This window comes from Micromonospora rhizosphaerae, from assembly GCF_900091465.1.
GTDB classification, from domain to species: Bacteria; Actinomycetota; Actinomycetes; order Mycobacteriales; family Micromonosporaceae; genus Micromonospora; species Micromonospora rhizosphaerae.
In genome coordinates this window covers 4,352,425-4,407,896 of the sequence record NZ_FMHV01000002.1, presented here as the reverse complement: position 1 = coordinate 4,407,896, position 55,472 = coordinate 4,352,425, and the positions used below count along the sequence as shown (strand labels likewise).

The window sequence follows — 55,472 nt, the reverse complement described above, 5'->3', positions numbered from 1 at the left end:
GCCCGCCTCCCGGCGCCGCGCCTACCCCTTTTTGCGGCCTTCATTCCCGGCCGTCGCCGAGAATCCAGCGCCGCGTCGCGGGAGATCATCCACCCGACCGGCCAGCCCGCCCGAGTCGCCGATCCGACCGCCTTACCGCGCGCCCCCATCACGGGGAGACACAGAACAACTCCGATTGGTAGCGTGTCGATCGCTGCGCCGGTGTCCGGCGCCGACGGTGACGCCGGAGTCTGACCGTCGACTGGGGAGGTTGACGACGTGTGGGCGGACGAGGCCGGTCTGGACGCGGCCCAGCGCCGGATCGACGAGTGGGAGTCCTCGATCCAGGCGCGGGCGGAGCGCAGCAGGGCGCTCTCCGAGCGACTGTCGGGCCTCACGGCCAGCGCCGTCAGTCCGGACCGGACAGTCGAGGCCACCGTGGACTCCGCCGGGACGCTGATAGACCTGCGGCTCGACGAACGCATCCGGACACAGTCCGCGGCGCGCACCGCGGAACAGGTGCTGGCGACCACCCGGGCGGCGTACGCGGAACTGCTCCGCCAGGTGACCGAGGCGACGCGGGAGACGCTCGGCCCGGACGACCCGGCGGTCAGCGCGGTCATCGACTCGTACGGGCGCCGGCTCGGTGCCCGCGACGCGGGTGACGACGGTGCCGGCCGCTGAGGGCATCCGGGTCAGCCCGGAGGACCTGGTCGGGCACGCCGGCCACCTCGCCGGGGTCGCCGACGCCCTGACCGTCGCCCGGCAGGCCGGCCAGTCGGTGCGTCTCGGCGCCGACGCGTACGGGCAGCTCTGCGTACTGATGCCGGTGCTGCTCGACCACGTGCAACGGATCCTGGTCGAGGGCGTCGACACCGCCGCCCGCTCGGTGAACGACACCGCCGACCGACTCCGCGCCGTCGCCGGCCGCTACCAGGCCACAGACGGCCGGGCGGAGGACACGCTGAACCGGATCCGGCAGCGACTGTGACCGCCAGCCCGCTGGTCGCCGCCCCCGCCGACGGCCCGGTCAACCCGTGGGCCGGCGTCTGGATCGCCGAGGACATCCAGCTCATCGGCGAGGGCATCCGGAACGGCAGCTGGATCGACGGCACCCTCGGCGTGATCGGGGCGAGCCTGGATGGCCTGGCGCTCGTCTCCGACCCGGTCGGCTCCCTGCTTCAGTACGGGGTCTCCTGGATCATCGAGCACGTCCGCCCGCTCACCGAGGCGCTCGACTGGTTGGCCGGCGACCCGGCGCAGATAGCCGCGCACGCCCAGACCTGGCGCAACGTCGCCGGTTCGCTGCGCGACGAGGCGGAGAGCCTGGCCCGGGCGGTCCGGATGGACGTGGCGGAGTGGGGCGGCAGCGCCGGGCCGGCCTACCGCGGCTGGGCGGCCGAGCAGCAGCAGGCGATCGTCGGGCTGAGCCAGGCCGCCGAGACCATGGCGCTGGCCACCGAGGGCGCCGGCATGCTCATCTCCGCCGTCCGGCTGATGGTCCGCGACGCCATCGCCACCTGCGTCTCCCGCCTGATCGTGTACGCGGCCGAGGAGGCGGCCAGCCTCGGGCTCGCCACTCCCCTGGTCGTCGAGCAGGTCACCACGACGGTGGCGGCGTGGGCGGCGAAGATCGCGCAGTGGCTGCGCGGGCTGCTGGCCAGCCTGCGGCGGCTCATCCCGGAGATGCGCCGCCTCGGCGACCTCATCGAGAAGCTGAAGCAGTGGTTGACCCGCCTCACCAGGAACGGAGAAAAGCCGTCACCGTCACATCGTGAGCCGGAGTCGCCGACGACTCCTGGCAGCCCGAGCGCCGCCGACTTCAACAATCCTGAGATCGACGCACGGAAAATTACGAGCTATGCGATGAACCCGGATCATCCAGTTGGCAAAAACAAATATCGCGTCATCAACTCAGCAACTGGTCTGGACGTTGAGGACGCTGCCTTGATCGAAGAGCAGATCCGCAATGGGGTACGTGAGGGCATTCCCGTCCTCGGCAAGGCTGACCAGTACGGGCAGAGGTGGTCGGTGGACCTCCCGCTGACGGGCCCCAAGGGAACTATCATGGTCCGAACCGCGTGGATGCTCGAAGTGGGATCCTCGACGCCCCGACTCATCACCATCTCGTTCCCCTGAGGACTTTCCGTGAATCTCTATGACGTGGTCGAACTGATCTCCGACGTGCCTGAGGAGAATCTTCCGGCCGGGTCGATAGGAACGATCGTGCACATCTTCACCGCGCCCGAGCAGGCGTACGAGGTCGAGTTTGCCGACAGCGAAGGTCGGACGTTGGCGACGGTCGCTCTCAAGCCGGACGATGTCCGGCCCTCCCGATAGGCGAACGGTCCCTGCGATAGGTGATGCAGCAGAAAACCACGGTGGCGAGCGACGTTCGTGGAGGCGGTCAGAAGCGGCGGGCGGGCGGGATGCCGTGTGTGGGCGGCGTCCGTAGGAACCAGGCCGGGTTGCTCACCGCCAGAATGGCGCCGTCCGCGCTTCTGACCTGCGTACGGACGTAGGCGCCGACGCCGGGCCTTACCCGCAGGTCGTACCGGCCCTGTCGTAGCTGCGGGGCAGAGATCCGGGTGGTGCTGGTGGCGGGGGCGAGGTCCGCGAGGCCGGCCAGGTCCACCGTCCCGATGACCGCCTCCAGCGCAGCGCCGGCCGGCAGGTCGGTGGCGAGCAGGCGTACCGTCACCTCCGCTGCGTCGGTGACCGCGACCGCGCCCATCGCCGTGCGGCCGTCGACCTCGATGTCCAGCGCGCCCCGATAGCGGGCCAGGTCGGTGAACCAGGCCTGCCCGGCGCGCAGCGCGTCCACGAGGTTGTCGCGGCCGGTGGAGGATGCCCAGACGTACGTGATGTGGCGGTCGGCCCGACCGCGCCAGTCGGTGCCGTCGTGGTCGTCGGTGACGCCGACGGCGGTGAAGAAGACCGCGTTGCGGGCGGCGACGTCGAGCGCCCAGAGGTGGTCGTCGAGCGGCCCGCGGCCGATCTCGACGAGGTCGGCGCCGAGATTGTGGCGTTCGATCATCAGCCTGGCCAGCGAGTCCCGGCTCTCCACGTCGAGCGGGTGGTTCCAGCAGACGACCCCGCCGTGGGAGTGCAGGAACTCGATCATTCGCTCGGTGCGGGCCACGTCGTTGTCCCGGTACGGCGGGGACGGGAACTCCGGCAGCGTCTGATCCCCGCCGAACCAGTTGAGGTGCCGTACGAGGGACACCTCGTACGCGCGATGGTGGGTGACGCCGCCGAAGGCGTCGCCGTACGCGCGGAGCACCTCGGCGCGGAGGTCCTCGCCGGCCTGACCGGTGCGGCGGGCCCGGTCGAAGACCAGGCGGTCGACCACGAAGCTGCCGCGCGCCGACGCGGTCACGCCCACCCCGAGGCGCAGCCCGCGCAGCGAGTTGTCCCCGGCGACCAGGTCGGGCCAGAGCCGCCGGACGTCCTCCACCAGCGGCAGGGTGTGCCGGCGCCACTCCCCTGGTGCCGCGGGCCGGTCGACGGTGCCGAGCAGGCCGTCCGTCGAGTGACCGGCGGGCCGGGCGGCTCCGATCCGGTAGCGCAGGACGTACTGGCCGGCGGGTCGGCCGGCCCGGGCGGGGTGATGGGACAGGGCGATCTCGATGATCAGCGTCGCGTCCGGCCCGGACGACTCCGGCAGTACGTCGAGGTGGAGCGTGGTGTCGGAGATGTTGCCGGTGTGCGTCCAGTTCCAGGCCTTGCCGGCGTACCAGAGGATGCCGTCGCCGGCCGCGCTCAAGCGCAGCGCCCGCGGTGGATCGTCCGCGCCGTGCGGACTCTCGATGAAGTCGGCGGCCGACTCGGCCAGCCGGCCCTCGGTCGATGCCTGCCAGGTCCAGGCGAGTCCGCCCTCCGACTCCTCCGCTCCGTCAAAGTGGACCATGCGACGGTGGTCGTGCGCGGCGACCCGGAAGTCGTGGTCGGTCCACCAGATGACGTCGACGTCGGTGCGGCTGGCCTGATCCAGATGCGCCGCGTAGCTGGCGATGCCCTCGCTGAACGACCCGTGGATGTGCATCGCCATGCTGATCGGACGGCGCCCGCGGGCCCAGACCGGGGGCGATGGGTCGGAGGAAGCGGCCATGCTGGCGGGGATGCCCACGCCCGCCAGGGCGAGGCCACTGGCGGTCACGAGGACCGTCCGCCGGTTTACCCGTGGCTGCTGCTCCCCCATGCCGACTCCACTCCCCGCTGGCGGTCGGGTCAGCGTACGGCGCGCCGCCAAGGACCGGAAGGCGGCTCTGCGCTGACGCCGCCGAGGCCAGCGGTCACCGGGTGGGCGGCCGCGCGCCGTACACCCGCAGGATGCTGGCCCGGAGGGCGGCGGCGGCGTCATCCGCGGACATTCGGCCGGCGGCGGCCTCCGCCCCGGCCGCATGGCCGAGGGCGATGGTCGCGGCGATGAGCCAGCCGGGCGATGCCTGCGCGTCGAACTCGCCGGACCGCTGTCCCCGCTCGATCAGGCGCAGGAGCCGGTCGACGACGGGTCCGTGCAGGTCGGGGTCGGCCGACCCGGTGTCGACCTGCAACATGGGAAACCGCTGGATGGTACGCCAGCCGGCGTCGAGCAGGCGCAGCAGCGCGGCCGGCGCCGGCCCCTCGTCGAGGTCGGCGGCGTCCATGGCGGCGATGGCGTCGTCGGTCATCCGTTGGAACACGGCGGCGACGAGCGCGTCCCGCGACGGGAAGTGCGCGTAGACGGTCTGCCGGGACAGCCCGGCCGCCGCAGCGATCTCCTCCATGGACGCCTGCGGTCGTTCCCCGAGGACTCGAATCGCGGCGTCGAGGATCGCGGAGACGCTCCGCCGGGCCTCCGCACGGACGCGTCGCCGTCGCTCTGGAGAAGTTTGCTCGGACACGGTTGTCAAGGCTACCGAACGCGCTTAGCCTTTACATCGTCGTCAGGGATAAGCGAATCGGAGAAGCGCGATGGGAACCGAAGCAGGCCCCACCCCGGGCACCGACCTGGCCGGCTATCTGCGGTCGTACGTACAGGAGATGGCCTTCGGCGACGAGGAGCCGGGCGTCGTGATGGATCGGTACCACACCCACGACATCGCCTGGTACACCGACGGAATCCATCTCGATCGCGAGCGCCTGATGGCACACGCCCGTCCCGCCCGCCGAAGGGTGACCAGCTGCGACCTCGACATCCACGACACCCTGGTCTGCGGCGACCGGGTGGCCGCCCGCTACACCCTGAGGTCAGTGATGCGCGGCCGGGTGATCGTCAACGAGATCCACATGTTCGGGGAGCTTGCACCGGACGGCAGGCTGCGCCGGGTCGACCAGCTCACCCGGACGCCCGGGAGGGAGAAGCTCCGGTGACCTGGCCGGTGGGCCCCACCTCAGTCGACGGCGCCGCCACCGGGCGCGACGACGACCGGGCCAGCCGGCACCGGCGGGCCGTCGAATCCCTCGCCCTGTTCAGCACCGGGCTGTTGGCGGGCGCGTTCGGCTACGGCGCGGTGAACGTGGCGCAGACCTTGCAAGGCGGTGCCACTCGACGTTCGGCTCACCTTCCACACGGGCCTGATGAGGATGAACGGCCCGGTCATGCAGACCACGATGGCGCTGGCGATGGTGAGCTGCACCCTTCTCGCCGTGCTCTCCCGCGGGGTGGCCCGTCGCCTGACCGCCATCGCCGGCGGCCTGGTCCTGACCTCCTTCCTGGTCACCCGGCTCGGCAACGTACCGATCAACGCGCAGATCAAGGGGCTGGACCCCACCGGCCGGCTGGCCGCGTCCGTGCATCGCCGCGGCGCCGGGCGCGGTCAGGTGGCGTAGTGGGCGGCCAGGTCGACGACGCGGCGGGCGGCGGCCACCATCGCCCGGTCCGCGAACCGGCCGTCGGGGAGCACCGCCGTGCCGGAGTCGCGGGTCTGCGCGTCGGCGACCGCGACGAGCAGTTCCCGCGCCCGGGCCACCTCCCGCTCGCCCGGCCGGAAAGACTCCGTAATCACCGGGAGCTGACGCGGGTGGATGGCCGCCCGGCCAAGAAAGCCAAGCCGCCGGCCGACCGCGCAGGAGGCGGCCAGCCCGTCCAGGTCGGCGACGTTCGCGTACACCGACATGGCGGGCGGCGGCAGGCCGGCCGCGCGAGCCGCGACCACCATGCGGCCGCGCGCCCAGAGCAGGCCGTCGTCGTCGACGACGCCCAGGTCGGAGCGGAGGTCGGCCTCCCCCAGCCCGAGCGAGGCCACCGCCGGGTGCGCGGTGGCGATCGGGTACGCGGCCTCCAGCCCGACGGCGGACTCGATCAGCGGGTGCAGCGGGGCGTCGATCCGGGCGGCGAGCGCCCCGACGGTCTCCGGGGACTCCACCTTGGGCAGTCGCAGCCCGGCCAGCCCGGGCGCGCCGGCGACGGCGGCCAGGTCGGCGTCGACGTCCGGGCCGGTCAGCTCGTTGACCCGGACCTGGACCGGCACTGAATGCGACTCGGCGAGGAACTCGGCGACGGCCGCGCGGGCGTACGCCTTGCGCCCGGCGACGACGGCGTCCTCCAGGTCGAGGATGACCGCGTCGGCGCCGGAGGCGACCGCCTTGGCGAACCGGTCCGGCCGGTCGCCGGGCACGTAGAGCCAGGTGAGCAGCATCAGATCACCCCCCGCTCGCGCAGCGCGGCGAGTGCCCTTTCGTCCAGGCCGAGAGCGCGGAAGACCTCGTCGGTGTCCTGGCCGTGGCGGCGGCCGGCGTGCCGGATCTCCCCCGGGCTGGACGACATCCGGAACGGCACGTTCTGCATCCGCACCTCGCCCAGCTCCTCGTCGGGGACGGTGACGACGGTCCCGAGAGCCGCGTACTGCGGGTCGGCGAGGATGTCGCGGACGTCATAGACCGGGGCGACCGCCGCCTGCGCGGCCTCGAACGCGGCGACGACCTCGTCCAGGTCGCGCTGCGCCACCCAGGCGCCGACGGCGGCGTCGAGTTCGTCGGCGTGCGCGGCCCGCCCGCTGCCGCTGGCGAACCACGGCTCGTCGACCAGCTCGGGGCGGCCGACCAGCCGCAGCACCCGCTCCGCGATGCTCTGCGCGCTCGTCGACACGGCCACCCACCGCCCGTCGGCACAGCGGTAGGTGTTGCGGGGGGCGTTGTTGTTGGACCGGTTGCCGAGCCGCGGCTGGACGTAGCCGAGCTGGTCGTACCAGGTGATCTGCGGGCCGAGCATCGCCATGATCGGCTCGATGATGGCCAGGTCGACCACCTGGCCCGCGCCGGTGCGGTCGCGGCCGCGCAGGGCCAGCATGACCGCGTACGCGGCGGCGAGCGCGGTGACCGAGTCGGCGAGCCCGAACGGGGGCAGGGTGGGCGGCCCGTCCGGTTCACCGGTGGCGGCGGCGAAGCCGCTCATCGCCTCGGCGAGGGTGCCGAACCCGGGCCGGGGCGCGTACGGGCCGATCTGGCCGAAGCCGCTGATCCGGGCGATGACCAGGCGCGGGTTGACCGCGTGCAGCTCGTCCGGGCCGAGGCCCCACCGTTCCAGCGTGCCGGGGCGGAAGTTCTCCACCAGTACGTCCGCGTCGGCGAGCAGCCGGCGCAGCAACTCCGCCCCCTGTGGGTCGGAGAGGTTGAGGGTGATCGTCCGCTTGTTGCGGCCGAGCACCTTCCACCACAGGCCGACCCCATCCTTGGCGGGGCCGTGCCCGCGCGACGGGTCGGGCTTGGCCGGATGCTCCACCTTGATCACATCCGCGCCGAAGTCGCCGAGGAACGCGGCGGCGAGCGGGCCGGCGAAGAGGGTGGCCAGGTCGACCACCTTCACCCCGTGCAGCGGTGCGGTCATCGGGCCTCCCCCGGCAGGTCCACCAAGGCGTGCGCGGTGCCCGAGTCGGGCAGGTCCGCCGCGCAGCGGAAGCCGATCGAGTCGGAGCGGGTCAGGCCCGCGCCGAGCAGCAGCAGCTTCACCGACACCTCGGGCGGCTGCGGGCCGCCGTCGAGGTACCAGTCGGAGCCCTCGGCCCGGTACGCGCAGCCGCCCTTGAGGATCACGAACCGGGTACGCCCGTCGGAGTGTTCACTTTCGGTCAGGTTCCAGACCAGCGGCTCGCGCCGGGCGAGCAGTCCCGCCGCGGCGGCGACCTGCCACTCGTCCTCGGTGGGCAGCCGCAGCCCGGCCCAGTCGGCGTACGCGCGGGCGTCGGTGAGGTCGACTCCGGTGACCGGGGCGTCGGTGGGCCCCTGCCCGGCGGTGAACCGCTCCGGTCGGACCGGCCGGTAGCCGGTAGCGGCGAGGAACGCGGCGTACTGGCCGTGGGTGACCTCGTGGGTGTCGATGGCGAAGCGGCCGAGCCGCACCGGGCGGCGCAGGGTGCCGGTGTGGTGCAGCCGGGGCGGCAGCGGCTTCCACTCGTCGACGTAGGGCGCCTCGCCGTACAGCCCGGTCTCCCGGACCCGATGGCGGACGGTCAGGTCGTGCCGGCCGCCGTCCACGGCGACCATGCCGTCCGGCAGGGCGGCGACGGGCGCCCACGGGGTACGGGTACGCACGGCCGCCCGGGCCGGGAAGGACGGGTCGCCGGTCGGCGGCTCGTGCCGGTCGACGGGCGCGTCCGTGACGATCACCGCGGCGATCGCGCCGGCCGGCAGCCGGCCGCCCACCGCCACCCGTCCCTCGCCGGCCTCGCTGACGGTCAACTCCACCCCGGTGACCAGGTCCACGAAGCGCCGGCCCGGCCGGGCGTCGGTGACCAGCCACGGGCCGTCGTGCTCGTCGCCGCGGTTCGCCACCGTCCACAGTGGCTCGCCATCGTGCGTCCAGCGGGATGCGTACACCTGTCCGGAGCCGGGGTGGTCGGCGAGCGGGACCCAGTCCTCGGCGCGCAACCAGGCGGCGTGGCTGGCCTGCACCCGGCGCATGGCGCGCAGCACGGCCTTGTCCCGGTCGTTCCAACCGACCCAGACGCCGAAGACGCTCTCCCAGACCAGCACGCCGCAGCCGTTGAGCCAGGCGGAGTGCAGCTCGTCGAGGTGGCTGCGGTGCCAGCGGCGGGTGTGGTGCAGGATGTGCCGCCGCTCGAACCACTTCGCCCGCAGCACGCCGGGCACCTCCGAGTCCGCGAACCACTGCGCCCACGACATGGCGTGGTCCTCGACCCGCGCCAGCGGCACCCGGCTCTCGCCTTCGAGCACCATGCCGGGCCGGACGGCGTCGAGGGCCTTGCGCAGTTCGCCCGCGCCCTCCTTGAGGGTGTCCAGGAAGGCCCCGTCCACGCCGAGGGTGCCGGCCAGCGCCGCCACCTCCTCGGCGTCGCTGCCGGGCTCCCGTCTGGTGCCGGTGTCCCACGGGTTGTAGTCGACGAACACCCGGACCCCGTGCGCCTGGAACGCGCGCACCACCTCGGGCAGCTCGGGCACGTCCCGGTAGAAGTCGAACTGGTTGCGCTCGTCCAGCCCGATCACCGGGTACGCGTGCCAGAGCACCACCCCGTCGAAACCGCCGAAGTCGCGCCGCGCCGCCTCGAGGAACGACTCGACGGTGAAGACGCCCCGGTCGTGGTCGTAGAGGGTATCGTCCCAGAGCCAGGCGAGGCAGACGGTGAAGCAGTCGCCGGTGATCTCGTCGTAGTGGCGGCCGGTGTAGGCGAGCCGGGTCCGGGCGTCGGCCCGCCACCGGGTGAGCTGGTCCCGCCAGGCCGGCCAGTCGGCCGGGTCGTCCGGGGCGGCGAAGATCTTCGCCTCGTCCAGCGTGGTCAGGTCGGCGTGCGCGCCGAGCGGCACCGTGGTCGGCAGGTCGATCGGCCGTGGAACGTACGGGTTGACGCTCATGCCAGTACCCCGTAGGTCGCCCGGTGCAGGGCATCGATCTCGGCCCGATCGGGCAGGGCGGTGGAGGCACCGGGCCGCTGGGCGCAGGCCGCACCGGCGGCGCAGGCCCAACGCAGCGTCGCCGTCACCTCGTCGGCGGAGCCAGGCCCGCCCCGCTCCGCCCAGCCGACGGCCAGCGCACCGGTGAAGGCGTCCCCGGCCGCGGTGGTGTCCACCGCGTTGATCCGCGGTGCCGGGACCTCCAGCCGCAGGCCCTGCCGGTCGGCGTACGCGGCCCCGCGAGCCCCGAGCGTCAGCACCACCCGGGGCACCAGGGACAGCAGCGCGTCGAGCAGCGCGGCCGGGTCACCGCCGGGCACGCCGGCGACCACCGCCGCCTCGTGCTCGTTGACCACCAGCACGTCAACCAGGTCGAGCAGCTCCGCGGGAAGCGGGCGGGCGGGCGCGGCGTTCAGCACCACCGTGGTCCCGGCCGCCCGCGCCCAGCCCGCCGCGCGGATGACGGCGGGCAGCGGCACCTCCAGCTGTACCAGGAGTACGTCCGCGGCGGCGACCGCCCCCTGGTCGGCGCCGTCCAGCTCGGACAGTTCCCCGTTGGCGCCCGGCGCCACCACGATGAAGTTCTCCGCCGTCCCGTCCACCGCGATGAGCGCCACGCCGGACGGGCCCGGCACCTCCCGCAGCCCGCGTACGTCCACCCCGGCAGCGGCGAGGTTGTCCCGCAGCACCCGGCCGAAGTCGTCCTGCCCCACCGCGCCGATGAAGGCGCAGGCCGCGCCCGCCCGCGCCGCGGCGACGGCCTGGTTGGCGCCCTTGCCACCGGGCACGGTGGTGAAACCCTCACCGAGCACCGTCTCGCCCGGCCTGGGCAGCTGCCGCGTGGTCACCACCAGGTCGAGGTTGGCGCTGCCCACGACCGCGATCCGGGCGGCGCCACGCTCGGGGCCCATCAGAGCCCGTCCACCAGCGCACCGGTCCGGCGGGCCAGCTCGTCGAAGCCGATGCCGTCGAACGACGCGATGCTCGAGGCGAGCCGGTTCTTGAGCGGGGAGATCCATTGCTCGGGTAGCCGGTCAGCCCCGCACAACGCACCCGTGATGGCGCCGACGGTGGCTCCGTCGGAGTCGGTGTCCCAGCCCCCGACGACCGCGGCGCAGATCGAGGTGACGAAGTCACCGCGCCCGTGGGCCAGGGCGTACGTCACCAACGCCGCGTTGTTGATCACATGGACCCAGTGCTGCCCCTCGTGCGCGGCGTGCAACCGGTCAAGCCCGGCCTCCAGGTCGAGACCGCTGTGCGCAAGTTCCCGGGCCGCCGTGACGGCGGCGGCGAGCCGGCTGCGGGGCGGCACGACCGAGAGCCCTGCGTCGATCACCTGCTCGACGTCGTCGGTGACACAGGCGGCCGCAGCCATGGCCGCCACGTACATCGCCCCGTACAGGCCGTTGCGGGTGTGGCTGACCCGCGCGTCACGCCACGCCATCTCCGCCGCCGTGGCGACGTCACCCGGGTTCGCCCAGCCGTACAGGTCGGTGCGGATCTGCGCGCCGATCCACTCCCGGAACGGGTTCCCGCGGGTGGCGGTCTCCGGCGGGTCGTAACCGTCCAGCAGATTGCGGTAGGCGGCGCGCTCGGCGGTGAAGACCCGTCCCCCCGGCAGCTCGAGCAGCCAGGTCTGCGCCACGTCGTCAGTGGTGAAGTCCCGCCCGTACGTCTCGAGGATGTGCAGCGCCAGCAGGGTGTAGTTCAGGTCGTCGTCCTCCGGCATCCCGTCGATGTTCTCCACCAGGGAGGTCGGACGGCTGGCCCGGTTCCACGGCCAGGCGGCGTTGACCTCGTCGGACAGGCCCACCGCGGTGAAGTAGTAGTCCAACGGGTAGCGACCGGTGTCCTCCAGGATGGCCCGGATGCCCTCGCGGGGGATCTTCTCCACCGGCTTACCGAGCAGACACCCGCTGGCCCGGCCGAGCCAACCACCGTGCAGCCGCTCGAGCAGCGCGTCGCGGTCGGTAGGTTTCGGCAGCACCGGTCCGGTGCCCCAGGTCGCCCGGATGGCGTCGAAGTCGTTCGGCTCGTCCGCGCTGCCGATGCCGGCGTGTCCGCTCAACTCCTCGAGCAGTTCCCGAGCCAGCGCCCGCAGCACGGGTGTGGCCGGGGGCTGTGACGCACCGCCGTGCGGAGGCTGCAGCGGACCGCCAGCGGCCTGCCACCGCGCCGCGATGTCGGTGACGTCGCGCCCCTCGGCAGTGGCCTGGCGCAACTCGTGCGGCAGCACATCCTCGGGTTGAACCCAGGTGACCCTCATGCGCCGGCCACCTCGAACTCGGCGAACGCCGCCTCGGACGCCGCGTGCCGCGCGCGGTCCTTGGCCCGGATCTCCACCGCGATCCCCGCCATGCTCCGGCCGGTCGCCGTGAGATCAAGCCGGCTGTTCCGCGCGACGGTGTTCCGCCACTCCTCCGGGATCGCCTCGATCCCGTGCATCGCACCGCAGATGGCACCCGCCATCGTCGCGATGGAGTCGGAGTCCCGGCCGTAGTTGATCGCGCCGAGCACCGCGTCGGTGTAGTTGCCACGAGCGACGATCACCATGCCGAGCGCGACGGGAAGCTCTTCGATGGCATGCAGACGGCTCGGGCGCCGCGCACCCAGACCCGGTTCCCGGTAGTTCGGCCCGACGGTGTCGAACGGCACGATGGCCTCACGCAGCACCCCGATGGCGCTCTGCCAGTCGTCGACCGTGGTCGCCGCCTTGGCCACCGCCTCGATCGCCGACCGGGTGCCGTCCCGCGCCACCGAGAGCGAGGCCTGGATGACGTCGTCCACGCTGGCCCCGGGCCGCATCGCCTCGGCCACCGCGGCGGCGAAGACGCCGGCGGCCTCCCGGCCGTAGCTGAGCTGGTGGGCGCCGGCGATCTCGATCGCCTCGGCGTACGCGCCTTGCGGGTTGGTCGCGTTGGCGATGCCAACCGGGGCCATGTACATGGCCGCGCCACAGTTGACGACGTTGCCGTTACCGGCTTCCCGAGGGTCGACATGCCCGTAGTGCAGGCGCGTGACCAGCCACTTCTCGGCGAGGAAGATCCGGTTGAGCGCGACCGTCTCCTTCTCCAGCTCCGGGATCCACACCTTCTCGTTCATCAGGAGCGGAACCAGCAGGTCGGCCATGTCGTACGCGTCGAGGTGGTCGCGCTTCGCCTCGTACACCTTGACGATGGTGTTGGTCATCAACGTGTCATCGGTGATGTGTCCATCGCCCTTGTGGTACGGCGACATGGGCCTGGCGGTCTGCCAGTCCGGCAGGAACGGTCCGACGATGCCGGTGACGTACCCGCCGTACCGCTGCTTGATCTGCTCGGGGCTGCGCCCTTCGGTGGCACCACCGAGAGCATCACCGACAGCCGCACCAGCCAGGGATCCGATCGCCCGCTGCTCCAACGCCTTCACTTCGGTCTTCCTTTCCGGGGCCGCTCGGCCGGCGAGCGACCCCGATCTCTGCTGATACCTGTTGGCTGGCGTCGACCCGCCTAGCGGGTGTTGACCGTCTGCCAACCCGACTTCAGCTGGTTGCCCAGCTCGTCGATGCTGATCTTGTTGGCGAAGAACTGCTGGAAGGCCGGGGTGGCGATCTGCGACTTCCACTGCGGGTACGCCTCCGCCTTCTGGAACGGCGCGACCGCCAGCGACTTGCCGCTGAGGATCATCGTGTCCCAGCCGTTCTCACCCTTGGTCAGCGCCAGCACCGCCTGCGCGGCGTCGTTGGTGGTCGGGATGAGCCGATCCCCCTGGGCCAGCTTCGCGAGGTTCTCCGCGTTGGCGTAGTACTCGATGAACTGCGCGGCTTCCTTCTGGTGCTTGCTCTGGGATGCCACCGACAGGGTCTGCGGGTTGGCCGCCTGGCTGGTGCTCTGTCCCTTGAGCGGCGGCAGCATCTTCCACGCGAAGCCCTTGGGGGCCTGCTCCATGATCTGCTGCACGTTGTAGTTTCCGGCGATGATCATCGCGTACTTCCCGCCGAAGAAGCCGGGCAGGACGTCGCCGGTCGCCATGCTCGTGGACGCCGGGGCGAGCGACTTGTCGTCGTAGATCATGGTGTGGGTACGGGAGAGCAGCTGCTTCTCCGGGTCGCCGAACTGGAACTCCGTCTTGTCGCCGTTCGTGCTGAAGAACGACCCGTTGAAGTTCATCGACAGGCTCATGATCGCCGACACCGGTGACTTCAGACCCCAGCCGGCGCCGAAGGTGGAGCCGGAGGTGGCCTTCTTGGCGGCCGCCTGGAAGTCGTCCCAGGTCCACGGCTGGTCCCCGGTCGGCAGGGGGATTCCGGCCTTGGCCAGCAGCTCCGTGTTGGCGAAGACGTTGTACGACTGCATCAGCGTCGGCATCCCGTACACCTTGCTGTCGAAGGTGACCGAGTCCCACACGCCCTGGCTCACCTGGCCCTTGGTGTTGGCGGAGAGAAGTGGTGACAGGTCCGCCAGGTAACCCTGCTCCGCGAACCCGTGGATGTCGGCCGACTCATCGTGGATGACGTCCGGCGGGTTGCCGCCGTTGAACTGGGTGACGAGCTTGTCGTGCACCGAGTCGGCGTCGACCTGCACCATCTCCACCTGCACGCCGGGGTGGCTGGCGTTCCAGGAGGCGACGATGTCCTTGGTGGCCGCGACAGTGTCCTTCTGCCACGCGTAGGTGGAGAAGGTGAGCTTGACCGGGCCGCCACTCTCGTCCGAGGACGAGGAACAGGCGGCGGCGGGGAGCATCACCGCCATCGCGATGGCAACGGCCGCAACTGACTTGAGTCTCACGATGCATCTCCTTATGGGGGTGGTGGGGGTGGGCGAGGCTGACCGGGTTGACGCGCCGGATCAGCCCTTGACCGAGCCGCTCATCAGTCCGGACGTGAGCCGGCGTTGCAGGACGGCGAAGAAGACGAGCCCAGGCAGGGTGGCGAGCAGCGACCCCGCGGCGAGCGGCCCGAGTCGGACCGCGCCCTCCGCGCCGATGAACCTGGCCAACGCGAGCGGCAGCGTGTTCAGCTCCGGGTTCTGCAGGAACACCAGGGCCAGGAAGAACTCGTTCCAGCTGATGATGAAGGTGAACATGCTGGTGGCGACCAGCCCCGGAGCGAGCAGCGGCAGCACCACGGACACGAGCGTGCGCACCTTGCCGGCACCGTCGACGGCGGCGGCCTGCTCCAGTTCGGGCGGGATCGCTCGCACGTACCCCTGGAGCATCCACAGGGTGAAGGGCAACGCCCACACCAGGTAGACGAGCACCAGCCCGACCAGGCTGTTGAGCAGCTGGAACTGCTTCATGATCATGAACAGGGGAATGACGATCAAGATCTGCGGGAAGATCTGGCTGACCAGGATCCAGCCCAGACTCGCCTTCCGCAGCCAGGTGCGGTAGCGGACCAACGCGTACGACGCGGGCAGCGAGATCAGCACGGTCACCAGCGCGGTGGAGATCGCGACGAGCAGGCTGTTCATCCCCGCCCGCACCAGGCTCGACTCCTCCAGCGCCATCGTGAAGTTGGACAGCGTCGGGTGCTTCGGAATCAGGGTCGGGTGCAACGAGACGATCTCCTGGGGCGTCTTGAAGGCGGTGGAGACCATCCAGACCAACGGGAATGCCAGGAAGACCAGGAAGCCGGCGAGCGCGGCGTACTGGAGCAACCGGATGAACGGATGAGTCCGCGTGTTCACTCCGCCTCCCTCATCCGAGTCCAGAGGTAGAAGGCCATCAGCCCGATGATGAGCACGACCATCGCGTTGCCCATCGCGGCGGCGTAGCCGAAGTTTCCGTATTTGAAGCCCTCGTTGTATGCGAAGAGCATCGGCAGCATCGTCTTTCCGCCGGGTCCGCCCTCGGTGAGGACGTACACCAGGCCGAAGGAGTTGAAGTTCCAGACGAAGTCCAGGGACGTGATGGCCACGATCACCGGGCGCAACTGCGGCAACGTGACATGCCAGAAGCGCTGCCAGGCGGTGGCGCCGTCGACCGCTCCCGCTTCGTGCAGCTCGCCCGGGACGCCTTGCAGCCCGGCCAGCAGGGTCACCGTGGTCTGCGGCATGCCGGCCCACACGCCGACCGCGATGACGGCGGGCAGCGCGAACGTGAAGTCGGCCAGCCAGTTGATGTTCTCGTCGATCAGGTGCAGCCGGGTCAGCACGTCATTGAGCAGGCCGGCGTCCGGGTGGTAGACCAGTCGCCACATGATCGCGACGATCACACTCGGCATGGCCCAGGGCACCAGCGCCAGGGTCCGGACCAGCCACCGCATCCGCAGGCGCTGGTTGAGCAGCAACGCCAGACCCAGCGCAAGCAGAAACTGGATGGCCGTGACGCCGAAAGCCCAGACAAGTCCGATCTTGAATGATTCCCAGAACCTCGAGTTGTCCAGCAGCCGGACGTAGTTGTCGAACCCGGTGAAGTGGGTGGTCCGGTTCAGGCCGGCACGGGAATCGGTGAAGCCGAGGTAGATTCCGTTCAGGAGCGGGTAGACGCTGAAGATCAGCACCGGGATCAGGGCCGGCACGAGGAGCAGATAGGCCTCGCGGCGCTGACGCCGGCGCTGCCTGCTCCCGCGGGACCGCCGTTCGTTCGAGGTCTCGGGCCGCACCATCGTGCTGGTCACGCCCATTGCTTCGCCCTCCCATCCGGTGTCGGGGAAGAGTCCCTGACGACAAGGTGCGGCGCGACGGTGATGCGCCGAGGCGGCAGGGACGGGTCGTTGATCCGCTCCAGAAGTAGCTGCGCAGCGATGCGGCCGCGTTCCGCCGCATCGAGAGAGACGCTCGACATGCTCGGCAGCACCATGCTTGCCAGCTCGGTGTCGTCCATGCCGACCAGGGCCACGTCACCGGGCACCCGGTGGCCGGCGACGAGCAAGGCGTGCAACGCACCGACCGCGATGAGGTCGTTGGCGCAGACCAGCGCATCCGGGCGAGAGCGGGCGAGCAACCGCTCCGTCGCGGTGCGGCCGGCGGCGTACTGGAAGTCACCGACCTCGACCAGCCGCTCGTCGAGATCGATGCCGTGCCGGGCCAGGGCGGCGCGGAAACCGGCGTCGCGGGCGGCGCCGGGAACGGTGTCGAGTGGGCCGTTGACGAAGCCGATCCGACGCCGGCCGGCCGCGATGAGGTGGTCGACGGCGAGGGCGACGCCGGCCCGGGAGTCGGTACGGACGTTGTCCACCGGTGTGTCGGCTGGGAGCTGGCCGATCACGACGACCGGTACCGGGCTGTCGGCCAGCGCGGCGAGGTGTTCCTCGGTGATCCGGATCGGCGAGAGGATCAACCCGTCGACGTAGCGGTGCGCGAGGCGACGCAGCAGTGCGGTCTCGTTGTCGATCTGGCCCCCGGTCGCGTGCACCAGCAACTGCCGGCCCGAGGAGGCGACGACCGCCTCGATCGCCCGCATCATCGCCACGTAGACCGGGTTGCCGATGTCCTCGACCGCGAGCGCGATCTGTCCGGTGCGTTGGGACTGGAGGGAGCGGGCGATGGCGTTCGGGACGTACCCGACCTCCGCGGCGGCTGCGCGCACCTTGCGGATGGTCTCCGGGCTGCCGCCAACGCCGTTGAGGACCCGGGACGCGGAGGCGATGGAGACGCCGGCGCGGGCGGCGACGGTGTGCACGGTAGGCCGACCGTCGACCGAATCTTGTAAACGTTTACGACCCACGCTCGGCACCTCCCGCTCGATTTCCTGTAAACGTTTCCGGGAGTCTGCGCCCGATTCGAGGGTCAGGTCAAGGGCTCGTTACGAAAACGTTTCCAAAGGCGCTGACCTGGGCTCTCGGAGAGGGGCGCGGGAAAGCGAGGCCGGTGGATGCGGGTGAAGGGTCCACATCGATCTCATTCAGCCTCTAGCGCCGCGGCCGACCGTGGCAATATCCTCCACCTCACGCGAGGCTCTTGGAGTTCCTTTTCATCACCGGGTGGGCCGCCGTCCACCCCCGCGCGCAGCCCCGGGCCGCCCTGACCGGCCACAGAGGAGATGTCATGCACTTCGATCACCCCGAGCTGGACCGTCGTACCCTGCTGCGGGCCGGTCTCGGCGCCGCCGCGGTCGCGGTCGTCGGGAGCGAACTCGCCTTCCCGGCCGCCGCGCAGGCCGCGCCGGGCGCGGACCTCGACTGGATCATCAGCTGCGACGAGTGGGGAGCCCGCCCGCCGGCGGACCCGCTGTCGATCAGCGCGATCGCGACCAACAAGATCATCGTGCACCACATGGCGTTCCCGAACAGCACGGACTACTCCGAGGAGCACGCCAAGCAGCTCGCCCGCGACTGCCAGAATCTGCACCTGGACGTCAACCACTGGTCGGACACCGGGCAGCACTTCACCGTCAGCCGCGGCGGCTACGTCCTCGAGGGCCGGCACGGCAGCCTGGAACGGCTTCAGGCCGGCGACCGGCAGATGATCTCGGCGCACTGCCCCGGCGAGAACGGCCGGGCCATCGGCATCGAGAACGAGGGCACCTACGTCACCGAGACCCCGCCGCAGCAGCTGCTCGACGCGCTGGTCAAGCTCTGCACCACCGTCTGCGAGCAGTACGGCCTGCACGCCCACGACATCTTCGGCCACTGGGACTTCCGGGCCACCCTGTGCCCGGGCGCGATGTTCTACCGCGAGTTCCCCGCCCTGCGCCGGCGGGTCTTCGCCAAGCTCGGCACCGACCTGGCCGACGTGCCGGCCCGCCGCTGGCCGGACATCTGGCGCTTCGTCGGCGGCCCGGTCGTCCGCGTCGCGCAGTACCTGCTCACCTTCCGCGGCTACACCGTGCCGGTCACCGGCGTCTTCGACGCGGCCACCGTGGCGGCCGTGCAGGACTGGCAGGCGCGCAACAACATCCCGGTCGACATCGACGCCACGCTCACCGCGCCAACCTGGGAGACCCTCGCGCCCGAGCTGGACAAGGAGGCCACCGGCATCCCGGTCAGCGCCGTGCAGTTCATGCTCAACTCCAAGGGGTACGCCGACGTCGCCATCACCGGCGAGTACGACTACGAGACCAAGAAGGCCCTCAAGGACCTCCAGAAACTGCACGGGCTCGACCCGAACGGCATCGTCAGCACCACCACCTGGTGCGCGCTGGTGGGCGGTGTGGTGCGCCAGTCGTTCCAGGTGGACTGACCGGGGACCCCGGGGGACCGCGGTGGAGGTGGCAACGACGCCACCTCCACCGCACCGGCCGGTACGCCGCCGCCCGACCCGGTCGCGATCCGCGAGTCTCGTTGTCCACCCTCCCCCGGTCTGCCACGATGACCGTGGTCACGACCGAGGAGGATGCTGTGACGTCTCGTCTCAACCCGTACCTCAGCTTCGAGGACGACGCCCGGCAGGCGATGGAGTTCTACCAGCGGGTGTTCGGCGGCACCTTGACCTTGAACACCTTCGGCGAGTTCGGTAACCCGGATCCCGCCCTGGCCGACCGGGTCATGCACGCGATGCTCGAGACCGACCGTGGGTTCACGCTGATGGCCTCCGACACCCCGCCCGGGATGGAGCGCACCGTCGGAAACAACATCGCGATCAGCCTGAGCGGGGACGACGCCGACGAGCTGCGGGGTTACTGGGAGAAGCTGTCCGGCGGCGGCACGGTGCAGATGCCCCTGGAGAAGCAGATGTGGGGCGACGAGTTCGGCATGTGCGTCGACCGGTTCGGCATCAACTGGATGGTCAACATCAGCCAGCCGTCCTGATCCCTAATCCGCGACGCACGGGCCCTAGTGATATCGCGAGGCCACCCACCTGTCGTCCAGGCGGATGGCCTCACCGTCGTGCCGTAGCCAGGGATGCAGGGCCTGCGGCAGCTCCGGTTTCCGGACGAGCGCCGCGAAATTGTTGCTCTGTTTCGGAGCGCAGACCTCGACCAGCTTCAGGGCCGGTCGGGCGAGCTGGATCAGGTGGTAGAGGGTCTTGTTCCGGCGGCGCCGGAGCTGGGTCCAGGGCACCCGCATCCGGTGGACGAAGCGGATCTGGTGCCGGGCGTACGGCGCGTTGCAGTTGATCGTCTTGATGATCTCCTGCTCTGTGAAGCGGTAGACGTAGTTGGGTATGTCGCTGTTGCCGACGCCGCCGTGGTGGCAGTCGTTGCAGAAGACGCCGGCGTGCTCGTACTCCTGGCCGAGGTTGAGTCGCACCCCGAGGCGCGTCATCAGGTTGTCGTACGGTTCGAACAGCAGCAGGCCCCGGCGTGCGACGCGGTACATCTCCAGCAGCGCCCGATGCGGGGAATGGCAGTGGTGCAGCCCGGAATGCACCAGGCAGAAGTCGAACGACTCGTCCTCGAACGTCAGCCGCTCGGCGTCCTGGTAGCACCACTCGTACGGCGGAAACTCCGCTCTCTCCGGGCGGGAGTCGATGTTGGAGATGACCACGTCCCGGAACCCGTACCGGGCCAGCACGGCTCGGTCGATCTCCCCGCCGCAGACCACCAGGACCGCCATCCGGGTGTCCAGGACCCGGTTGCGGAGGAGCTGGCCGACCACCTCACCGTAGAAGTCCTGCATCCCGTTCCATGCCCTTCGCGGATCGGTCCGCGCCGTCCCGCCCCACCATGGCACGACCGAGGCGGATTCGCCGGGGATCCGCCGGCCGGCCACCCCGCCGGGTGTCCGCCGCATTCGGCAGTGCACGGGAACGTCCGGCCGGCCGGGCGGGGTACGCCGACGCCACCGCCGACGCGACGGCACCGCTTGAGCAGGGCGGCAACGGGACTAAGATCCGGGCGTGGTCAACGCGGAGGGCATCAAGGACGACGAGCGGTTGCGCCGCATCGAGGCGGTCACCGACGCCACCCTGTCCCGGCTCGATGTCGCCGACCTCTTCGACGAGCTGCTGGACCGGGTCCGAGATCTGCTGCACGTCGACACCGCCGCAATCCTCCTGATGGACGTGCATGCCCGACAGCTCGTGGCCACCGCGGCGAGGGGGCTCGAGGAGGAGGTCCGGCAGGGGTTCCGAGTCTCCGTCGGCCGGGGATTCGCCGGCCGGATCGCCCTGGCCCGCCGCCCGATCATCATCGAGCACGTCAGCCCCACCGAGGTGGTCAACCCGGTCCTGCTGCAGACCGGCGTCCGGTCCCTGCTCGGCGTGCCGATCTTCGCCCGTGGTGACCTGATCGGCGTCCTGCACGTCGGCACGCTCACCCCCCGCCGGTTCACCGCGGACGACGTCCGCCTGCTGGAGCTCGTCGCCGATCGGGCCAGCCTGGCCAGCCTGGCCCGGGCGAACAGCCTGGACCAGACGGCGGCCATGACCCTGCAGCGCAGCCTGCTCCCGCCCAAGCTGCCCGAGGTGCCGGGACTGGAGATGGCCGCCCGCTACGTACCGGGCCACGTCACCGGGGTCGGCGGGGACTGGTACGACGTGTTCACCCTGCCCTCGGGCCGGACCGGCGTGGTCATCGGCGACGTGTCGGGCCACGGGCTGCGGTCCGCGGTGGTGATGGGACGCGTCCGCAGCGCGCTACGCGCCTACACCCTGGTCTCCGACGACCCGGCGCAGGCGTTGACCCTCCTGGACCGCAAGGTCGCCCACTTCGAGGCGGGGAGCCTGACCACCGCGCTGTACGCCGTGATCTCTCCCGATGATGGGACGATCCAGGTCTCCGTGGCCGGTCACCCGCGACCTGTCCTCGCCGTGCCCGGCCGGCCGGGGGCCCTGATCGAGGCGTACATCGATCCCCCGCTCGGCACCGGCCGTCGGCAGCCGGCGCGCCGCACCGCGATGGTGGACTTCCCGGCCGGCGCGGTCCTGGTCTGCTACACCGACGGCCTCGTCGAACGCCGCGGCGAGCTCATCGACGCCGGCATCGAGCGCCTCATCGCCGCCGTCGCGCCGGCCCCCGCCGAAGAGGTCTGCGCGACCGTCATGGCGACCCTCGACGCCGAGCACCCGACCGACGACATCGCTCTGCTGGCCATCCGCCACACCGCGAGCGCCGCGGTGCGCGAGCCGGTTGCTTGAACACCACCACGGTCCCGATCGGCCCAGCGCTGGTCGCCGCCCTGCTCGGGCTGACCGTGGCGGCCGCCGTCGTCCTGCGGCTGACCGGTCTCGGCCGGGCGCGGGCGATCCTGACGGCGGCCGCACGGGCAACCATCCAGCTCGCCGCGGTCTCGCTGGTCATCGTCGCCGTCCTGCGGGCCTGGTGGAGCACGCTGGCGTTCGTACTGATCATGTACGCGGTGGCGACGGTCACCGCCCGGCGGCGCATCGGCGCACCCTGCCCGACCTGGATCACCTCGGCGGCGATCGCGCTCGGCGTCGCGCCGAGCCTGGCCGTACTCCTGGCCAGCCGGGCGCTGCCCGCGACCCAGGTGGTGGTGCTGCCGACGGCGGGAATCCTCATCGGCGGCGCGATGACCGCGACCAGCCTGGCCGGCCGGCGGACGCTCGACGAGCTGCGCACCCGGCACGGCGAGTACGAGGCCGGGCTGGCGCTCGGGCTGCTTCCCCGCGACGCCGCGCTGGAGATCTGCCGGCCGGCCGCCGGGCAGGCCCTGATCCCGGCGCTGGATCAGACCCGCACAGTCGGGCTGGTCACCCTGCCCGGGGCGTTCGTCGGGGTACTGCTCGGCGGGGCCGGCCCGATCCAGGCCGGAGCCACCCAGCTGCTCATCCTGCTCACCCTGCTGGCGGTCGAGGCCGTGGCCATCGCGCTGACCGTCGAGCTGATCGTCCGCTCGGGAGCGACAACCGCCGGGTGAGCGGGGCAGCCGCGGGTGTACCGGCCGCACGAAGGGGTAACAGCGTGCGGCCGGTGCCCACGACCGGCGCGCCGTGCACCGACGTCACTGCGGAGGAGGTGCCGCTGGTGGATCCGCCCGGCGCTGCACCCCGCCTCGTCCCAGGCCGGGGCACCTCGGGCCGGTCCCGCGGCCGATGACCCGGGTCCGCGCCCTGCGCGTGCGCCCCGACCTGCTCTACGTGGCCAGCGGGTGGAGCACGCTGGTCACCGACGTGCGCGGGCGGATCAGCGGAACCGATCCGCAGGGCTTCTTCGCCCGCAACACCCGGGTGCTCTGCGCCGAGCGGGTCACCGTCGACGGCCGCGAGCCGGTCAACTTCAGCACTGCAAACGTGCAGGGGCACGCCCAGCTGTCGTACGCGGAACTCGGCGACGGTGAATCGCTGCCCTCCCGGGCGGCCTACCTGCTCACCGAGCGGTTCGTCGGCGCCGGGCTGCGCACCCGGCTGACCATCGTCAGCTACGCCGCGCGGGCGCTGGAGCTGCGGCTGCGGATCGAGCTCGCCGCCGACTTCGCGGACACCAAAGAAGCGGAGACGGGCCGGCGGGTGCAGGTCGGCGACGTCGGAACGAGCTGGGCTCCCGGTGACCGGGAACTGCGCCTGACCTATCTGCGGCCGGACCTCGACCGGGCGGTGGCGATCCGCGTGCAGGCCGGCACCCCGGTCCGGTACGGCGACGGCGCCCTCACGCTCGACCTGACGGTGCCGCCCCGGGAGTCCCGCCGGGTGGAACTCACCGTCGAGCCGATCTTCGACGGGGAGCGCCTCGCCGCCCCGCCGGCGACCTTCGGCGAGCCCGCGGACAGCGCCGCCCGCGCCCGCGCTTGGCTCACCCGCGAACTCACCCGGCTGCGCAGCGCCAACGTCGACGTCGCGGCGGCGTGGCGCTGCGCCATCGACGACCTGGCGGAGCTGCCGCTCGGCGAGCCTGCCGGGCCGGCCGCGCCGATGGCCGGGCTGCCGATCTACCAGGAGATCTTCGGCCGCGACACGATGACGGCCTCCTGGCAGGCCCTGCTCGCCGGGCCGACCATGCTGGCCGACAGCCTCCGGCTCAACGCCCGCCACCTCGGCCGGCGGATCGACGACCGGCACGACGAGGAACCGGGCAAGCCGCTGCACGAGGCCCGGCTCGGTCCGGTCTCCGTGCTCGGGCTCGACCCGTTCGCGCACTACCACGGCGACTGGTCCACCGCGCCGGACTTCCTGGTCTTCCTCGGCCAGTACTTCGCCTGGACCGGCGACCTGGCCGTGGTGCGGGAGTTGCTGCCGACGGCGCGCCGCGCCCTGGACTGGATCGACCGGTTCGGCGACCTGGATCGGGACGGCTTCCTGGAGTACCACCGCCGCTCCCGGGGCGGGCTGAAGAACCAGGGCTGGAAGGACTCGGACACCGCCATTGTCGACGAGCACGGGCGGGTGGTGCCGAACCCGATCGCGACCAGCGAGCTCCAGGCGTACTGGTACGCGGCGCTGCGGCACGCCGCGGTGGTGTTCGCCGCGAGCGGGCACCCCGCCCTCGGCGCCACCCTGCTGGGCCGGGCCAGCCGGCTGCGCCGGCGCTTCCACCGGGCGTACTGGATGCCCGACCAGGGCTGCCACGCGATGGCGCTGGACCGGGGCAAGCGGCAGGTGCGGTCCGTGAACTCGAACGACGGCCACCTGCTCACCACCGGCATCGTGCCGGCCCGGATCGCCCCGGTGGTGGCCCGCCGGCTGTTCGCGCCGGACATGTTCAGCGGCTGGGGGGTACGGACGCTCTCCTCGGCACACCCGGCGTACAACCCGTTCAGCTACCACCGGGGCAGCGTCTGGCCGGTCGAGGCCGGGACCATCGGCCTCGGCCTGGCCCGGTACGGCTGCTGGGCGCAGCTGCACCGGCTGGCCGAGGGGCTGTTCGCGGCGGCGGCGCTGTTCGAGGACCACCGGCTGCCCGAGGTGCTCAGCGGCCTGCCCCGCGACGGCGACCATCCGCACCCCGGCATCTACCCGAACTCGTGCTCTCCGCAGGCCTGGTCCGCCAGCTCGGTCATCGCGGTGATCCAGGCCCTGCTCGCGCTCCGCCCGGCCGCGACGCTGCGGACGATCTTCGTGGACCCGCACCTGCCCGAGTGGCTGCCCGAGCTCACGCTGGAGGGCGTACAGGTCGGTGGGCTCACCGTCGACCTCACCGCCCGGCGCCACCGCACGGGGCGGACGTCGATCCGGGTACGCGGAGACCGGATCGCGGTGATCCGCCGGCCCACGGTGCAGGCGATGGCCACCCGCCGCCACCGCTCCTGACCGCACCTGCCCAGCGGATCGATACCGCCCGAACGGCGGTGTCCATGATGGTCTCAGCGGCGTTACCGTACGCAGGCTTCGCATCGACGCGGACACCGCCGGAGAGGATCAGGGCATGGATGGCAGAGCACGCCTGCACCGACTGACCCGACTGGTCACCGCCGCCGCACTCGCGGTGGCCAGCCTGGGGCTGCTCGCCCCACCGGCCGAGGCCGAGGCGGGCCCCAAGGTGAGCGTGCTGACCCGCAACCTCTACCTGGGCGGCGACCTCACCCCGTCGATCAACGCACCGACCCTGCCGGCGTTCCTGGCCGCGAACGCCGGCCTGCTCAGCCACGTGGACCTGGTCGACTTTCCGGCGCGGGCGAAGCTGATCGCGCAGGAGATCCGCGATCACGAGCCCGACCTGGTCGGTCTGCAGGAGGTGGCGCTGTGGCGCACCGGCCCGATCGGCAACCCCGCGCCGGCCACCTCAGTCCGCTACGACTACCTGGCGTTGCTGATGGGCGAACTGGCCGCCGCCGGTCACCCGTACGACGTGGCGGTGGTGCAGGACGAGGCGGACCTGGAGGCGCCGGCGGGGGCCCCGCACAACCTGGACGTCCGGCTCACCATGCGCGACGTGATCCTGGTCCGCCACGGTGACCGGGTGAAGGTGACCGACAGGTCGTCGGGGAACTTCACCCACAACCTGGTCCTGCCGCTCGCCGCCACCGGCGGGAGCGCGACGAGCACTCGCGGCTGGACCGCGGTGGACGCGGTGCTGGGCACGCGCAGCTTCCGGTTCGTCAACACCCACCTGGAGGCCTTCCACGCCGGTATCCGGGTGCAACAGGCACAGGAACTGCTGCAGGGCCCACTGGCGGCACCGGGCCGGGTGATCCTCGTCGGTGATCTCAACACCGGGCCGGAGCTGCCCGTGCCGGACAACCGGCTCGCCTACTTCACGCTGGTGGCCGGCGGCATGGTCGACACCTGGCCGATCCTGCACCCCGGCGAGCCGGGATACACGGCGGGGCTGGGCGATGACCTCGTCGAACCGGCCGACGACGTCGAGCACCGGATCGACATGGTCATGTTCCGGGGTGCGGTCGTACCGGTGAACAGTGAGGTCTTCGGCACCGAGCGGCAGACCGCCGACGGGCGCTGGGCGTCGGACCACCTGGGCCACGTCGCGGAGCTCGCCCTGCCGTGACCGAGGCCGACAGCAGACACCGCGGGGGCTACGCCTCCGGCACCCCGTCTGGACGCCCGAGGTGTAGCCCCGCCCGGATGGGGAAATTCGCGCCCGCCTGGGGATGACAGGAGGGCTTGCCATGGAAAGTCGCGCTAGGGCGATGGGTCACGGGATCCATCCCATCCTGATCGTGTTCCCCCTGGGACTACTCGCCACCTCGGTCATCTTCGACATCCTGTACCTGATCACCGATCGGCCCGGCTTCCAGATCTCCGCCGCGTACACGATCGGGGCCGGCATCATCGGCGGCCTCGTCGCCGCGGTGTTCGGGCTGATCGACTGGTCCGCCATCCCCGCCCGTACCCGCGCCAAGCGGATCGGCGCGAGGCACGGCGTCGGCAACGTTGTCGTGCTGGTGCTGTTCGCGGTGAGCTGGCTGCAGCGGCGGTCCGCCGTCAACTGGGAGCCGAACGCCCTGGCCCTGACCGGCAGCTTCGCCGGCATCATCCTGGCCGGGTTCACCGCATGGCTCGGCGGCGAACTGGTCGAACGGCTCGGCGTCAGCGTGAGCGACAACGCGGGCGTCAACGCGCCGAGTTCCCTGTCGCGCCGGGAGGCCGCTCGGCCCCGCGCCCGGGGCGCCTGAGGCCGCCGACGACGTACCGCGTCCGGGCGCTGTCGGCTTCCGTCGCCCGTCCGGGCAGGTGAGGGCATTGTTTCGCACAACTGTGCGAACATGTGTTCGTGTCAAGCGACGCCACGATCCTGCACGCCGACTTGGACGCGTTCTACGCGTCGGTCGAGCAGCGCGACGATCCCCGGCTGCGCGGCCGGCCGGTGATCGTCGGCGGCGGCGTGGTGCTGGCGGCCAGCTACGAGGCGAAGGCGCGGGGCGTACGCAGCGCGATGGGCGGCCGGCAGGCCCGCCGGCTCTGCCCCGAGGCGATCGTGGTGCCGCCGCGGATGGCCGCGTACACGGCGGCGAGCCGGGCGGTGTTCGAGATATTCCGGCGGACCACGCCCCTGGTCGAGGGACTCTCCATCGACGAGGCGTTCCTCGACGTGGGCGGGCTGCGCCGGCTGGTCGGGCCACCGGCCGACATCGCCGTAGGGCTGCGCCGCGAGGTGCGGGAGCGAATCGGTCTGCCGATCACCGTGGGCGTGGCCCGGACGAAGTTCCTGGCGAAGGTGGCCAGCGGCGTCGCCAAGCCGGACGGCCTGCTGGTCGTTGCGCCCGATCGGGAGCTGGAGTTCCTGCACCCGCTGCCGGTGGAACGGCTGTGGGGCGTCGGGCCGGTCACCGCCGCCAAGCTGCGCGAGCGGGGGATCCGGAGCGTCGGACAGGTGGCCCGGCTCGGCGAGGCGACCCTGGTGTCGCTGCTCGGCCCGGGCGCCGGCCGGCACCTGCACGCCCTGGCGCACAACCGCGACCCCCGCCGGGTGCAGGTCGGCCGCCGGCGCTCCTCGATGGGCGCGCAGCACGCCCTTGGCCGGGAGCCGCACTCCCCCGACGACCTCGACGCCATCCTGGCCGGGCTGGTCGACCGGGTGACCCGGCGGATGCGCTCCGCCGCGCGGACCGGCCGCACGGTGATGCTGCGGCTGCGCTTCGCCGACTACACCCGGGCGACCCGGTCGCACACCCTGGTCAAGGCGACCGCGCAGACCCGGCCCCTGCTCGACGCGGCCCGGGCGCTGCTGCGTACGGCGCTGCCGGAGATCGAGGCACGGGGGGTCACGCTGATCGGCGTGTCGGTGGGTAACCTCGACGGCGGGCACGTCCAGCCGCCGCTGCCGTTCGACCGCGATCCCGGCGCGGACCTGGACGCCGCGGTGGACGCGGTCCGGGACCGGTTCGGGTCGCAGGCGCTGACCCGGGCCGTGCTGCTCGGCCGGGATCCCGGCCTGGAGATGCCCCGCCTGCCGGACTGACCAATCCGGCGGCGGGCGCTGTAGGGTCCGTGGATGTCGATGTTCCGGACTCCGCAGGTCATCCTGTTCAGCGAGGACGTCCCCCGGGCCGCCGCCTTCTACGCCGGCCTCGGCTTCTCCGAGACCTTCCGGGTGCCCGCCGAGGGCGAGCCGATCCACGTCGACCTCGCCCTCGACGGCTACCAGATCGGCATCGCCTCGGTCGCCTCCACCCGGGACGACCACGGCCTCGATCCCGTGCCGCACGGCCAGCGCGCGGCGGTCATCCTCTGGACCGACGACACCGCCGCCGCGTACGCGAAGCTCACCGCCGACGGCGCGCCCGCCCTGGCGCCGCCGCACGAGTGGCTCGGCCGGCTGCTGATCGCCTGGACCGCCGACCCGGACGGCAACCTTATCCAGCTCGTCCAGCACCTGCCCGCCGGATAACCGCTCGCCACGGCGGACGCCGCTGCCGGACAATCGCCCATCATGAGTTCCCGACTCCAGGCCCTCGCCCGCGACACCCTGGACATCCTGGACGCCGGCCACTACCGGAACGCGCACGGTGAGCGGGTCGACCTTGCGGAGCAGGTACGCGGCGCGGTCGCCGGCACCCGCCTCCATCTGCCCGACGATCCATTGCCGACTCCCCCGCGCGGCACCGGCACGCCGACGGTGGAGGTGACCGGGGAGAGCACCCTGGTGGCCGCCCGCCGGCTCGCCGAGGGCGGCGATGTCGCCGCGCTGGTCTTCGCCTCCGCGAAGAGCCCGGGCGGTGGTTTCCAGACCGGGGCGCAGGCCCAGGAGGAAAGCATCGCCCGCGCCTCCGCCCTCTATCCCTGCCTCACCGCCGTCGGTGAGTTCTACGACTTCCACCGCAAGCAGGGCGACCTGCTCTACAGCGACCGGGCCATCCACTCCCCACGGGTGCCGGTGTTCCGGGACGACAAGGGCCGGCTGCTCGACGCCGCCCACGAGGTGTCGTTCCTGACCGCAGCCGCGCCCAACCGGGGCGCGATGCTGCACAACCAACCCGCCCACGTCGACCGGGTGGCGCCGGTGCTGCGTGCCCGGGCACGCCGGGTGCTCGACGTCGCCGCCGCGCACGGCCACCGGCGGTTGGTGCTCGGTGCGTGGGGCTGCGGCGTGTTCCGCAACGACCCGACCACTGTGGCCGCCGCGTTCGTCCTCGCTCTGGCCGACACCGGCGGCTGGTTCGACCAGGTGACCTTCGCGGTGCTGGATCGTGCCGACGGACCGGTGTACGCGGCGTTCGCCGCCCGCTTCGGCGGAGTTTGACCGACGACGCCGCCGGGGAGAGTGGCGGGCATGAAGTGGGCCAGTCGAGCCGTACCCGTCGTCTCCGCCGCCGTCGCGGCCCTCGCCGCACGTGATCTGCTGCAGCGCGACCACGCGCTGCTGCGCAACTTCCCGGTCATCGGCCGGGCGCGCTACCTGCTCGAGGCGATCGGGCCGGAGCTGCGGCAGTACATCGTGGCCGGCAACAACGAGGAGCGGCCGTTCACCCGGGACCAGCGGCGCTGGATCTACGCCTCGGCGAAGAAGGAGAACAACTACTTCGGCTTCGGCACGGACAACGACATCGAGTACACGCCCGGGTATCCGATCATCAAGCACCGGACGTTCGGCCGGGCCGTACCGCCGTCGTCGCCGACCGCCGGGCACGACGTGGAGCTGCCCTGCGCCAAGGTGCTCGGCGGCGCCCGGGGGCGGGCCCGTGCGTTCCGGCCCGCCTCGGTGGTCAACATTTCCGGGATGAGCTTCGGCTCGCTGTCCGGCCGGGCGGTGGAGGCGCTCAACCGGGGCGCCGCGCTGACCGGCTGCCTGCAGAACACCGGCGAGGGCGGGCTGTCGCCGTACCACCGCAACGGCGGTGAGTTGGTGTTCCAGATCGGCACGGCGTACTTCGGGTGCCGGGACGACCGCGGGCGGTTCAGCCTGGACCGGCTCAAGGACCTGGTGGCCGGCGCGCCCGTCCGGGCGCTGGAGGTGAAGCTCAGCCAGGGCGCGAAGCCCAGCCTCGGCGGGCTGCTGCCCGGGGCGAAGGTATCGGCGGAGATCGCCGCGACCCGGGGCGTCCCGCAGGGTCAGGACTGCGTCAGCCCCTCCCGGCACGCCGAGTTCTCCGACTGCGACAGCCTGCTCGACTGGGTGGAGCTGCTCGCCGCCGAGACCGGGCTGCCGGTCGGCATCAAGTCCGCCGTCGGCGACCTGGGCTTCTGGGACGAGCTGACCACGCTGATGCGGGACACCGGGCGGGGGGTCGACTTCGTGAACGTCGACGGCGGTGAGGGTGGCACCGGCGCCGCGCCGCTGATCTTCACCGACTCGGTGTCGCTGCCGTTCCAGCAAGGCTTCTCCCGGGTCTACCAGACCTTCGCGGAGAGGGACCTGCACGAGCGGACGGTCTTCATCGGCGCCGGCAAGCTGGGGCTGCCGGACAACGCGATCGTCGCGTTCGCGCTCGGCTGCGACATGGTCAATGTCGGCCGGGAGGCGATGTTGGCCATCGGCTGCATCCAGGCGCAGAAGTGCCACACCGACACCTGCCCGACCGGCGTCGCCACCCAGAACCCCTGGCTGGTCCGGGGCCTCGACCCGAGCCTGAAGTCCGTGCGGGCGGCCAACTACATCCGTACGCTTCGGCGGGACCTGATCAAGGTCGCGGAGGCCTGCGGCGTCGAACATCCCGGACTGATCGACACCGACGCGGTGGAGATCCTCGACGGCCGCACGGCCTCCACCCCACTGCGCGAGGTGTACGGCTACCGGCCCGGCTGGGGCCTGCCGTCCGCGGCCGATCGGGCGGAGCTCGTCCGGCTGATGACCGCCGAGGCGCCGCAGGGCGGCAGCGCGCCGCCTTCGCCGACCGCGGTCGGTTGAGCCTCACTCCTCGATCGCGCCCCCCACCGCGCGCAGGTGCTCGCGGAAGGTCAGCGCGGGATCCTGGGCGCGCCCGGCGAGGTACGCGCCGAAGCGCACCTGGTCGCGCAGCGGGACGCCGGCGCGGATCCGCTCGGCCTGCCGTCGCTCGGTGTCCCGGATGGCCTCGGCGAGGGTGAGCAGGTCGCCGGCCCGCTCGGCCGGAACGAAGAGCACCCCGTCGTCGTCACCCAGGGCCAGGTCATCGGCGTCCACCGTCCACTCCCCCACCACCGCCGACTCCAGCGCCTGCGGCGGCCGCTCGTCGAGGCGCTGCGGGCCGGTGGGGATCGCGCCGAGGCTGAAGACCGGCAGTCCGACCGCCCGGATGTCGGCGGTATCCCGGTGCAGGCCCCAGATCACCACGCCGGACAGGCCTGCGGCCTGTGCCTCCAGCACCACCAGGTCGCCGACGCAGCTCTCGTCGGTCCGCCCGGCGTTGTCGACGACCAGCACGTCGCCGGGCGCGGCCCGGTCGATCGCCTCGAGGAAGATGTCGACGCTGCCGACGTGCCGGGTGGGCGCGACTCGGCCGGCGATCCGCAGGCCGGGTATCACGGGCCGCACCGCGCCGGGCGCACAGCGCACCGGCACCCGGGCGCGGAGACAGGCGTCGGCAACGTGGGCGGCGGTCAGGGAAGCGAACCGTTGGTGCAGTTCCTGCGGATCGATGCTCATCGCCCGACGGTAGTCAGCCCGACCCGGTTCGGTGGCAGGCCACTTCTGCACTCGTGGACCGCGCCGAGCTCACGGTCGTCCTGCCCGGGCCCGGCGGGCCGAGCGTCGGCGCCGCCGGGCCTGCCACGCCCTGGCGTGCCGTCTCGGCCGTTGCATGTGAGCTCGTACCATCGGACGCTTTTCCGCCTCACCTGCGCCCGCCGCACGCCGGATCATCCGGTTGGCGTCGTCGGGCTCGCACCCGGTCGCCCGGACCAGTTCGCTGGTCGCCGTACGGAGGTCGGTGATGAGCGCGTCACCGAAGGACCGCACCCCCTCCGCCCAGGCTCTACCGGCCAGCTCGGCGCTCTCCCGGGCGAGCTGCCGGGTGTGCTCGGCATCCTCGCCGCCTCGACACTCCTCGCGCAGTTCCCGGACGGCGTCGCCTAACCGCGCGATGGAATCGGGGAGCTGCGGCGGGATCGGCTCGCCGTACTGGAGGGCGGTAGCCGACCGGCGGGCGAGGGACCGGGCGTAGAGGATGATGCGCTCAAGGTGCTCCGCCCCCTGCGCGTAGCGGTGGTACTGCGCCCGGCGGTGCCAGCGGGTCGGAGCGAGCGTCACCACCTCGTCCGCGCCGCTGAGCGACTCGTTCAGCCGCCCGACGTCGGCGTCCAGCCCCCGCAGCCGGTCCAGGGCGCGTATCGCCGCGCCGGCGTCCCGCGTGGAGAGGGCCCGGGCCACCTCGTGCAGCTGGTCGGTGAGGATGGCGAAGATCGGCGCCGCCGCCCGGTCCACCAGCCGCAGCGGGTTGATCGGGAACAGCAGGGCCACCACCAGGAGGCCGACCACGCCGCCGACCAGGGCGTCGAAGATCCGAGGCACCTCCAGGCCCGGCTGGACCGGGGCAAGAGTGGAAATGAGGACGGCGGTGCCGCCGGCCTGGCCGACCAGGGCCCCGCCCCGGCCGGCGACCAGCAGCGCGGTCGCGATCGACAGGGCGACGACCGCCCCGGTCTGCCAGGACCCGGAGCCGAGCACGAAGCGCAGCAGGTCGCCGATGACGATGCCGAGTCCCACCCCGGCGAGCAGCTCGAAGGTACGGCGGGCCCGCTGGCCGATGGCGGAGGCGATCGTGGCCACCGCGGCGGCCGGGGCGAAGACGTGCGCGCCGGAGCCGAGAAAGTGCTGGGCGATCAGGGCCGCGAGCCCGGCGGCCAGCCCGGCCTGCACGGCGATCACGATGGTGACCTCGAGCTGGCGCAGCCGGACCCGGCCACCCTTCTCGCCCCGGCTCCGGACCCGGGCCAGCGCCCGGCCGCTCCGCTCGGCGACCGCATTGAGCGGCGACCGGACGGTGTCGGCGGCGGGGCGGTCCTCGGCCATGGCGGCGGTTACCCGGCCGGGGGCGGGTGAATCGTGCCCACCCCGCGCCTTCTGTGCTAAGTAGGGCCCTGCTCAGTCTGCCACCGGCACGTCCGCCGGTACGGCCCACAGGAGCACGGCCGCCCGACCGGTACGCGGGTGCAGTGCCCGGGTCAGCGGCGGAACGTGCGGTCGAGCAGGTCGAACAGGGCGGCCCAGTGCCGCTCGGCGGCCTGCTCGTCGTACATCGGGGTGTCGGCCTGGGTGAAGCCGTGGTGCGCGCCGGTGTACACCTCGGAGCGGTAGGTGACGCCGGCCGCGTCCAGGGCCTTTTCCAGGGTGGCGATCTGCTCGGCCGTCATGGACGGGTCGTTGTCGGCGTGACCGAAGTACAGCTCGCCGGTCACCGAGCCGAGGCGCAGATGCGGGCTGTCCGCGGCGTCGGTGACCACCCGCCCGGCGTGGAAGCTGGCCAGCGCGGCGATCCGGTCCGGGTGGGCCTCGATGGCGCGCAGCGCGTTCATGCCGCCCATGCAGTAACCGGTGATGGCGACCGGGCCGGGTGCCACGCCGGGTTGCGCGGCGAGGAAGTCCAGGTAGGCGGCGGTGTCACGGGCGATGGTGTCCCGGTTGAGCGCGCCGATCATCGGGGAGAGCTTCTCGAACAGGGCGCCGCGCTGCGTCGGGTCACCGAGCCCGGAGAGGTCGACCAGCGGCGCCCGGCCCGCCCGGTAGAACAGGTTCGGCACGAGCACCAGGTAGCCGCGGGCGGCGAGGTGCTCGGCCATCTCGGCCAGCCGTGGGCGCAGGCCGAACGCGTCCATGAACATCAGGGTCGCGGGGAACGGACCGTCGCCGTGCGGCCGGACGAGATACGCGTCGGCCATCCCGTCGCTGGTGGGCACGCCCACCGTCGTCGTCTGCACTCGGAAGCCTCCTCGCGGATCGCGTCGCCCCGCCGGGAACGCTACCCCCACGCACCCCGCTCCGTCCTGACCCTCCAGCTACCCGAGACCCGATGCTGGGTGGTGTGCATGGGCCACCTGGCCGTGACCGACCCCGGTGGCAACCGCGTCGACCGCTCCAGGGATGAGCCGGACGGCTCTCGACGGAGAGCGGGAGCCGCGCTGGAATGCCGGCACGGCGGCGAGCGGGCCACCACAATGGTTGCCGGAGTCAGGGCGGTGCACTCGGGAGTGCGCCGGGGACACGTGCGGAGGGGAGCGCCGGTGGCGGTGGACGTGGTGACGGACGTCGTGATCGACCGTCCCGTCAGCGAGGTGGCCGGGTACGCGGGTGACCCCTCGCACGCACCCGAGTGGTACGTCAACATCGCGTCGGTCGAGTGGCTGACGCCGCCGCCGCTGCGGGTCGGATTCCGGGTCGCCTTCGTCGCGCACTTCCTCGGCCGACGACTCGCCTACACGTACGAGATCGTCGAGCTGGTCCCCGACGAGCGGCTGGTGATGCGGACCGCCGAGGGGCCGTTCCCGATGGAGACCACCTACCGCTGGCAGCCGCAGGGCGACGGGCGTACCCGGATGATCCTGCGCAATCGGGGCGAGCCCAGCGGCTTCGCGACGGTGGCCGCGCCGGTGCTGGCCGCGGCCATGCGGCGGGCGAACCGCAAGGACCTGGCCAGGCTGAAGGCGCTGCTGGAGGAGGCGAAGGCCTGACCACCGCGGACGGCCTTCGCCGATCTGCAAAGCGGCCTTCCCGGCCACCGGGCGCTGCGGCATGCTGGGTGGATGGGAGAGGTGCGACCGATGCCCAGCTTCGGTGACCTGTTCACCGACCTGCGCGGCGAAGACCGGACGATGCGGGTCAGCTACCACCCGGACCGCGGTGCGCTGGTGGTGTCCCTGTGGAGCGGCACGGTCTGCCGAGGCTCCTTCCGGATGGCCGCGGGCGACGTGGAGCGGCTGCTGTCCGTGCTCACCGAGATCCAACTGTCGGCCACATCGGTGACCCCGGCCGGCCCGCCGACCGGCGGTGCGACGACCGCGGGGCCCGGTGCGGCCGGGGCCGCCGTCGCGGAGGCGCCCGCTGGGACGGAACCCGCCGTGGATCAGACCGGCGACATCTCCGGTACGGCCCACCGCGGCTCGCTGCCCATCCTGCCCGTGCCCCGGGTCGCGTAGGACCGGTCACCCCCCTGGTCGCCGTGCACCGGTTGCTGCGGGCCCGAGCGAGGATTCCTGCGCCGTCCCGCTGAGGCTCTGCCGTCACGGGCTCGGCCGAGCGAGGGCCGCGACGACGGCCCCGCGGCGGCCCGGTCAACCGCCGGCTACAGCCCCGCCATCCGGGTTATCGTGACCGCGACCGGGCGGGTGCCGGCGTGCACCAGCCGCCTCGGACCAGCCGTCGAGGAGCGGGGATTGGGCACCGACGACCAGCACCTCGTGGTCGATGGACCCGGCGGGCTGTCGGCTCGGCCCCTCGACGCCGGTAAGCGGGATCTGCTCGGCGTGCTCGTGGACGCCCTCGACTACGAGGCGGCGATCGGGAAGGTCCTCGCCGCCGCCCGGGAGCGACGGCCGCTCGCCCTGACCGCCCTCGCCGTGCACGGCGTGATGACCGGGGCGAACGACCCGGCGCACCGGGGACGGCTGAACGCCCTCGACGTGGTGGCCCCGGACGGACAGCCGGTGCGCTGGGGGCTGAACCTGCTGCACGGCACCGGCCTGCGGGACTGGGTCAGCGGCCCGGAACTGGTGCTGCGCGTCCTGGACCGGATGGCCGAGGAGGATCTTCCGGTCTACCTCTACGGTTCGACCCCGGCGACCCTCGACCGGCTGGCGGAATCGCTGCGCCGGCGCTTCCCGACGCTCCGGATCGCCGGTGCGGAGCCGTCGAAGTTCCGCGTCGCTCGGCCAGGCGAGCTGGCCGAGATCGCCGCGCGGATCGCGGCCTCGGACGCCCGGCTGGTCCTCGTCGGGCTGGGCTGTCCACGGCAGGAGGCGTTCGCCTTCGCCATGCGCCCGCTGCTCGATGTGCCCCTGATGGCGGTGGGGGCGGCCTTCGACTATCACGCGGGTGCGCTGCGACCGGCGCCGGTGTGGATGCAGCGGTCCGGCCTGGCATGGCTGTGGCGGCTGCTGCTGGAGCCGAGGCGGCTGTGGCGGCGGTACCTCGTGTACAACAGCGAGTTCCTGTTATTGCTTGGCGGGCAGAAGATGCGGCTGTGGCAGCCGCGTCCGTGCGGCCCCGCCGAGGAGCAAACCGCTATTCCGGTGTGACCGCCGGACCCCCTTTCCTTTACGCCGGAATGGCAAATAGTCGGCCCGCGCCCGGTGATCGTCACACGCCCGGTTGTCGACGGCGTCAACGCTGTTTCTCCCACCGTTCCTTCTGATCCGAACGTCCCCCCTCGGACCGGGTGTCCCCTTTCGTTCGTTCTGGGCACGGCCGCGCCGGCCACAATCCCGCCAACCCCGCCTCATCGGGGTACGAATCGTGGCGAGTACGAGTCTGGGAAGCCCTGCCCATGACAGGCTCAAGCAGACCGGCGGGAGGCAACCGGACGAGCGGCATGCCCGGTGACGACGCAGTTAGCGAGGGCGTATGTGCGGTATCGCGGGAATGGTGTACGACGACATTGCTGCCCCGGTCGATCCGGACCGGCTGTTGGAAATGTGCCGCACTTTGAGCCACCGCGGTCCGGACGACGAGGGCATGTATGTGACGGAAAATGCCGGGCTGGCGGTGCGCCGACTCGCCATTGTGGATGTCCCCGCCGGCCGACAACCGGTGTGCGACGAAGACCGGACGATCCACGCCGTTTTGAACGGGGAGATCTACAATCACCGCAAGCTGCGAGACGAACTGGCGCGGCGGGGACACCGGTTTCGGTCGAGCACCGACTCCGAGGTGATCCCGCACCTCTATGAGGAATACGGTCCCGACTTCGTGAAGCGGCTCGAGGGAATGTTCGCCATCGCACTCTGGGACGAGGTCAGGCAACAGCTCATTCTGTGCCGTGACCGCGCCGGCATCAAGCCGCTCTACTACGCGTTGCCACGGCATGGCGTGGTGTTCGGGTCGGAAATGAGGGCCGTCCTCGCCGCCGGTGTCTCCACGACCGTTGATCTCCAAGCGCTCAGCAACTACTTCTCCCTGATGTATGTCCCGGGGCCCGGGAGCATCTATCGGGAGATCCGCCGGCTGCCGCCGGCCACGGTCATGGTGTGGCGGCCGGACGGCTACCGGATCAGGCGCTACTGGGACCTGCGCGAGACATCCCGCCGACACGATCTGTCGCCCAGGCGGGCGGAGGCGAAGCTGCGTGAGCTGCTCGCCGACAGCGTCGATCAGCAGCTCAGTGCCGACGTGCCGCTCGGGTTCTTCCTGAGCGGCGGCATCGACTCGAGTTCGGTGGTGGCGATGGCGAGTCAGCTGCGACCGGACGAGACGCTGCGGACCTTCACCGTCGGCTTCGCCGACCGGTCGTACGACGAGCGGCGGGAGGCGGCGCTGCTGGCGCGGCACCTCGGCACCAGCCACCTGGAGGTGGTCGTCGAGCCACGCGCGGAGGATGTCGTCGACCGGATATCACCCATCTTCGACGAACCGTTCGCCGATCCGTCCATCGTGCCCACCTACTATCTCTGCGAACTTGCCCGACGACACGTCACGGTCGCGCTCAGTGGCGACGGCGGGGACGAACTCTTTGCCGGCTACCACACCTACAAGGCCGACAAGCTGGCCCGGTACTACCGCCTCCTGCCGCGGCCGGTGGTGGAGCGCTTCGCCCCGGCGCTGCTGCGTTTCATGCCGGCGTCGCACCGGCGGGCGAGCTTCGATTTCAAGGCGAGGCGGTTCGTCGAGAACGCGCTCGAGCAGCCCGGCCGGAGCCACTATCTGTGGCGGGTCGTCTTTCGGGAGGGCCAGAAGGCGAGGCTGCTGCAGCCGGATCTGTACGCCGAACTGTCCGACTCTTACGAGACTCATGAGCAGCACCACCTCGCGGGAGTGCGGTTCGACAGGTTGACCCGGTTCCAGTACACGGACGCGAACGTCTATCTGGTCGACAACGTGCTGACCAAGATAGACCGGCTGAGCATGGCGCATTCGCTCGAGGTGCGGGTGCCCCTGCTGACGACGCCGCTCATCGAGTTCGCGTTCTCGCTGCCCGGGCGAGTAAAGATGCCGCGCTACCGGACCAAGCGACTTCTGCGCAATGCCATGGCGGCCGCGCTGCCCAGAAGAATCACGGCGATGGGAAAGCGGGGATTCAACGCGCCGCTTCCCCGCTGGTTGACGGAGCAGTTTCGGCCACTGGTCGACGAATACCTGAGCAGGGAGGTGTTGCGGCGGCATGGCTACCTGCGTCCCGAGGAGGTCGAGCAGTGGGTCGACCGGCACATGAATCGCACCGGCGAACACAGCCGGGAGATCTGGAGCCTGTTGATGTTCAGTCTCTGGGTGGAAGAGCACAAGGCATACCGATGAGCTGACCGGGTGGAGGCTGGGAAAGTCATGGGCGCCTGGATCTTCAACGCACTGCTGGCCGCCGCCGGCGTGTTCGTCGGCGGACTCGTCACCACGAGGGCAGTCGTCGGGCTGATCGAGGACAACGCCCCGCCGCAGATCGAGGTGCGGGATCGGATCCTCGCTCACCACGCGTCGCGGGGTCTGGTGTATCCGCCCGAACCGCGGCTGAAGCGGGCCCTTGACGTCACGGGCGCGTTGATCGGCCTGGTCGTGACGCTTCCGCTGTGGGTCGTCATCGCCTGCCTGATCTGGCTCGAAGAGCCGGGCCCGATCCTGTTCACCAAGAACGCCGTGGGCAAGGGCGGCGTCACCTTCCGGCAGTTCAAGTTCCGGAGCATGACCTACGAGGCGGAGCGCCACACCGGTCCAGTGGCCTCACCCGCGAATGACCCGCGAACGCTCAGGTGCGGCCGATGGCTGCGCCGCTGGCACCTGGACGAGTTGCCGGAACTGATCAACGTGCTGGCCGGCACGATGAGCCTGGTCGGGCCGAGGCCCCTGCGGGCGGTGCTGGTGGATCGGTATCTCGAGGAGCTCCCCGAGTTCGCCGACCGCCACACGGTCCGACCGGGCATCGCGTGTATCGCGCAGATCCAGCAGTACCACATCTCCCCCGCCGATCGGCTGCGCAAGGACCGGGTCTACCTGCGCAGGATGAGCGTGGGATTCGACATCTGGCTGCTGTGGCACGCGGTGGTGACGACCGTACGCGGGTCTCGACCCGAGGCGGAGTCGGACATGACCGAGACCGTCCCTCCCACGCCGGGGCCGGGCAAGCGGATCTCCTGCTGATGGCCGACGCCGTGACGTCCCGATCCGCCCTGCGGCCGCTGCTGGCGGTGTGCGTACTCTTCGCCGTCGCCTCCTCGGTCGCGGTGCCGGCGACCCTCGGACTCGGCTGGGACGAGGTGGTCTACGTCAGCCAGTACGGCACCCATGCGCCGGCGGCGTTCATGAGCGCGCCCCGGTCCCGCGGCGTCACCCTGCTCGTCGGGCCGGTCGCGTCGTGGTTCGATTCGACGGTCGCGCTGCGGCTGTTTCTCACCGCCACCGCGACGATCGCGCTCGGCCTCGCGTTCTGGGTGTGGTCCCGCGTGTTGCGACAGCCGCGCATCGCCGCGCTGGCGGCAGGGATGTACGCGAGCCTCTGGATCGCCCTCTTCTACGCGAACGCGGCGATGCCCAACCACTACACCGCCATGGCGGCGGTCACGGCCGTCGGGTGTTTCCTGCTCGCCGCGGCCGAGCCGGCCCGACCCGGGGCGTACCTGGGGCTCGTCGCGGCGCTCCTGGTCGCGGCGCTGATGCGGCCGGCCGACGCGTTCTGGCTGGGGCTTCCCCTGCTCGGCGGCATCCTGGCCGTGCCGGCGTTGCGGCGGCGGCGGTTGGCGGTGGCGGTGATCGCCGGTCTCGCCCTCGGTGTCGCGCCGTGGGTGGTCGAGGCCGAGACGCGGTACGGCGGACTGGCCGAGCGCATCCGGCAGGCGGGCCAGGTGCAGGGCGGCACGGAGCTCGGATTCTCCCTGCCCAAGGTGATCTCCACCCTGGACGGGCCGATTCTCTGCCGGCCGTGCGACAGTCCGCTCTACTGGCCGGCCGCGTTGTGGTGGGTTGCGCTCGCGCTGCTGGTGCCCCTCGGCGTCCGGGCGGCCCGCCGGGCCGGCACGTCGCCGACGGCCTGGCTGCCCGTGGCGGTTGCCGCCTCGACGGCCTTTCCCTACCTCTTCCTCATCGGCTACTCGGCACCCCGCTTCCTCCTGCCGGCGTACGGGCTGGCTCTCATTCCCGCCGCCGCCGGGCTCGCCGCGCTTTTGTCGGCCACCTCCGGCACCTGGCGACGGGTGCTCACCGCGGTGGTCGCGGCGGGCTGCGCCGGCCACCTCGCCATCCAGGCCGGCATCCTGCTGCACGTCGTCTCTGAGCAGATCAGGGGCCGCGGCGACTGGGCGCGGATCGCCGAGACGCTGCGCTCGCACGGCGTACGGCCGCCGTGCGTGGTCACCGGTCACGAGGCCATTCCCGTCGCGTACTACACCCGGTGCCGGGCGTTGGAGGACCGCGGGTACAACCGCAACGTCAGCACGGCCCAGTTGCGGGAGGCGGCGGCGAGCACCTCCGTCGCGGTGCTGGTGAAGGACGACTCGCCGCCCGACTGGGCCAGGGACTGGCGGCGGGTGCCGGTGCGGGGTCTGAGCACGTCCGGCTGGGCGCTGTACCTGCCGACGCGGGCATCGGGAGCGCCGAACTGACCGGGCCGCCGACGCCGGCCGCTGTCATGGTGCGTCGAGCAGTTTGGGCCTGGTCGGTATGGGAAGGCCGGGGACCAAGACCTTTCGGCGAATAACCTGGCAATCCAGGCAGGAGTCACAGGAAGGGACCAGCGCATGCGGGCGATCACGCTTCAGGAACCCGGAGCGGCCCTGACCGACGACCTGCCCCAGCCCAGCCCGGGCCCCGGTGAGGTGCTGGTGCGGGTGCGCGGTTCCTCGCTGAACGGCTTCGACAAGAAGGCGGCGGCCGGAATGATGAAGGGCGCGATGGAGTACCGCTCCCCCGCCATTCTCGGCAAGGACTTCGCCGGCACGGTCGAGGCGGTCGGCGAGGGGGCCAGCCGGTTCGGCGTCGGCGACGCCGTCTACGGGGTGGTCATGCGGTCGTACCTGGGCGACGGCGCATGGGCCGACTTCGTGGCGGTCGGCGATCAGTACGGGATCAACCATGTTCCCGAGGGCCTGGACCTGCCGACCGCGGGCGCGCTCGGGCTGGCCGGCACCACCGCGCTCGACGCGGTGGACGCCATCGCGCCCAAGCCGGGCGAGACCGTGCTCATCGCCGGCGCGACCGGCGGCGTGGGAGCGTTCGCGATCCAGTACGTCGCCGCGGCCGGCGCCCGCGTCATCGCCACCGCCCGCCCCGGTGCCGCCACCGACTTCGTACGGCAACTGGGCGCCGCCGAGGTGGTGGACTACACCGGGGACCTGAGCGGGCAGGTCCGGGCGATCGCCCCGGACGGCGTACCCGCGGTGGTGCACCTCGCCGGCGACGGCGCGCAACTGGCCGCGCTGCTCACGCCGGAGGGGCGTCTCGCCTCCACCATCGGCTTCGGCCCGGACCAGCACCCGGCGGCCATCTCGATCATGGGCAGGCCCGACCCGGCCACCCTCGACCGGCTCGCGGGCGACGCCGCCGCCGGTCGGCTACGGGTACCGGTCAGCCGCCGCTACGACCTGGCCGGTGTGCCGCAGGCGCTCGCCGAGTTCGCCGGCGCGCTCGGCAAGCTCGCGATCACCGTTTCCTGACTGCGCGCCGACGTGGCCCGGGGGGTTCACGCCGGCCGCCACAGGCCGATCCGGACCGGCACCCCGGCCGAGGCGTGCAGGATCGGGTCATGGTCGGGGGCGGGGAGGCCCGCGGCCTGGATCATGTCCTGGCGTAGCTCGACCAGTCGGGCTCGACGCAGCGGCCAGCGGGGGTGCTCGGCATCGGCGGCCACGAGGCGACCGGCAAGCGTCGAGTAGAGCCGGTAGCGGGCGGTGAGAAAGTGGTCCAGCGGGGTGAGTTCCTCCTCCGTCAGCGGCTGACCGAACTCCACCCGCGCGTCGCACCGCGCCCCGACAGGTCCGGGCCACCGCCGTCGGGCCCGGTACACCACCTCGGCCGCGCCGCTGTCCACCGACATGTCGGACCAGAAATACGGCAGGCCGTACGTGGCCCGGGCGGCGGTGACCGCGGGCAGCCGCGCGGCGTCCAACGACAGGAACCAGATCCCGGTACGTCCGTCCGGGCCGTGCACGTAGGTGCGGACATTCGTCTCCGGGAATCGGGACAGCCACGGCAGCGACGGCAGGATCGGCGCCCGTACCCGATCCATCAGAAACGGGATCAGGCCCACCCACGCCGCGCCGTCGAAGGTCTCCACCCGCAGGCCGGCCGGCAGGCGTGACTGGACGAGCTCGGTGGGACAACGCCAGTGCAGGAACGTCAGGTGCCTCCAGTGATGAAGCATCACCGCAAGGCGGACGGGTGGAGCCGCTGGCGCGCGCACGGTGGGTCCCCCAATCGCTGCCCCTACCGCCCCATCACACAGCGGAATCGGCGAGCCCGCAGGGAGTGTGGACGACCCGAACCCCTCGCCGCCGCTTCGGGAGGTGGTGGACGGGCGCACACCGTGTTCGTGCCTACCCTAGGCGGCTGCGGGTAGGCAGGCGTTGGCGCACGTGACCGAAGAGCACCCGCGGGAGGCCGCGATGACTGCCAACTGGGACGAGCAGGCTGATGCGCTCGGTGAAGCGTCGGAAGCCGACGTTTTGGAGCAGCAGCAGGACGAAACCGACGTCGGGCCGCCGGACACGGTGTCGGCTGCCGTACCGGAGGCGTCCGAGGCGGATCTCGCGGAGCAGGGCGTCCTGGTGCCGAATCACGAGGGTGACCGCCCCACCTCGGTGCCGGCCGATACCAACCCGCCCGACGTCCTCGAACAGCACCAGGCGATTCCGATCCCGGACGAGGAGCGCCGGGACTGAGCGCCAGAGGCGGTTGCGCGCCGGATACGTGTGGTGCCCGCTGAGACGCGGGCACCACAGGTATGCGACCAGGCGATGATTGACGGCGTTACGCCGCCGGCGGCTTGGCCGACCGGTGCGGCGAACGCGCGGTTAGCGGGGTCGACGGCATCTCTCGGCGCTGCCATGATGTGCGCCGTGAAGATCACCTCTGGCCCGGAGCACATCACCTCCGGTTCACCCGCCACGGCCGGGCTCGGGCGACGCCGCGCACAGGCCGCGGCGACCGCGATCGTCGGGCTCATCCTGCTGGCCAACGCGCACTCCCTGCCGTGGGTGGCGGTACGACCGGGACAGAGCATCGAGGATCGGCTGTTGGGCCAGGCTCCGTCGGCCGAGGTGCGGACGTACGCGCTGACCGACCTGCCGGGCGCCCGGACCTCCCTGTACGTCGGGTGGGCCCTGCTGCTGTCGCTGCTCGTCGTGGCCTGGGTGAGGCCGGAGTGGCGCCGTGGCGTGCGGGTGGCCGCCTCGGTGCTGCCCCTGGCGCTGGCGTTGCTGACCTTCGTACCCGGCGGCGCCGCGATCAGCGCCAGCGGTTTCCCCGAGGCCGAGGGACCCAGTACCGACTTCCTCGCCGGCACGTGGCTCGCGCTGGTCGGGATGCTGCTGGTGGCCGGTGCCGTCTCGACCCTGGCGGCGTCACCGAAGCCGCTCGCACCGCCCAGGCCCGCCCCGGTGCGACCGACACCGGCCGCCGAGACCGTCGCCGCCGGTCCGTCGGCTCCCGCCACACCAAGCCCGCTCCCGCTGGCCGTGCCCGGCCCTGGCTGGTCGACCCGCCCACCGTCCGTAACGTGGTGGCGTCGGCCCTGGCTCGTGACCGGCGTCGTGGCGGGTTCCGTCGCCGGGGCGGTACTGGTCGGGGCCGTGATCTGGCAGGTGGCTCATCCGCCCGCGACCCGGCACGGCGAACTCGCCGCGCTGGTGGTGGCGGCCCCGGCCGATTCGGCTCCCGGTCAACCGGCCGCTGTCGACGACCAGGTCAACGTCGCCCGGCTCCTGCCGCTCGGCGGGGATCTGCGGGCTCTGATGCTCGCCGCGCAGGTGCGCAACGACGTGCGACACGCCGCCGGCGCGGCGTGGACCCGGCCGGATTCCGCCTCGGTGACCGTCGCCCTGCTCCAATTCGACTCGCCGGAAGTGGCCGACCAGTTCCAGCAGTCCTACGTGGAGATCGAACGGGACGCCTGGGGCCCCGGCGGCGAGGTGGATATCCCCGACGTGCCCGGGGCAACGGCCTTCACCGGAGAAGGCCAGGGCCGGGCCGAGGTGCACGCCGTGGCGCACCGGGACGAGATCGTCGTGCTCGTCGCCGCGACCGGCGGACCGCCGGACGCCATCGCCGCGGTCAAGTCCCTGGTCCGGGAGCAGTACGACCGACTCTGAGTGGCCCGAGGCTGCACACCGTCTCAGGTGGCAGGCGACAATAATTTCAACAAGATCTGCTGGTGATAAACTTCCGGCATGGCAACGGCCCCCTGGCAGGCGGTGACCGCCCTCGTCGACCAGGTACGACGGGCTCTGTATGACTATGTCCGCAGCCAGGACCGCCCGGTGACGCGGGACGAGGCCGCCGCGGCACAGCAGATCTCGCGCAACCTGGCGGCGTTCCACCTCGACAAGCTGGTCGGTGCCGGGCTGCTGCAAGCCCGGTACGAGGCGCCGACCGACCAACCGCGCGGCCGGGGCAGAACGCCGAAGGTGTACGAGGCAGCGCCCGGCTGCATCTCACTGACCATCCCGGAGCGCCGCTACGACCTGATTGGCGAGATCCTTGCCCAGGCCGTCGCCGAGGATACCAAGGATGCCCGGTCGGCCGCCCTACGCCTGGCAGAGCAGCGGGGCCTAGCCATCGGCCGTGAGGTCGGCGGTGGCGGGCCGGTCGCGGTCGTCCTCGCCGAGCTCGGCTTCGAACCGGCCGGCGACGAAGAGCTGATCCGGCTGCGGAACTGCCCCTTCCACGAGCTCGCCGCTCAGCAGACCGAGCTGGTGTGCGGGCTGAACCGGGCCTTCATCGCCGGTCTGCTCGACGGGCTCGGCCGGACGGACCTGGACGCTCGGCTGGCCCCCAGCCCCGGTGCCTGCTGCGTACAGATCCATCCGGCCTGACTCGCCTCGGCGCTCCGTCCACCCTGCCCGGCCGGAGTGAGGCGGACCTCAGTTCAGCAGATCGTCGAGCGGCACCCGCGGGTCGGAAAGCCTGGCCAGGTCGACGGCCCTGCCCCCGTGACCCGCACGCACCAACGCCTGGATCTGCTCGGTGACGTCCCACACGTTGGCATTCATGCCGGCCAGCACCCGGCCGTCCTTGACCCAGAACGCCATGAACTCCGGCGCCCGGTCAGCCACCACGGCCGGATCGCCGCGGAACACCACCCGGTCGTAACCATCCGGGGCCGCCCATCCCGAGTACTCCATCCCCAGGTCGTACTGGTCGGAGAAGAAGTACGGCAACCGCGCGTACTCGACCTGCTGGCCCAGCATGGATCGCGCCGCGGCCGGACCGCCGTTGAGCGCGTTCGCCCAGTGCTCCACCCGGATGTGCCGGCCCAGCAGTGGGTGGTAGGCGTTGGCCACGTCACCCGCGGCGTAGATGTGCGGGTCCGAGGTGCGCAGCAGGGCGTCGGTGACCACGCCGTTGTCCACTTTCAGGCCCGCTGCCTCGGCCACCTGCACGTTGGGCTCGATACCCACGCCGACGACGACGGTGTCGGCGCCCAGTTGGGTGCCGTCGGCCAGCAGCACCGAGGACACCCGCCCCGAACCCCGCAGTCGCAGCACCTCGGCGCCGAAGTGGAAGGCGACGTCGTGTGAGCGGTGCAGATCGGCGAACACCCGGGCGACCTCGTCGCCGAGGACCCGCTGCAACGGCAGATCGGCGACCTCCACCACGGTCACGGCGGCGCCGCGCTGGCGGGCCGCGGCGGCGATCTCCAGACCGATCCAGCCGGCGCCGATCACGACGAGGTGGGCCTGGTCGGTGAGGGCCTCGGCGATCCGATCGGAGTCCGCCAACGTGCGCAGATACCACACGCCCTCCAGGTCCGTGCCGGGAACAGCCAGGCGGCGGGGCGTCGCACCGGTGGCCAGCAGCAGCTTGTCGTATCCCAGCCGTTCGTCATCGCCGAGGACGACCTGGCGGGCGTCGCGGTCGATGCCGGTGACGCGGGTGGCCGTGTGCAGCTCGACGTCGTTCGCCTCGTACCAGCCGGCGTCGTGCACATACACCTCGCGGCGTTGAGTGCTCCCCAACAGCAGCCCCTTGGACAGCGGTGGCCGCTCGTAGGGCCGCTCGGACTCCGCACCGAGCAGTACCACCCGGCCGCCGAAGCCCTCCTCGCGGAGTGTCTGGGCGGCTTTGGCGCCGGCGAGGCCGGCTCCGACGATGACGAATGTGGGGCTGCTTCCCATCGCGCTCTCCAATTCGGGTCAGTGGGCTCCGGTGAGGGAGAAGAACTCGGCCCTGGAGCGGGCGTCGTCGCGCAGGGCCCCGAGCAGGGTGGAGGTGACGGTGGTGGCACCGGTGGCCCGGACGCCACGCAACGTCATGCAGAGATGTTCCGCCTCAATGACGACACCGACGCCCTTGGGCGCCAGTTCGAGGGCGAGCCACTCCGCCACCTGCTTGGTCAACCGCTCCTGCACCTGCGGACGGTGGGCGAAGAGCTCCACGACCCGGGCGAGTTTGGACAGTCCGAGGATCCGGTCGCCCGGCAGGTAGCCGACATGCGCGACACCGACGAAGGGCAACAGGTGGTGTTCGCACACCGACCGGATCGGGATCGACCGGGCCAGCACCAGTTCGTCGTAGCCCTCGTCATTGGGGAAGGTGGTCAGGTCGAACGGGCGCGCGGTGAGCAGTTCGGCGTACGCCTTGGCCATTCGGCGGGGCGTATCACGCAGGCTTTCGGAGTCCAGGTCGATGTCGAGTGCGGCCAGAAACCGGGCGGCGGCCTGCTCGGCGGCGACCAGGTCAGGCGCCGGTTGCTGGTCCACGTGACGTCGGGCCGGTGCGATCGTCACGTCAGCTGCCCCCGAGCTCGGTGCGCAGGTCCCACGCCGCATCCTCCGTTTCACCAAGGGTCGTTGCTCTTGATCACCATCCTGGACCTCGCGAGCCGGAATTTCAATAGCGCCCGCTAGTGAAATAATGCCGCCGCCGGGCGCCGGCATGTCACCCGTGCAACCGCCGCTCACGGCCGGGCGTTTCTAGGGTGTCACGCCGACCGCACCGGGCAGCCGGGGCTCGACGACCCGTAACGGGGGTGCCCATGCCGAACGCCGATGCCGCTGCCTCGCCGGCCGAAGACACGCGCAGTTCCTTTGACACGTTCTACCGGGCGACCCGGCAGCGGCTCTTCGAGTTCCTCTACGCCCTGACCGGTAACGCGGCCGAGGCACAGGATGTGCTGCACGAGGCCTACGCCCGGGCGTGGCAGCGATGGTCGGTGGTCAGCCGTTACGAGGCGCCCGAGGCGTGGGTACGCACCGTGGCCCGCCGTGTCGCGGTGAGCCGGTGGCGACGAGCCCGTAACCTTCTCGCCGCCCACCAACGGGCCGGCCCACCGGGAGCCCTACCGGGTCCCAACGCGGACAGCATCGCGCTCGTCGCCGCGCTGGCCCGCCTGCCGATCGAGCAACGCACCGCGATAGTGCTGCACCACCTCTGCGACCTGCCGGTCGCCGAGGTCGCGCGGGAAACCGACGCGCCCGTGGGCACCGTCAAGGCCCGGCTCGCTCGCGGTCGACGTGCGCTCGCCGTTCTGCTCGGCATCGACCTCGAGGAGGAGGAGAGCCGTGTCTGACCAGCTCGATGCGCTTTTCGCCGGGGTACGCGGAGTGCAGCCACCGGCCGCCTTCGCCCCGGCCGAGCAGGTGCGCTGGCGCGGCCGGCAGCGCACCCACCGCAAGGCTCTGCTGGCGGGAGCCGGCGTGCTCACCATCACCACCGCGGCCGCAGGTCTCGGCGCGGGCCTGGCACTGCCCCGACCCGATGGCGTCGCTCCCCCGACCGACTCGACCCCGACGACCACGAGGCCCACGAGCCCGCCCGCGACGGCCTCGCCGGCGCCGTCCCGAACGTCCTCACCGCCACCCACCCGCAAGGCGGGCAGCGTACTGCTGCAGCCCGACGACCTCGGCCCGGGCACCTGGCGGCCATTCGAGGCGGAACAGATGCAGAACCGGGACCGCTGGTACTGGGGGCTCTGGGACGGCAACTGCCCGGCGTACAAGTCCAGCCTCTTCCCGTCCCTGCCGCACCGGCACGCCGTCGAGACGGTCGCCTACCAAGCCGTCGGCGGGTCCCTCAGGAGCGTGTCCCAGGTCGTCGAGCGGTACGACAACGGCTGGGGCGGCCGCAACCTCAACGACGTCCGCGCCGTCATCGACCGGTGCGGGAACCTCGACCCGACGCCGGAGACGCTCGCCATGCCGAACTTCGCCATCGTGGACACCGGATTCGCCGGCGACGACTCGCTGCTCGTCCGGGTGGACCTGGTGCAACTAGGACAAGGCCCGAGCAGTGACCCGCAGCCCTACATTGCCGTCGTGCGGGTCGGGGACCTCGTGACCACCGTCCGGGCGTACCCTCCAGACGCCGACCGCGTCCGCGGCATCGCCCAACGGGCGGCGGCGCGGCTGGGGTGACCGCGGGGGGCCGCTCACGGACTACCGTCAAACCGTTCCTAAGGACTGAGCGTGGGTTGGACAGGCTCAGCCGCGTGCCCCGAGCGGTGTTGGGCGCGCTGGTCCTCCCGCGTTCGCTCCGCATCCAGCGCCATCGGATCGTGTCCGTGGTCCGGGAATGTGGGGGCGGGTTCCCTCACGCTCTCGGGCACCGGGTCCGGCCTGGGCGGTCCGATGCCCGCGACGATCACTCTGGTCGTCGCGGGGCGGTGCCGTCCGTCGCCGGATCGGGTGCCCGAGGGCGCGTCGTCCAATCGCGACGCCAGCGGCGTCGTGACGGGTGGTCTTGCGGTTGGTGCTGGTCAGCGGGCGCTGCCAATGCTGGGCACCCCACTGTGAGGTGTAGGCGGGATCGACAACGACGACGGTGATGCCCAACTCGGCCGCCATGCTGACGAGCCGGGACCGCAGCTTGGCCACTGGCATGCCGCAGATGAGCTTGCGGAACCGCTTGCGGCGGCCGTGCTTCTCCCGCGTCTTCTGCGCTGCGAAGTCGAGGTCTTCGATCGCGATGCTCAGCCCGTGCCGCTTGGCCCAGTGCAGAAGCCGGATCAGGGCGTGCCGCACCTGTGCGTCACGATGGTCCGCGTTGCTGGACAGGTCGTAACAGAAGCGGCGCGGCTCACCCACTGGATTGCCGTGCTCGTCCAAGCGCCAGGCGGCGAGATGGTCGGCGTTCGTATCCACACCGATGATCCCGTTCACCCTGGCGGTGGCCAGCGGCATGGGCCGGGCCGCAGGGATCGTCCACGAGGCGGTCAGGTACCAGCGGCACCGGTCCACGTCTTCGTGGATGCGGTATGCCACCGCCCGGTTGGCAGTGACGCGGTCGCGCCAGGCATCGCCACGGTGCGGGAACGACACCTTCGCGGCGAGCACGTACCGGCCGTGGCGCGCGTTGGCCAGGTGTGCCAGCGGGGCCGGGAGTTTGATGGACACCTCGCCTTCGCAGGTGACGCGGATTGTCTCGTTCCCGTACCGCTTCCCCGACTCGCCGTCGGCCTGCAGGAACCGCCGTTGCGCCTCCCACCGCTGCCGCCACTCGGCCTCGGTGAGCTGGGCGGCGTCGAGGTTGTGACGGTTGCGCAGCAGCCGCTTCCCGCCCCGCACGACACGGACCCGGCCCGTCTCGCGGTCGCCACGCTCACGCTCAAGCCGGTCCTGGAGCACATGCAGCCGCCGGGTCTTGACGAACCACTCCTGCGCGGTGCGATAACCGCCCGGAACCCGCTTGCTGCCCTTCTCGCCGACCGGCAGCGACAGCCGGTACGCGATCGTCTTGATACCGACTTCGAGGCCCTGAATGTGGGCAAGCTGAGCGCGGCGCGACAGCGCCCACTGGTCGTGCGTGGCCTTCGTGATCGACCCGGCCCAGCGGGAGGACGACTCCTGCGTCAGGGCACGTTTCCGCTCGGCCCAGGCGTCGGTGTCGTGGTCGAGGCCGGTCACGCAACGCGCCTTGAGATCCTTCCCAGCAAGCCTGCCGAGATGGTCACCGACCAGCCGCAGAACCCTCTCATCCTCGCCGGTGAGACCCTTGAGCCGGTCGCGAATCGCGACACCGGACGGGCCGAGCGCGACGAACGGCGCATCGATCGGGCGCAGGTCAGCCACGCTGGGCGGCCTCCAACGCCTTCCGCGCCCGATCACGAGCCGAGCCGCGGCCATACAGGCCAGCGCACAACGAGGTCAACACCTCCACCATGTCCCGCACCAGATCGTCGGCAACCTCGCCGTCATCCAAAACGACCAAGCGGCGGCCATGCGCGGACAATGCGGCCTCAACCAACTCCACATCCATCCGCCCAAGGCGGTCCTTGTGCTCCACCACCACGGTGCTCACGTCCGGATCGGCCAGGAGACGACGAGCCTTACCGCGGCTGCCGCTCATCCCGGAGCCGATCTCCGCCTCCACACGCACGACGCGGTGACCGGCCTTCACAGCCCACGCCGACAACCGGGCAACCTGGCGCTCCAGGTCAGACTTCTGATCGTGAGAGGACACCCGGGCATACAAGCCCAGCCCACCGACAGCTTCCACAGTGGTGTTGGCCTCGACGTTCACCAGTATCGTGCGCGACCCAACACGCTGAGCGGGCACGGGAAGCATCCCGTCACGAAACCAGCGATACGCCGTGTGGGGACTAATCCCCTGCGCCCGCGCCCACTCAGTCAAATTCACCCCAAGACCATAACACCACTCAAGTAACCTCATACACACTTACACACACTCATCCGAGAGCAGTTCGGCACCCCGCCAGTTCGGAAAGGAGGGATGATGATTTCCTTCTCCAGACGCACCACTCACCTGCGCTACCGTCGTTCGCGGAGGGCTCTCGGGGTGGCAATCCTCGTGGCCACCGGCAGCCTGGTGATCCCCGCCAGCTCAGCGTCGGCCGGCGTCAGCACCACCACCACAGAGGTCAGGACGGCTCCCGCCGCTGCCCAGACCTTCGTCACGACAACGTCTCAGCCGGTACTGCGGCAGGGCTCGCGCGGCACGGCGGTGACCAACCTTCAGCGTCGGCTCGCCGCGCTGCACTACGACGTGGGCCCCATCGACGGGATCTTCGGACCCTCGACGTACCACGGGGTCGTCGCCTTCCAGAAGGTGAACAACCTGACCCGGGACGGGATCGTGGGGCCGCAGACCTGGGGAGCCCTCGCCCGACCGGTGATCCCCAGGCCGAGGTACACGCACTCGGGCTACTCCCTCGAGGCGAACCTGACCAAGCAGGTCCTGTACCTGGCGCGTCAGGGGTCCGTGGTGCGGATCCTGGACGCCTCCAGCGGCAAGGCCAGCACCCCGACCCCCACGGGCAACTTCAAGATCCAGCGCCGGATCGACGGCTGGCGGCAGAGCTCGCTCGGCCTGCTGTGGCGGCCGAACTACTTCTACTACGGCTACGCGGTGCACGGCGCGACGTCCGTCCCGACCTACCCGGCCAGCCACGGCTGCGTCCGGGTCACCGTACCGGCCATGAACCGACTGTGGTCGATCATCGGCATCGGTGTGCCGGTGCACATCTACCGCTGACTCCCGGCACGACAGAGGCTCCCGGTCTCCTCCGGGAGCCTCTGTCGTGGTGGCGCTGTCAGCCCGCGGCCACGGCCACCGCACCCGGCTCGACCTCACCGAGCCGCGCGGGCCGTACGACCGCGAGCAGGACGGTCATCGCCGCCACCATGCCGCCGGCGACAACCCCGGCCATCGCCACGCTTCCGGTGCCGAGGATGCCCACCATCGGCGCGGCCAACGCCCCGACACCAAACTGCACCGCGCCGAGCAGTGCCGCGGCGGTGCCCGCCGCCTCCCCGTGCCGGGACAGCGCCAGCGCGGGTGCGTTCGGCAGGGCGAGCCCTCCCGCGGCGAGCACCACCCACAGCGTCGCCAGGATGCTCGCGAGGCCGCCGAAGCCGGTGGCGGCGAAGACCAGCAGCACGAGCCCGGCTGCGGTACCCACGCCGAGCGCGGTGATCAGGATCCGCTGCGGAGAATACCGGCGCAGCAGCCGCACGTTCAGTTGGGTTGCCGTGATCAGACCGACCGCGCCCGCGCCGAAGGCCAGCCCGAACTGCTGCTCGTCGAGCCCGTACTGCTCCTGGAAGACGAACGACGACCCCGCCACGTACGCGAACAGCGCAGCCATGGCCAGCCCGGCGACCAGCACGAGACCGACGAACGTGCGGTCGCGCAGCAACGAGCCGTAGTCCCGTACGGTGGCGGCCACGCCGCCGCGGCGGCGCCGGGCGGGCGGCAGAGTCTCAGGTAGCCCGAACGCCGCGACCGTGACCAGCAGCACGCCGAATGCCGCGAGAGCCATGAAGACGCCCCGCCAGTCCGACCAGCGAAGGAGCCCGCTGCCCAGGGTGGGCGCCAGGATCGGCGCCACCCCCATCACCAACATCAGGCGCGAGAACAGCTTGGCGAAGGCGGCGCCGGTGAACAGGTCGCGCACGACCGCCACCGCAACCACCGAGGTGGCCGCGGCGCCCAGCCCCTGCAGCACCCGGAGCGTGCCGACCATCCCGATGTTCGGCGCGATCACGCACAGCACCGACGCCAGGATGTGCAGCCCGGTACCGACCAGCAGTGGCACCCGCCGCCCCACCGCGTCGGACAGTGGGCCGATCAGCAACTGGCCGAGGGCGAGGCCCGCCAGCGTGCCGGTAAGGGTCAGCTGAACGGCCGCCGACGTCGTGTGGAGATCGGCGGCGATGGCGGGAAGCGCGGGCAGGTACATGTCGATGGTCAGCGGCCCGATCGCGATCAGCGAGCCGAGCACGAGGACGAGTCGCAGCCGTTGTCGGGAGGTCATCAGCTCACCAGACAACTGGGGGCGCGTGGCCCGCTCAGTCATCTCGGCGGTGGCGGTCATGAGGCCTCACCCGTCCTGATCCGGGCAGGGAACTTTTCAGCGATCACACCTGCCACCAAATCTCTGGCGGCTGATCTCATTCCCGGACGGGCCGAAGGTGCCTCAGCTCACACGTGTGCTCTGCGCAGCTCTGATCGTTGAAACCGGTACCCGGCCCGAGCCGGGCCGCCATTACGACAGGAGGACAAGGTGCCGGACTATCCGAAGGCCATCGCCCCGGTCGACCGCATTGAGCCGGTGCCCCGCCGGATCCGCGCCTTCCTCGCCGGCGAGCAGGTGCTGGACACCACGCGGGGGCGGTACGTGTGGGAATGGTCGTTCTACCCGCAGTACTACATCCCGATCGCCGACGTGAATCGCGGCCTGCTGATCGATGAGCAGCGCACCGAGGCGTCCCGGCGCGGGACCGAGCGGCTGCACGGGTTGCGGGTGGGCGAAACGATCCGTCGTTCGTGCGGGCGGCTGTACGGAGCTGACGCGCTGGCCGGGTTGGCGGACACGATCCGGTTCGACTGGGCGGCCATGGACGGCTGGTTCGAGGAGGACGAGGAGGTCTTCGTGCACCCCCGGAACCCGTACGCTCGCGTCGATGCGCTGCGGTCCACCCGGAGCGTACGGGTGGAACTCGACGGGATCGTCCTGGCCGAGTCGACGTCGCCGGTGCTGGCCTTCGAGACCGGTCTGCCGACCCGCTACTACCTCAACCGCACCGACGTGAACTTCAGGCACCTCGTACCGTCGGCGACGACGACCTCCTGCCCGTACAAGGGCCGGACCAGTGGCTACTGGTCCGTCCGGGTCGACGGCACGGTCCATCCCGACCTTGCCTGGTCGTACGAGTTCCCCACCGCCGCGCTCCTGCCGATCGCCGGCCTGATCGCCTTCTACAACGAGAAGGTCGATCTGATCGTCGACGGCGAGCGACTGGCCCGTCCGACGACGCACTTCTCGTAGAAAACCTGGACTGGGTCGGGCACTCGCCGCGGGGCCGGGAGCTGTGGGCTTCCCGGGTGGGCACCGGCGACCGGGTACTGCGAGCCGAAGGGTCACCTCGCGGTGCGGTAGTGGTAACCGCATATTTCGGTGAAGCCCGCCTGCTCGTACAGCCGGAGAGCCGGGCTGTTGCCGCGCTCCACCTGGAGATACATGTGGTCGGCTTGATGGGCGCCGACCCAGTGGGCCAGGGCGGCCAGCACGCCGCGGGCGGCGCCTTTCCCGCGCGCCTCGGGAAGCGTTGCCATGCCGAACACCCCCGCCCAGCCAGTGTCGGCGACCACGCGACCAACCGCCACGACATCGTCCCGGATCATCGCCCGGACGTAGCCAGACGGCCGCTCCACACGTTCGAGCATGTCCCATCCGGAACGACGGTCGCCGCCGTGACCGTGCACGGCGTGCCAGACGTCGAACCAGGCGGGTGTCGGGCGTTCTTCCACGTCAATGCGCAGCGCACCCGCCGGCAGTCGGCCCAGGACCTGCGCGGTCGAGGCCACCCGCAACGACACCGGGCTCTCCCGGCGGTAGCCACGCTCTGCCAACAGCGTGTCGAGCCCCTGCGGACACGCTCGCGGACTGATCTGGAACCGCGCGACAGTGCCGTGAGCGGCATAGAACGTCTCCGCCCCGACGACCCGGCGCGCCAACTCGCCCGGCCCAGCCTCACGATGCGGCAGCGCCGTGCCCACCCACCAGGCGCACCGGGGGGCGTGGCGCAGCCACCACCCCTCCGCATCCTCGACGCGTTCCGCGGGAAGAGCCCGGGCCGCTCGCTCCTGCAAGCCCCTGATCAGCTCAGCGCCGGTCACGGCGGACGGCGCCTAGCGGTCCGGGCTGTCGGCGGGGGCCATCACGCGCAGCGCGTTGGGGTCCAGGCCGATCCGGATCGGGGTCTCGCCGTACAGCTCGCCGTCGACCTCGACGGGCGCCGGGCGGTCGGTCTCCAGCCAGAGTTGGCGCATGGCGAGGAACGGCTCGTCGCCGAGCGTGCGGCGGTGCCCGGTCGCCGCGTTGCGGGCCGTGTCGCGCAGCAGCCCGCGGCGGGTCGGGCCGCCCACCGGGTACGCGACCAGCAGCCGGTCGTCGGCGTCCGCGTCCGCCGTGATCGGCCGGCCGGCGTGGAAGCCGCCGTTCGCCACGTACAGCTGGTGGGTGACGAACTCGTGCTCCCGCGCCTCCGCGCGCACGGTGGCGCGCAGCGGCCGGTGCCGGGCCAGCAGCGCCAGGGCGGTGACCGGGTACGCGAGCCGGCCGGTGACCCGCTTGAGCCGCGGCGGCGTCCTGAGCATCACGTCGGCGGAGAGGCCGACGCCGACGTGGTTGGTGAACCGCATGTCGCCCACGAGCCCCAGGTCGACGTCGATCACCTTGCCGTCCGTGAGGACCGCGACAGCCGCGTCGAGGTCGAGCGGGATGCCGACCGTACGGGCGAAGTTGTTGGTCGTGCCGAGCGGCAGCAGGCCGAGCGCGATGTCGC

The 55,472-nt window shown here is 71.6% G+C and carries 56 protein-coding genes (1 of these 56 running past the window's edge); 31 read left to right on the top strand and 25 right to left on the bottom strand.

The genetic code is table 11. The features are described from left to right. The first annotated feature begins 258 nt into the window (after positions 1-258). The 4 genes from GA0070624_RS20605 to GA0070624_RS20590 are packed head-to-tail and all read left to right on the top strand — an operon-like array spanning position 259 to position 2,319. Positions 259-663 (top strand): YbaB/EbfC family nucleoid-associated protein, encoded by a 405-nt coding sequence (locus GA0070624_RS20605; RefSeq protein ID WP_091343507.1) that lies wholly within the window; start codon positions 259-261, stop codon positions 661-663. Then, positions 650-970: a type VII secretion target gene (locus GA0070624_RS20600; protein ID WP_091343504.1), complete on the top strand. Its 321-nt coding sequence runs from the start codon at positions 650-652 to the stop codon at positions 968-970. Before GA0070624_RS20605 ends, GA0070624_RS20600 begins: the two co-directional genes overlap by 14 nt. Next, positions 967-2,118, top strand: a complete 1,152-nt coding sequence (locus tag GA0070624_RS20595) for a WXG100 family type VII secretion target (RefSeq protein ID WP_176731798.1) — start codon at positions 967-969, stop codon at positions 2,116-2,118. The genes GA0070624_RS20600 and GA0070624_RS20595 overlap by 4 nt, the downstream gene beginning before the upstream one ends. A gap of 9 nt (positions 2,119-2,127) precedes the next feature. Continuing rightward, positions 2,128-2,319, top strand: a complete 192-nt coding sequence (locus GA0070624_RS20590; protein WP_091343503.1) for a DUF4926 domain-containing protein — start codon at positions 2,128-2,130, stop codon at positions 2,317-2,319. Between the two features lie 67 nt (positions 2,320-2,386). On the opposite strand, the gene GA0070624_RS20585 is transcribed toward GA0070624_RS20590, so the two are convergent. After that, positions 2,387-4,180 (bottom strand): CehA/McbA family metallohydrolase domain-containing protein, encoded by a 1,794-nt coding sequence (locus GA0070624_RS20585; protein WP_091343501.1) that lies wholly within the window; start codon positions 4,178-4,180, stop codon positions 2,387-2,389. A 94-nt stretch (positions 4,181-4,274) separates the two neighbouring features. Next, positions 4,275-4,865, bottom strand: a complete 591-nt coding sequence (locus tag GA0070624_RS20580) for a TetR/AcrR family transcriptional regulator (protein WP_176731797.1) — start codon at positions 4,863-4,865, stop codon at positions 4,275-4,277. A 70-nt stretch (positions 4,866-4,935) separates the two neighbouring features. On the opposite strand from GA0070624_RS20580, the gene GA0070624_RS20575 reads away from it, so the two are divergent. Next, a complete protein-coding gene (locus tag GA0070624_RS20575; protein ID WP_218105232.1) occupies positions 4,936-5,334 on the top strand; it encodes a nuclear transport factor 2 family protein in 399 nt (132 codons plus the stop codon). Between the two features lie 20 nt (positions 5,335-5,354). Here GA0070624_RS20575 and GA0070624_RS35310 read toward each other — a convergent pair whose 3' ends face one another. Continuing rightward, positions 5,355-5,564: a hypothetical protein gene (locus GA0070624_RS35310; RefSeq protein ID WP_218105231.1), complete on the bottom strand. Its 210-nt coding sequence runs from the start codon at positions 5,562-5,564 to the stop codon at positions 5,355-5,357. Between GA0070624_RS35310 and GA0070624_RS35305 the strand changes: the two genes are divergently transcribed. After that, positions 5,563-5,793, top strand: a complete 231-nt coding sequence (locus tag GA0070624_RS35305; RefSeq protein ID WP_218105230.1) for an anthrone oxygenase family protein — start codon at positions 5,563-5,565, stop codon at positions 5,791-5,793. The two genes, GA0070624_RS35310 and GA0070624_RS35305, sit on opposite strands and share 2 nt — an antisense overlap. Here the strand turns inward: GA0070624_RS35305 and GA0070624_RS20565 are convergent. From GA0070624_RS20565 to GA0070624_RS20520, 10 genes are all read right to left on the bottom strand, one after another. Further along, positions 5,781-6,602 carry an HpcH/HpaI aldolase/citrate lyase family protein gene (locus GA0070624_RS20565; RefSeq protein WP_091343497.1) on the bottom strand — a complete coding sequence of 274 codons (822 nt, stop codon included), beginning with the start codon at positions 6,600-6,602 and terminating at the stop codon, positions 5,781-5,783. The genes GA0070624_RS35305 and GA0070624_RS20565 overlap by 13 nt on opposite strands. Beyond that, a complete protein-coding gene (locus tag GA0070624_RS20560) occupies positions 6,602-7,789 on the bottom strand; it encodes a CaiB/BaiF CoA transferase family protein (protein WP_091343495.1) in 1,188 nt (395 codons plus the stop codon). The genes GA0070624_RS20565 and GA0070624_RS20560 overlap by 1 nt, the downstream gene beginning before the upstream one ends. Next, on the bottom strand, positions 7,786-9,771 hold the full coding sequence (locus GA0070624_RS20555) for an SUMF1/EgtB/PvdO family nonheme iron enzyme (protein WP_091343492.1): 1,986 nt from the start codon (positions 9,769-9,771) through the stop codon (positions 7,786-7,788). Before GA0070624_RS20555 ends, GA0070624_RS20560 begins: the two co-directional genes overlap by 4 nt. Then, a complete protein-coding gene (locus tag GA0070624_RS20550; protein ID WP_091343488.1) occupies positions 9,768-10,721 on the bottom strand; it encodes a ribokinase in 954 nt (317 codons plus the stop codon). Before GA0070624_RS20550 ends, GA0070624_RS20555 begins: the two co-directional genes overlap by 4 nt. After that, positions 10,721-12,076, bottom strand: coding sequence for an ADP-ribosylglycohydrolase family protein (locus GA0070624_RS20545; protein WP_091343487.1), 1,356 nt, complete (start codon positions 12,074-12,076; stop codon positions 10,721-10,723). Before GA0070624_RS20545 ends, GA0070624_RS20550 begins: the two co-directional genes overlap by 1 nt. Next, entirely contained in the window at positions 12,073-13,218 is a 1,146-nt protein-coding gene (locus GA0070624_RS20540; RefSeq protein WP_091343485.1) for an ADP-ribosylglycohydrolase family protein, read from the bottom strand. The genes GA0070624_RS20545 and GA0070624_RS20540 overlap by 4 nt, the downstream gene beginning before the upstream one ends. 80 nt (positions 13,219-13,298) lie before the next feature. Next, positions 13,299-14,576 (bottom strand): ABC transporter substrate-binding protein, encoded by a 1,278-nt coding sequence (locus tag GA0070624_RS20535; RefSeq protein ID WP_218105229.1) that lies wholly within the window; start codon positions 14,574-14,576, stop codon positions 13,299-13,301. A gap of 60 nt (positions 14,577-14,636) precedes the next feature. Continuing rightward, positions 14,637-15,476, bottom strand: coding sequence for a carbohydrate ABC transporter permease (locus GA0070624_RS20530; protein WP_245718899.1), 840 nt, complete (start codon positions 15,474-15,476; stop codon positions 14,637-14,639). Then, positions 15,473-16,408 (bottom strand): carbohydrate ABC transporter permease, encoded by a 936-nt coding sequence (locus GA0070624_RS20525; protein WP_245718898.1) that lies wholly within the window; start codon positions 16,406-16,408, stop codon positions 15,473-15,475. Before GA0070624_RS20525 ends, GA0070624_RS20530 begins: the two co-directional genes overlap by 4 nt. Further along, on the bottom strand, positions 16,405-17,466 hold the full coding sequence (locus tag GA0070624_RS20520) for a LacI family DNA-binding transcriptional regulator (RefSeq protein WP_245718897.1): 1,062 nt from the start codon (positions 17,464-17,466) through the stop codon (positions 16,405-16,407). Before GA0070624_RS20520 ends, GA0070624_RS20525 begins: the two co-directional genes overlap by 4 nt. Positions 17,467-17,777: 311 nt before the next feature. Between GA0070624_RS20520 and GA0070624_RS20515 the strand changes: the two genes are divergently transcribed. Together GA0070624_RS20515 and GA0070624_RS20510 are read left to right on the top strand one after the other, a co-directional pair. Further along, on the top strand, positions 17,778-18,911 hold the full coding sequence (locus GA0070624_RS20515; RefSeq protein WP_091343475.1) for a peptidoglycan recognition protein family protein: 1,134 nt from the start codon (positions 17,778-17,780) through the stop codon (positions 18,909-18,911). 158 nt (positions 18,912-19,069) lie between these two features. After that, entirely contained in the window at positions 19,070-19,480 is a 411-nt protein-coding gene (locus GA0070624_RS20510) for a VOC family protein (protein ID WP_091349172.1), read from the top strand. 24 nt (positions 19,481-19,504) lie between these two features. Here the strand turns inward: GA0070624_RS20510 and GA0070624_RS20505 are convergent, their stop codons facing one another. Continuing rightward, positions 19,505-20,290, bottom strand: coding sequence for a class I SAM-dependent methyltransferase (locus GA0070624_RS20505; RefSeq protein ID WP_176731796.1), 786 nt, complete (start codon positions 20,288-20,290; stop codon positions 19,505-19,507). A gap of 220 nt (positions 20,291-20,510) precedes the next feature. Between GA0070624_RS20505 and GA0070624_RS20500 the strand changes: the two genes are divergently transcribed. From GA0070624_RS20500 to GA0070624_RS20460, 9 genes are all read left to right on the top strand, one after another. Beyond that, entirely contained in the window at positions 20,511-21,749 is a 1,239-nt protein-coding gene (locus tag GA0070624_RS20500) for a PP2C family protein-serine/threonine phosphatase (protein WP_091343470.1), read from the top strand. Continuing rightward, positions 21,746-22,492 carry an ABC transporter permease gene (locus GA0070624_RS20495; protein ID WP_245718896.1) on the top strand — a complete coding sequence of 249 codons (747 nt, stop codon included), beginning with the start codon at positions 21,746-21,748 and terminating at the stop codon, positions 22,490-22,492. The genes GA0070624_RS20500 and GA0070624_RS20495 overlap by 4 nt, the downstream gene beginning before the upstream one ends. 175 nt (positions 22,493-22,667) lie before the next feature. Continuing rightward, a complete protein-coding gene (locus GA0070624_RS20490) occupies positions 22,668-24,818 on the top strand; it encodes an amylo-alpha-1,6-glucosidase (RefSeq protein ID WP_091343468.1) in 2,151 nt (716 codons plus the stop codon). 115 nt (positions 24,819-24,933) lie between these two features. Beyond that, positions 24,934-26,013, top strand: coding sequence for an endonuclease/exonuclease/phosphatase family protein (locus tag GA0070624_RS20485; protein ID WP_091343465.1), 1,080 nt, complete (start codon positions 24,934-24,936; stop codon positions 26,011-26,013). Between the two features lie 103 nt (positions 26,014-26,116). Then, positions 26,117-26,641 (top strand): DUF2231 domain-containing protein, encoded by a 525-nt coding sequence (locus tag GA0070624_RS20480; RefSeq protein WP_342672752.1) that lies wholly within the window; start codon positions 26,117-26,119, stop codon positions 26,639-26,641. Positions 26,642-26,739: 98 nt separating this feature from the next. Next, the gene (gene dinB, locus GA0070624_RS20475; protein ID WP_091349165.1) at positions 26,740-27,927 is read left to right on the top strand and encodes a DNA polymerase IV; all 1,188 of its coding nucleotides are present in this window, start codon (positions 26,740-26,742) and stop codon (positions 27,925-27,927) included. 33 nt (positions 27,928-27,960) lie between these two features. Then, entirely contained in the window at positions 27,961-28,356 is a 396-nt protein-coding gene (locus GA0070624_RS20470) for a VOC family protein (protein ID WP_091343461.1), read from the top strand. 42 nt (positions 28,357-28,398) lie between these two features. Continuing rightward, positions 28,399-29,208, top strand: coding sequence for a TIGR02452 family protein (locus GA0070624_RS20465; protein ID WP_091343459.1), 810 nt, complete (start codon positions 28,399-28,401; stop codon positions 29,206-29,208). A gap of 30 nt (positions 29,209-29,238) precedes the next feature. After that, positions 29,239-30,813: an FMN-binding glutamate synthase family protein gene (locus tag GA0070624_RS20460; protein ID WP_091343457.1), complete on the top strand. Its 1,575-nt coding sequence runs from the start codon at positions 29,239-29,241 to the stop codon at positions 30,811-30,813. A 3-nt stretch (positions 30,814-30,816) separates the two neighbouring features. Here GA0070624_RS20460 and GA0070624_RS20455 read toward each other — a convergent pair whose 3' ends face one another. The 3 genes from GA0070624_RS20455 to GA0070624_RS20445 form a co-directional block, all read right to left on the bottom strand. Beyond that, complete coding sequence (locus GA0070624_RS20455) at positions 30,817-31,530, bottom strand: RraA family protein (RefSeq protein ID WP_091343454.1); 714 nt, start codon at positions 31,528-31,530, stop codon at positions 30,817-30,819. A gap of 69 nt (positions 31,531-31,599) precedes the next feature. Beyond that, positions 31,600-32,895 carry an FUSC family protein gene (locus GA0070624_RS20450; protein WP_091343452.1) on the bottom strand — a complete coding sequence of 432 codons (1,296 nt, stop codon included), beginning with the start codon at positions 32,893-32,895 and terminating at the stop codon, positions 31,600-31,602. Between the two features lie 152 nt (positions 32,896-33,047). Beyond that, positions 33,048-33,800, bottom strand: coding sequence for a dienelactone hydrolase family protein (locus tag GA0070624_RS20445; protein ID WP_091343450.1), 753 nt, complete (start codon positions 33,798-33,800; stop codon positions 33,048-33,050). Between the two features lie 303 nt (positions 33,801-34,103). Here GA0070624_RS20445 and GA0070624_RS20440 point away from each other — a divergent pair, with 303 nt between their 5' ends. The 7 genes from GA0070624_RS20440 to GA0070624_RS20410 all read left to right on the top strand — a co-directional run bounded on the left by GA0070624_RS20440 (position 34,104) and on the right by GA0070624_RS20410 (position 41,666). Further along, on the top strand, positions 34,104-34,550 hold the full coding sequence (locus GA0070624_RS20440; protein ID WP_091343448.1) for an SRPBCC family protein: 447 nt from the start codon (positions 34,104-34,106) through the stop codon (positions 34,548-34,550). 90 nt (positions 34,551-34,640) lie between these two features. Then, positions 34,641-35,015: a hypothetical protein gene (locus GA0070624_RS20435; RefSeq protein WP_091343446.1), complete on the top strand. Its 375-nt coding sequence runs from the start codon at positions 34,641-34,643 to the stop codon at positions 35,013-35,015. Between the two features lie 282 nt (positions 35,016-35,297). Then, entirely contained in the window at positions 35,298-36,113 is an 816-nt protein-coding gene (locus GA0070624_RS20430; RefSeq protein WP_091349162.1) for a WecB/TagA/CpsF family glycosyltransferase, read from the top strand. A gap of 325 nt (positions 36,114-36,438) precedes the next feature. Next, positions 36,439-38,325 (top strand): asparagine synthase (glutamine-hydrolyzing), encoded by a 1,887-nt coding sequence (gene asnB / locus GA0070624_RS20425; RefSeq protein WP_091343443.1) that lies wholly within the window; start codon positions 36,439-36,441, stop codon positions 38,323-38,325. Positions 38,326-38,334: 9 nt separating this feature from the next. Further along, complete coding sequence (locus GA0070624_RS20420) at positions 38,335-39,159, top strand: sugar transferase (protein WP_141715108.1); 825 nt, start codon at positions 38,335-38,337, stop codon at positions 39,157-39,159. Then, entirely contained in the window at positions 39,159-40,616 is a 1,458-nt protein-coding gene (locus GA0070624_RS20415) for a hypothetical protein (protein ID WP_176731794.1), read from the top strand. Before GA0070624_RS20420 ends, GA0070624_RS20415 begins: the two co-directional genes overlap by 1 nt. A gap of 135 nt (positions 40,617-40,751) precedes the next feature. Further along, on the top strand, positions 40,752-41,666 hold the full coding sequence (locus GA0070624_RS20410) for an NADP-dependent oxidoreductase (RefSeq protein WP_091343438.1): 915 nt from the start codon (positions 40,752-40,754) through the stop codon (positions 41,664-41,666). A 26-nt stretch (positions 41,667-41,692) separates the two neighbouring features. Here GA0070624_RS20410 and GA0070624_RS20405 read toward each other — a convergent pair whose 3' ends face one another. Further along, positions 41,693-42,373 (bottom strand): YqjF family protein, encoded by a 681-nt coding sequence (locus GA0070624_RS20405; RefSeq protein ID WP_141715107.1) that lies wholly within the window; start codon positions 42,371-42,373, stop codon positions 41,693-41,695. 241 nt (positions 42,374-42,614) lie between these two features. Between GA0070624_RS20405 and GA0070624_RS20400 the strand changes: the two genes are divergently transcribed. The 3 genes from GA0070624_RS20400 to GA0070624_RS20390 all read left to right on the top strand — a co-directional run bounded on the left by GA0070624_RS20400 (position 42,615) and on the right by GA0070624_RS20390 (position 45,041). Further along, positions 42,615-42,890, top strand: a complete 276-nt coding sequence (locus GA0070624_RS20400) for a hypothetical protein (RefSeq protein WP_091349158.1) — start codon at positions 42,615-42,617, stop codon at positions 42,888-42,890. A gap of 177 nt (positions 42,891-43,067) precedes the next feature. Next, positions 43,068-44,318, top strand: a complete 1,251-nt coding sequence (locus tag GA0070624_RS20395) for a DUF7373 family lipoprotein (RefSeq protein ID WP_091343434.1) — start codon at positions 43,068-43,070, stop codon at positions 44,316-44,318. 78 nt (positions 44,319-44,396) lie between these two features. Further along, positions 44,397-45,041 (top strand): helix-turn-helix transcriptional regulator, encoded by a 645-nt coding sequence (locus GA0070624_RS20390; RefSeq protein WP_091343432.1) that lies wholly within the window; start codon positions 44,397-44,399, stop codon positions 45,039-45,041. Between the two features lie 48 nt (positions 45,042-45,089). Here the strand turns inward: GA0070624_RS20390 and GA0070624_RS20385 are convergent, their stop codons facing one another. After that, the gene (locus GA0070624_RS20385) at positions 45,090-46,343 is read right to left on the bottom strand and encodes an NAD(P)/FAD-dependent oxidoreductase (protein WP_091343426.1); all 1,254 of its coding nucleotides are present in this window, start codon (positions 46,341-46,343) and stop codon (positions 45,090-45,092) included. Positions 46,344-46,361: 18 nt separating this feature from the next. Beyond that, complete coding sequence (folE, locus tag GA0070624_RS20380; protein WP_245718894.1) at positions 46,362-46,955, bottom strand: GTP cyclohydrolase I FolE; 594 nt, start codon at positions 46,953-46,955, stop codon at positions 46,362-46,364. Between the two features lie 248 nt (positions 46,956-47,203). Between folE and GA0070624_RS20375 the strand changes: the two genes are divergently transcribed. Together GA0070624_RS20375 and GA0070624_RS20370 are read left to right on the top strand one after the other, a co-directional pair. After that, positions 47,204-47,737 carry a SigE family RNA polymerase sigma factor gene (locus GA0070624_RS20375; RefSeq protein ID WP_091343418.1) on the top strand — a complete coding sequence of 178 codons (534 nt, stop codon included), beginning with the start codon at positions 47,204-47,206 and terminating at the stop codon, positions 47,735-47,737. Further along, a complete protein-coding gene (locus tag GA0070624_RS20370) occupies positions 47,730-48,581 on the top strand; it encodes a hypothetical protein (protein WP_091343415.1) in 852 nt (283 codons plus the stop codon). Before GA0070624_RS20375 ends, GA0070624_RS20370 begins: the two co-directional genes overlap by 8 nt. Before the next feature lie 66 nt (positions 48,582-48,647). Here GA0070624_RS20370 and GA0070624_RS20365 read toward each other — a convergent pair whose 3' ends face one another. Further along, positions 48,648-50,234, bottom strand: a complete 1,587-nt coding sequence (locus GA0070624_RS20365) for an IS200/IS605 family accessory protein TnpB-related protein (RefSeq protein ID WP_218105228.1) — start codon at positions 50,232-50,234, stop codon at positions 48,648-48,650. Further along, positions 50,227-50,802 carry an IS607 family transposase gene (locus tag GA0070624_RS20360; protein WP_091343412.1) on the bottom strand — a complete coding sequence of 192 codons (576 nt, stop codon included), beginning with the start codon at positions 50,800-50,802 and terminating at the stop codon, positions 50,227-50,229. Before GA0070624_RS20360 ends, GA0070624_RS20365 begins: the two co-directional genes overlap by 8 nt. Positions 50,803-50,961: 159 nt before the next feature. Here GA0070624_RS20360 and GA0070624_RS20355 point away from each other — a divergent pair, with 159 nt between their 5' ends. Beyond that, positions 50,962-51,657 carry a L,D-transpeptidase family protein gene (locus tag GA0070624_RS20355; protein WP_176731793.1) on the top strand — a complete coding sequence of 232 codons (696 nt, stop codon included), beginning with the start codon at positions 50,962-50,964 and terminating at the stop codon, positions 51,655-51,657. A 58-nt stretch (positions 51,658-51,715) separates the two neighbouring features. On the opposite strand, the gene GA0070624_RS20350 is transcribed toward GA0070624_RS20355, so the two are convergent. Then, positions 51,716-52,981, bottom strand: a complete 1,266-nt coding sequence (locus tag GA0070624_RS20350; protein ID WP_425413553.1) for a multidrug effflux MFS transporter — start codon at positions 52,979-52,981, stop codon at positions 51,716-51,718. Between the two features lie 207 nt (positions 52,982-53,188). Between GA0070624_RS20350 and GA0070624_RS20345 the strand changes: the two genes are divergently transcribed. Then, positions 53,189-53,953 (top strand): DUF427 domain-containing protein, encoded by a 765-nt coding sequence (locus tag GA0070624_RS20345; RefSeq protein WP_091343407.1) that lies wholly within the window; start codon positions 53,189-53,191, stop codon positions 53,951-53,953. 92 nt (positions 53,954-54,045) lie between these two features. On the opposite strand, the gene GA0070624_RS20340 is transcribed toward GA0070624_RS20345, so the two are convergent. Both GA0070624_RS20340 and GA0070624_RS20335 read right to left on the bottom strand, forming a co-directional pair. Beyond that, positions 54,046-54,804 (bottom strand): GNAT family N-acetyltransferase, encoded by a 759-nt coding sequence (locus GA0070624_RS20340; protein ID WP_091343405.1) that lies wholly within the window; start codon positions 54,802-54,804, stop codon positions 54,046-54,048. A 12-nt stretch (positions 54,805-54,816) separates the two neighbouring features. Beyond that, positions 54,817-55,472, bottom strand: the 3' portion of a protein-coding gene (locus GA0070624_RS20335; RefSeq protein WP_091343402.1) for a diacylglycerol/lipid kinase family protein. 274 nt of this gene lie beyond the right edge of the window; 656 of the gene's 930 nt are visible here — the last part of the coding sequence; the start codon falls outside the window, past its right edge; the stop codon is at positions 54,817-54,819.

What these genes read in the sequence shown, in the direction of transcription:
- GA0070624_RS20585 (WP_091343501.1), bottom strand. Translation starts at nt 4,180, where the DNA reads ATGGGGGAGCAGCAGCCACGGGTAAACCGGCGGACGGTCCTCGTGACC.
- GA0070624_RS20575 (WP_218105232.1), top strand. Translation starts at nt 4,936, where the DNA reads ATGGGAACCGAAGCAGGCCCCACCCCGGGCACCGACCTGGCCGGCTAT.
- GA0070624_RS35305 (WP_218105230.1), top strand. Translation starts at nt 5,563, where the DNA reads ATGCAGACCACGATGGCGCTGGCGATGGTGAGCTGCACCCTTCTCGCC.
- GA0070624_RS35310 (WP_218105231.1), bottom strand. Translation starts at nt 5,564, where the DNA reads ATGACCGGGCCGTTCATCCTCATCAGGCCCGTGTGGAAGGTGAGCCGA.
- GA0070624_RS20565 (WP_091343497.1), bottom strand. Translation starts at nt 6,602, where the DNA reads ATGCTGCTCACCTGGCTCTACGTGCCCGGCGACCGGCCGGACCGGTTC.
- GA0070624_RS20560 (WP_091343495.1), bottom strand. Translation starts at nt 7,789, where the DNA reads ATGACCGCACCGCTGCACGGGGTGAAGGTGGTCGACCTGGCCACCCTC.
- GA0070624_RS20555 (WP_091343492.1), bottom strand. Translation starts at nt 9,771, where the DNA reads ATGAGCGTCAACCCGTACGTTCCACGGCCGATCGACCTGCCGACCACG.
- GA0070624_RS20550 (WP_091343488.1), bottom strand. Translation starts at nt 10,721, where the DNA reads ATGGGCCCCGAGCGTGGCGCCGCCCGGATCGCGGTCGTGGGCAGCGCC.
- GA0070624_RS20545 (WP_091343487.1), bottom strand. Translation starts at nt 12,076, where the DNA reads ATGAGGGTCACCTGGGTTCAACCCGAGGATGTGCTGCCGCACGAGTTG.
- GA0070624_RS20515 (WP_091343475.1), top strand. Translation starts at nt 17,778, where the DNA reads ATGCACTTCGATCACCCCGAGCTGGACCGTCGTACCCTGCTGCGGGCC.
- GA0070624_RS20505 (WP_176731796.1), bottom strand. Translation starts at nt 20,290, where the DNA reads ATGCAGGACTTCTACGGTGAGGTGGTCGGCCAGCTCCTCCGCAACCGG.
- GA0070624_RS20490 (WP_091343468.1), top strand. Translation starts at nt 22,668, where the DNA reads ATGACCCGGGTCCGCGCCCTGCGCGTGCGCCCCGACCTGCTCTACGTG.
- GA0070624_RS20485 (WP_091343465.1), top strand. Translation starts at nt 24,934, where the DNA reads ATGGATGGCAGAGCACGCCTGCACCGACTGACCCGACTGGTCACCGCC.
- GA0070624_RS20480 (WP_342672752.1), top strand. Translation starts at nt 26,117, where the DNA reads ATGACAGGAGGGCTTGCCATGGAAAGTCGCGCTAGGGCGATGGGTCAC.
- GA0070624_RS20470 (WP_091343461.1), top strand. Translation starts at nt 27,961, where the DNA reads ATGTCGATGTTCCGGACTCCGCAGGTCATCCTGTTCAGCGAGGACGTC.
- GA0070624_RS20465 (WP_091343459.1), top strand. Translation starts at nt 28,399, where the DNA reads ATGAGTTCCCGACTCCAGGCCCTCGCCCGCGACACCCTGGACATCCTG.
- GA0070624_RS20460 (WP_091343457.1), top strand. Translation starts at nt 29,239, where the DNA reads ATGAAGTGGGCCAGTCGAGCCGTACCCGTCGTCTCCGCCGCCGTCGCG.
- GA0070624_RS20455 (WP_091343454.1), bottom strand. Translation starts at nt 31,530, where the DNA reads ATGAGCATCGATCCGCAGGAACTGCACCAACGGTTCGCTTCCCTGACC.
- GA0070624_RS20450 (WP_091343452.1), bottom strand. Translation starts at nt 32,895, where the DNA reads ATGGCCGAGGACCGCCCCGCCGCCGACACCGTCCGGTCGCCGCTCAAT.
- GA0070624_RS20435 (WP_091343446.1), top strand. Translation starts at nt 34,641, where the DNA reads ATGCCCAGCTTCGGTGACCTGTTCACCGACCTGCGCGGCGAAGACCGG.
- asnB (WP_091343443.1), top strand. Translation starts at nt 36,439, where the DNA reads ATGTGCGGTATCGCGGGAATGGTGTACGACGACATTGCTGCCCCGGTC.
- GA0070624_RS20415 (WP_176731794.1), top strand. Translation starts at nt 39,159, where the DNA reads ATGGCCGACGCCGTGACGTCCCGATCCGCCCTGCGGCCGCTGCTGGCG.
- GA0070624_RS20410 (WP_091343438.1), top strand. Translation starts at nt 40,752, where the DNA reads ATGCGGGCGATCACGCTTCAGGAACCCGGAGCGGCCCTGACCGACGAC.
- GA0070624_RS20405 (WP_141715107.1), bottom strand. Translation starts at nt 42,373, where the DNA reads ATGCTTCATCACTGGAGGCACCTGACGTTCCTGCACTGGCGTTGTCCC.
- GA0070624_RS20400 (WP_091349158.1), top strand. Translation starts at nt 42,615, where the DNA reads ATGACTGCCAACTGGGACGAGCAGGCTGATGCGCTCGGTGAAGCGTCG.
- GA0070624_RS20390 (WP_091343432.1), top strand. Translation starts at nt 44,397, where the DNA reads ATGGCAACGGCCCCCTGGCAGGCGGTGACCGCCCTCGTCGACCAGGTA.
- GA0070624_RS20385 (WP_091343426.1), bottom strand. Translation starts at nt 46,343, where the DNA reads ATGGGAAGCAGCCCCACATTCGTCATCGTCGGAGCCGGCCTCGCCGGC.
- GA0070624_RS20375 (WP_091343418.1), top strand. Translation starts at nt 47,204, where the DNA reads ATGCCGAACGCCGATGCCGCTGCCTCGCCGGCCGAAGACACGCGCAGT.
- GA0070624_RS20350 (WP_425413553.1), bottom strand. Translation starts at nt 52,981, where the DNA reads ATGACTGAGCGGGCCACGCGCCCCCAGTTGTCTGGTGAGCTGATGACC.